General features: G+C 59.6%; 48 protein-coding genes and 2 tRNA genes (1 of these 50 running past the window's edge). 31 read left to right on the plus strand and 19 right to left on the minus strand.

Annotated elements, in window-relative coordinates; all coding sequences use genetic code 11:
* Window positions 1-188: 188 nt before the first annotated feature.
* Together ACVWYU_RS19700 and ACVWYU_RS19705 are read right to left on the minus strand one after the other, a co-directional pair.
* A tRNA-Leu gene (locus ACVWYU_RS19700) sits at window positions 189-275 on the minus strand.
* Window positions 276-441: 166 nt separating this feature from the next.
* Window positions 442-528: transfer RNA gene (locus ACVWYU_RS19705), tRNA-Leu, on the minus strand.
* 225 nt (window positions 529-753) lie between these two features.
* Here ACVWYU_RS19705 and rnr point away from each other — a divergent pair.
* From rnr to ACVWYU_RS19760, 11 genes are all read left to right on the plus strand, one after another.
* Window positions 754-3,390 (plus strand): ribonuclease R, encoded by a 2,637-nt coding sequence (gene rnr, locus ACVWYU_RS19710; protein WP_457373467.1) that lies wholly within the window; start codon window positions 754-756, stop codon window positions 3,388-3,390.
* Complete coding sequence (rlmB, locus tag ACVWYU_RS19715) at window positions 3,387-4,154, plus strand: 23S rRNA (guanosine(2251)-2'-O)-methyltransferase RlmB (protein WP_090328534.1); 768 nt, start codon at window positions 3,387-3,389, stop codon at window positions 4,152-4,154. Before rnr ends, rlmB begins: the two co-directional genes overlap by 4 nt.
* 314 nt (window positions 4,155-4,468) lie before the next feature.
* Complete coding sequence (rpsF, locus tag ACVWYU_RS19720) at window positions 4,469-4,891, plus strand: 30S ribosomal protein S6 (RefSeq protein ID WP_007939579.1); 423 nt, start codon at window positions 4,469-4,471, stop codon at window positions 4,889-4,891.
* A 28-nt stretch (window positions 4,892-4,919) separates the two neighbouring features.
* Window positions 4,920-5,150, plus strand: a complete 231-nt coding sequence (rpsR, locus tag ACVWYU_RS19725; protein ID WP_002551829.1) for a 30S ribosomal protein S18 — start codon at window positions 4,920-4,922, stop codon at window positions 5,148-5,150.
* A 36-nt stretch (window positions 5,151-5,186) separates the two neighbouring features.
* Window positions 5,187-6,080, plus strand: a complete 894-nt coding sequence (locus tag ACVWYU_RS19730) for a hypothetical protein (protein ID WP_457373468.1) — start codon at window positions 5,187-5,189, stop codon at window positions 6,078-6,080.
* 19 nt (window positions 6,081-6,099) lie between these two features.
* The gene (gene rplI / locus ACVWYU_RS19735; protein ID WP_007939577.1) at window positions 6,100-6,546 is read left to right on the plus strand and encodes a 50S ribosomal protein L9; all 447 of its coding nucleotides are present in this window, start codon (window positions 6,100-6,102) and stop codon (window positions 6,544-6,546) included.
* Window positions 6,547-6,680: 134 nt separating this feature from the next.
* On the plus strand, window positions 6,681-8,078 hold the full coding sequence (dnaB, locus tag ACVWYU_RS19740) for a replicative DNA helicase (RefSeq protein ID WP_090328831.1): 1,398 nt from the start codon (window positions 6,681-6,683) through the stop codon (window positions 8,076-8,078).
* A 182-nt stretch (window positions 8,079-8,260) separates the two neighbouring features.
* Window positions 8,261-10,561 carry a YgiQ family radical SAM protein gene (locus tag ACVWYU_RS19745; RefSeq protein WP_090328538.1) on the plus strand — a complete coding sequence of 767 codons (2,301 nt, stop codon included), beginning with the start codon at window positions 8,261-8,263 and terminating at the stop codon, window positions 10,559-10,561.
* 274 nt (window positions 10,562-10,835) lie between these two features.
* Window positions 10,836-14,111: a transglutaminase family protein gene (locus ACVWYU_RS19750; protein ID WP_457373469.1), complete on the plus strand. Its 3,276-nt coding sequence runs from the start codon at window positions 10,836-10,838 to the stop codon at window positions 14,109-14,111.
* Between the two features lie 88 nt (window positions 14,112-14,199).
* Window positions 14,200-16,686, plus strand: a complete 2,487-nt coding sequence (locus ACVWYU_RS19755) for a circularly permuted type 2 ATP-grasp protein (RefSeq protein ID WP_248915322.1) — start codon at window positions 14,200-14,202, stop codon at window positions 16,684-16,686.
* Window positions 16,686-17,576, plus strand: a complete 891-nt coding sequence (locus tag ACVWYU_RS19760; RefSeq protein ID WP_457373470.1) for a transglutaminase family protein — start codon at window positions 16,686-16,688, stop codon at window positions 17,574-17,576. Before ACVWYU_RS19755 ends, ACVWYU_RS19760 begins: the two co-directional genes overlap by 1 nt.
* Window positions 17,577-17,805: 229 nt before the next feature.
* Here ACVWYU_RS19760 and ACVWYU_RS19765 read toward each other — a convergent pair whose 3' ends face one another.
* Window positions 17,806-17,985, minus strand: coding sequence for a hypothetical protein (locus ACVWYU_RS19765; protein ID WP_090328546.1), 180 nt, complete (start codon window positions 17,983-17,985; stop codon window positions 17,806-17,808).
* Window positions 17,986-18,053: 68 nt separating this feature from the next.
* The gene (locus ACVWYU_RS19770; RefSeq protein ID WP_247257200.1) at window positions 18,054-18,641 is read right to left on the minus strand and encodes an LOG family protein; all 588 of its coding nucleotides are present in this window, start codon (window positions 18,639-18,641) and stop codon (window positions 18,054-18,056) included.
* Window positions 18,642-18,983: 342 nt separating this feature from the next.
* Here ACVWYU_RS19770 and azu point away from each other — a divergent pair, with 342 nt between their 5' ends.
* Window positions 18,984-19,430, plus strand: a complete 447-nt coding sequence (gene azu / locus ACVWYU_RS19775; protein ID WP_090328550.1) for an azurin — start codon at window positions 18,984-18,986, stop codon at window positions 19,428-19,430.
* A 174-nt stretch (window positions 19,431-19,604) separates the two neighbouring features.
* On the opposite strand, the gene nadE is transcribed toward azu, so the two are convergent.
* From nadE to ACVWYU_RS19790, 3 genes are all read right to left on the minus strand, one after another.
* A complete protein-coding gene (gene nadE, locus ACVWYU_RS19780; protein ID WP_090328552.1) occupies window positions 19,605-20,432 on the minus strand; it encodes an ammonia-dependent NAD(+) synthetase in 828 nt (275 codons plus the stop codon).
* Between the two features lie 4 nt (window positions 20,433-20,436).
* Window positions 20,437-21,660, minus strand: a complete 1,224-nt coding sequence (gene pncB, locus ACVWYU_RS19785; RefSeq protein WP_090328554.1) for a nicotinate phosphoribosyltransferase — start codon at window positions 21,658-21,660, stop codon at window positions 20,437-20,439.
* A gap of 141 nt (window positions 21,661-21,801) precedes the next feature.
* Window positions 21,802-22,707 carry a LysR family transcriptional regulator gene (locus ACVWYU_RS19790; RefSeq protein WP_390958409.1) on the minus strand — a complete coding sequence of 302 codons (906 nt, stop codon included), beginning with the start codon at window positions 22,705-22,707 and terminating at the stop codon, window positions 21,802-21,804.
* Window positions 22,708-22,882: 175 nt separating this feature from the next.
* On the opposite strand from ACVWYU_RS19790, the gene amaB reads away from it, so the two are divergent.
* The 11 genes from amaB (at window position 22,883) to ACVWYU_RS19845 (ending at window position 36,148) form a co-directional block, all read left to right on the plus strand.
* Window positions 22,883-24,373, plus strand: a complete 1,491-nt coding sequence (gene amaB / locus ACVWYU_RS19795; RefSeq protein ID WP_457373471.1) for an L-piperidine-6-carboxylate dehydrogenase — start codon at window positions 22,883-22,885, stop codon at window positions 24,371-24,373.
* A 151-nt stretch (window positions 24,374-24,524) separates the two neighbouring features.
* Window positions 24,525-25,808, plus strand: a complete 1,284-nt coding sequence (amaA, locus tag ACVWYU_RS19800; protein ID WP_457373472.1) for an L-pipecolate oxidase — start codon at window positions 24,525-24,527, stop codon at window positions 25,806-25,808.
* 363 nt (window positions 25,809-26,171) lie between these two features.
* On the plus strand, window positions 26,172-27,305 hold the full coding sequence (locus ACVWYU_RS19805) for an ABC transporter substrate-binding protein (protein ID WP_090328563.1): 1,134 nt from the start codon (window positions 26,172-26,174) through the stop codon (window positions 27,303-27,305).
* Window positions 27,306-27,476: 171 nt separating this feature from the next.
* Window positions 27,477-28,391, plus strand: a complete 915-nt coding sequence (locus ACVWYU_RS19810; protein WP_090328564.1) for an ABC transporter permease subunit — start codon at window positions 27,477-27,479, stop codon at window positions 28,389-28,391.
* A 3-nt stretch (window positions 28,392-28,394) separates the two neighbouring features.
* Window positions 28,395-29,678, plus strand: coding sequence for a high-affinity branched-chain amino acid ABC transporter permease LivM (gene livM / locus ACVWYU_RS19815; RefSeq protein WP_247257195.1), 1,284 nt, complete (start codon window positions 28,395-28,397; stop codon window positions 29,676-29,678).
* Entirely contained in the window at window positions 29,675-30,547 is an 873-nt protein-coding gene (locus tag ACVWYU_RS19820) for an ABC transporter ATP-binding protein (protein WP_090328568.1), read from the plus strand. The genes livM and ACVWYU_RS19820 overlap by 4 nt, the downstream gene beginning before the upstream one ends.
* On the plus strand, window positions 30,544-31,263 hold the full coding sequence (locus ACVWYU_RS19825; RefSeq protein ID WP_090328570.1) for an ABC transporter ATP-binding protein: 720 nt from the start codon (window positions 30,544-30,546) through the stop codon (window positions 31,261-31,263). The genes ACVWYU_RS19820 and ACVWYU_RS19825 overlap by 4 nt, the downstream gene beginning before the upstream one ends.
* Window positions 31,264-32,107: 844 nt before the next feature.
* Window positions 32,108-33,139, plus strand: coding sequence for an FtsH protease activity modulator HflK (hflK, locus tag ACVWYU_RS19830; RefSeq protein WP_457373473.1), 1,032 nt, complete (start codon window positions 32,108-32,110; stop codon window positions 33,137-33,139).
* A complete protein-coding gene (gene hflC / locus ACVWYU_RS19835; protein ID WP_247257192.1) occupies window positions 33,136-34,017 on the plus strand; it encodes a protease modulator HflC in 882 nt (293 codons plus the stop codon). Before hflK ends, hflC begins: the two co-directional genes overlap by 4 nt.
* A gap of 8 nt (window positions 34,018-34,025) precedes the next feature.
* Window positions 34,026-35,270 (plus strand): TerC family protein, encoded by a 1,245-nt coding sequence (locus ACVWYU_RS19840; RefSeq protein WP_457373474.1) that lies wholly within the window; start codon window positions 34,026-34,028, stop codon window positions 35,268-35,270.
* Window positions 35,271-35,377: 107 nt separating this feature from the next.
* Entirely contained in the window at window positions 35,378-36,148 is a 771-nt protein-coding gene (locus ACVWYU_RS19845) for an SDR family oxidoreductase (protein WP_247257190.1), read from the plus strand.
* 102 nt (window positions 36,149-36,250) lie between these two features.
* Here the strand turns inward: ACVWYU_RS19845 and ACVWYU_RS19850 are convergent, their stop codons facing one another.
* The 7 genes from ACVWYU_RS19850 to ACVWYU_RS19880 form a co-directional block, all read right to left on the minus strand.
* Complete coding sequence (locus ACVWYU_RS19850) at window positions 36,251-37,384, minus strand: AGE family epimerase/isomerase (protein ID WP_457373475.1); 1,134 nt, start codon at window positions 37,382-37,384, stop codon at window positions 36,251-36,253.
* Window positions 37,385-37,575: 191 nt separating this feature from the next.
* Window positions 37,576-38,148 carry a HupE/UreJ family protein gene (locus ACVWYU_RS19855; protein WP_247257188.1) on the minus strand — a complete coding sequence of 191 codons (573 nt, stop codon included), beginning with the start codon at window positions 38,146-38,148 and terminating at the stop codon, window positions 37,576-37,578.
* A 29-nt stretch (window positions 38,149-38,177) separates the two neighbouring features.
* Window positions 38,178-38,792: an urease accessory protein UreG gene (ureG, locus tag ACVWYU_RS19860; protein WP_390958419.1), complete on the minus strand. Its 615-nt coding sequence runs from the start codon at window positions 38,790-38,792 to the stop codon at window positions 38,178-38,180.
* A 23-nt stretch (window positions 38,793-38,815) separates the two neighbouring features.
* Window positions 38,816-39,490 carry an urease accessory protein UreF gene (locus ACVWYU_RS19865; protein ID WP_457373476.1) on the minus strand — a complete coding sequence of 225 codons (675 nt, stop codon included), beginning with the start codon at window positions 39,488-39,490 and terminating at the stop codon, window positions 38,816-38,818.
* Window positions 39,487-39,987, minus strand: coding sequence for an urease accessory protein UreE (gene ureE / locus ACVWYU_RS19870; protein ID WP_247257186.1), 501 nt, complete (start codon window positions 39,985-39,987; stop codon window positions 39,487-39,489). Before ureE ends, ACVWYU_RS19865 begins: the two co-directional genes overlap by 4 nt.
* Before the next feature lie 250 nt (window positions 39,988-40,237).
* Window positions 40,238-40,870, minus strand: coding sequence for a TetR family transcriptional regulator (locus ACVWYU_RS19875; RefSeq protein WP_457373477.1), 633 nt, complete (start codon window positions 40,868-40,870; stop codon window positions 40,238-40,240).
* 172 nt (window positions 40,871-41,042) lie between these two features.
* The gene (locus ACVWYU_RS19880) at window positions 41,043-41,597 is read right to left on the minus strand and encodes a hypothetical protein (protein ID WP_457373478.1); all 555 of its coding nucleotides are present in this window, start codon (window positions 41,595-41,597) and stop codon (window positions 41,043-41,045) included.
* Window positions 41,598-41,983: 386 nt separating this feature from the next.
* Here ACVWYU_RS19880 and ACVWYU_RS19885 point away from each other — a divergent pair, with 386 nt between their 5' ends.
* Window positions 41,984-44,053 (plus strand): AsmA family protein, encoded by a 2,070-nt coding sequence (locus tag ACVWYU_RS19885; RefSeq protein WP_457373479.1) that lies wholly within the window; start codon window positions 41,984-41,986, stop codon window positions 44,051-44,053.
* A gap of 73 nt (window positions 44,054-44,126) precedes the next feature.
* Here ACVWYU_RS19885 and ACVWYU_RS19890 read toward each other — a convergent pair whose 3' ends face one another.
* The 3 genes from ACVWYU_RS19890 to ACVWYU_RS19900 all read right to left on the minus strand — a co-directional run bounded on the left by ACVWYU_RS19890 (window position 44,127) and on the right by ACVWYU_RS19900 (window position 46,783).
* Window positions 44,127-44,810: a hypothetical protein gene (locus tag ACVWYU_RS19890; RefSeq protein WP_457373480.1), complete on the minus strand. Its 684-nt coding sequence runs from the start codon at window positions 44,808-44,810 to the stop codon at window positions 44,127-44,129.
* Between the two features lie 62 nt (window positions 44,811-44,872).
* Window positions 44,873-45,643 carry a hypothetical protein gene (locus ACVWYU_RS19895; RefSeq protein WP_457373481.1) on the minus strand — a complete coding sequence of 257 codons (771 nt, stop codon included), beginning with the start codon at window positions 45,641-45,643 and terminating at the stop codon, window positions 44,873-44,875.
* 201 nt (window positions 45,644-45,844) lie between these two features.
* On the minus strand, window positions 45,845-46,783 hold the full coding sequence (locus ACVWYU_RS19900) for a LysR substrate-binding domain-containing protein (RefSeq protein ID WP_248915336.1): 939 nt from the start codon (window positions 46,781-46,783) through the stop codon (window positions 45,845-45,847).
* A gap of 110 nt (window positions 46,784-46,893) precedes the next feature.
* On the opposite strand from ACVWYU_RS19900, the gene ACVWYU_RS19905 reads away from it, so the two are divergent.
* The 3 genes from ACVWYU_RS19905 to ACVWYU_RS19915 all read left to right on the plus strand — a co-directional run bounded on the left by ACVWYU_RS19905 (window position 46,894) and on the right by ACVWYU_RS19915 (window position 48,837).
* On the plus strand, window positions 46,894-47,532 hold the full coding sequence (locus tag ACVWYU_RS19905; RefSeq protein ID WP_457373482.1) for an FMN-dependent NADH-azoreductase: 639 nt from the start codon (window positions 46,894-46,896) through the stop codon (window positions 47,530-47,532).
* Window positions 47,533-47,838: a DMT family transporter gene (locus ACVWYU_RS19910; protein WP_090328598.1), complete on the plus strand. Its 306-nt coding sequence runs from the start codon at window positions 47,533-47,535 to the stop codon at window positions 47,836-47,838.
* A gap of 108 nt (window positions 47,839-47,946) precedes the next feature.
* On the plus strand, window positions 47,947-48,837 hold the full coding sequence (locus ACVWYU_RS19915) for an alpha/beta fold hydrolase (protein ID WP_457373483.1): 891 nt from the start codon (window positions 47,947-47,949) through the stop codon (window positions 48,835-48,837).
* A 74-nt stretch (window positions 48,838-48,911) separates the two neighbouring features.
* Here ACVWYU_RS19915 and ACVWYU_RS19920 read toward each other — a convergent pair whose 3' ends face one another.
* Window positions 48,912-49,799 carry a DMT family transporter gene (locus ACVWYU_RS19920; protein ID WP_457373545.1) on the minus strand — a complete coding sequence of 296 codons (888 nt, stop codon included), beginning with the start codon at window positions 49,797-49,799 and terminating at the stop codon, window positions 48,912-48,914.
* Window positions 49,800-49,894: 95 nt separating this feature from the next.
* On the opposite strand from ACVWYU_RS19920, the gene ACVWYU_RS19925 reads away from it, so the two are divergent.
* The 4 genes from ACVWYU_RS19925 to ACVWYU_RS19940 all read left to right on the plus strand — a co-directional run bounded on the left by ACVWYU_RS19925 (window position 49,895) and on the right by ACVWYU_RS19940 (window position 56,854).
* Window positions 49,895-50,677: an AraC family transcriptional regulator gene (locus tag ACVWYU_RS19925; RefSeq protein ID WP_457373484.1), complete on the plus strand. Its 783-nt coding sequence runs from the start codon at window positions 49,895-49,897 to the stop codon at window positions 50,675-50,677.
* 248 nt (window positions 50,678-50,925) lie between these two features.
* Entirely contained in the window at window positions 50,926-55,209 is a 4,284-nt protein-coding gene (locus ACVWYU_RS19930) for a dermonecrotic toxin domain-containing protein (RefSeq protein WP_457373485.1), read from the plus strand.
* 90 nt (window positions 55,210-55,299) lie between these two features.
* Entirely contained in the window at window positions 55,300-55,608 is a 309-nt protein-coding gene (locus ACVWYU_RS19935) for a PsiF family protein (RefSeq protein WP_090328606.1), read from the plus strand.
* A 232-nt stretch (window positions 55,609-55,840) separates the two neighbouring features.
* A complete protein-coding gene (locus tag ACVWYU_RS19940; protein ID WP_457373486.1) occupies window positions 55,841-56,854 on the plus strand; it encodes an AI-2E family transporter in 1,014 nt (337 codons plus the stop codon).
* A gap of 130 nt (window positions 56,855-56,984) precedes the next feature.
* Here the strand turns inward: ACVWYU_RS19940 and ACVWYU_RS19945 are convergent, their stop codons facing one another.
* On the minus strand, window positions 56,985-57,671 hold the 3' portion of the coding sequence (locus ACVWYU_RS19945) for an Hsp70 family protein (RefSeq protein ID WP_390958433.1). 588 nt of this gene lie beyond the right edge of the window; the window shows 687 of its 1,275 coding nt (coding positions 589-1,275); its start codon lies beyond the right edge, outside the window; the stop codon is at window positions 56,985-56,987.

Consider the following 57,671-nt stretch of genomic DNA (forward strand, 5'->3'; position numbering starts at 1 on the left):
GGGCGTGCATGCGCTCGGGAGAGGATTTCGACACGGCCAAGCTTTTCAGCGATAAGCACCTGCTGAAAGCTTGACCGGGAACAGAGTATCTACAGGGGGAGGGCGTGTTGATTTTCGAAAGCCGAAAACGCAAAAACCCGCTTTCGCGGGTTTCTGTGAAATCCAAGGTCGTAACCTTGAATTTGAATTGGTGCCCAGAAGAAGACTCGAACTTCCACGGCCGTAAGGCCACCAGCACCTGAAGCTGGCGTGTCTACCAATTTCACCATCTGGGCATTCATCTTCAGCGTTGCCGCTGTTGATGTGGCGCACTATACGGAGAGCAATTTGATCTGTAAACCCCTGATTTAAAATTAATAAATCAACAGCCAGAAATGCAAAAACCCGCTTTCGCGGGTTTTTGTGTGAGCCTTGAAATTGATCTAATCTCAAGCTCGAAATTGGTGCCCAGAAGAAGACTCGAACTTCCACGGCCGTAAGGCCACCAGCACCTGAAGCTGGCGTGTCTACCAATTTCACCATCTGGGCAGTATCGGCAACGTTGTCCGTCGTCGATGGCGCGCACTATACGGAGCGTCTTTTTAACTGTAAACCCCTGGAATCAAAAAAACCTGAAAAAATTCACCGGCGGTCTTCAAACCAGCTTTGTGACGTCGATAAAGGGCTTTAGAAGGGCCGTCATAGCTTGAAATTTCCCGTTTCATTACGCCTATGCCAAACTAACCCGTATATAGACAAGGTGAAAACTCTCTAATGGCCGATTGGCAGTCCCTCGATCCCGAGGCCGCTCGTGAAGCGGAAAAATATGAAAACCCTATTCCTAGCCGCGAACTGATCCTTCAGCATCTTGCTGATCGAGGTTCGCCTGCTAACCGCGAGCAATTGGTCGAAGAGTTTGGTCTGACCACAGAAGACCAGATCGAAGCCCTGCGCCGCCGCCTGCGCGCCATGGAGCGCGATGCTCAACTCATCTATACCCGTCGCGGCACTTATGCGCCGGTAGACAAGCTCGACCTGATCCTGGGTCGCATCAGCGGTCACCGTGACGGTTTTGGCTTCCTGGTTCCGGACGATGGCAGTGACGACCTGTTCATGAGTCCGGCGCAAATGCGCCTGGTGTTCGATGGTGACCGTGCCCTGGCCCGCGTTTCCGGCCTCGACCGTCGCGGTCGTCGCGAAGGCATGATCGTCGAAGTGGTGTCCCGTGCTCACGAGAGCATTGTCGGTCGCTATTTCGAAGAGGGCGGTATCGGTTTCGTGGTTGCCGACAATCCGAAGATCCAGCAAGAGGTGCTGGTGACGCCGGGTCGCAACGCCAACGCCCAGATCGGTCAGTTTGTTGAAGTGAAGATCACTCACTGGCCGACGCCACGATTCCAGCCCCAGGGCGATGTGGTTGAGGTCGTGGGTAACTACATGGCGCCGGGCATGGAGATCGATGTCGCGCTGCGTACTTACGACATCCCTCACGTCTGGCCTGAGGCGGTGCTCAAGGAAGCGGCCAAGCTCAAGCCTGAAGTCGAAGAAAAGGACAAAGAGAAACGCATCGACCTGCGCCATCTGCCCTTCGTCACTATCGACGGCGAAGATGCCCGTGACTTCGATGACGCGGTCTATTGCGAAGCCCGTAAGGGCAAGTTGCGGCTGTTCTCGGGTGGCTGGAAGTTGTACGTGGCGATTGCCGACGTATCCAGCTACGTGAAGCTCGGTTCGGCGCTGGATGCCGAGGCCCAGGTACGCGGCAACTCGGTGTACTTCCCCGAGCGCGTGATCCCGATGCTGCCTGAGCAGCTGTCCAACGGTCTGTGCTCGCTGAATCCGCAGGTCGATCGCCTGGCCATGGTTTGCGAGATGACCATCTCCAAAACCGGTGAAATGACCGACTACTGCTTCTACGAAGCGGTGATCCACTCTCATGCGCGCCTGACTTACAACAAAGTCAGCGCCATGCTCGAAACGCCGAAAGCCACCGAAGCGCGCAAGCTGCGTGGCGAGTACACCGACGTCGTGCCGCACCTCAAGCAGCTGTACTCGCTGTACAAGGTGCTGCTGGCGGCTCGTCATGTGCGCGGCGCGATCGATTTTGAAACCCAGGAAACCCGGATCATCTTCGGCTCCGAGCGCAAGATTGCGGAAATTCGCCCGACCGTGCGCAACGATGCCCACAAGCTGATCGAGGAATGCATGCTGGCAGCCAACGTGGCTACCGCCGAATTCCTGAAAAAGCATGAAATCCCTGCGCTGTACCGCGTCCACGACGGCCCGCCACCGGAGCGCCTGGAAAAACTGCGCGCCTTCCTCGGTGAGCTTGGCCTGTCCCTGCACAAAGGCAAGGACGGCCCGTCGCCGAAGGATTATCAGGCATTGCTGGCCGGTATCAAGGATCGTCCGGATTTCCACCTGATCCAGACCGTCATGCTGCGCTCGCTGAGTCAGGCGGTGTATAGCGCTGATAACCAGGGCCACTTCGGTCTGAATTACGAGGCTTACACCCACTTCACCTCGCCGATCCGCCGCTATCCGGACTTGCTGACTCACCGTGCAATCCGCAGCGTCATTCATTCGAAACAGGACACTCCGCACGTTCGTCGTGCTGGCGCGATGACCATTCCGAAAGCGCGTATCTATCCATACGATGAAGCGGCCCTGGAGCAACTCGGCGAGCAGTGCTCGATGAGCGAGCGCCGCGCCGACGAGGCGACCCGCGATGTCGTGAACTGGCTCAAGTGCGAGTTCATGAAAGACCGCGTGGGCGAATCGTTCCCGGGTGTAATCACCGCCGTAACCGGTTTTGGTCTGTTCGTCGAACTGACCGACATCTACGTCGAAGGCCTGGTGCACGTCACCGCGCTGCCGGGCGATTACTACCACTTCGATCCTGTGCATCACCGCCTGGCCGGTGAGCGTACCGGTCGCAGCTTCCGTCTGGGTGACACTGTTGAAGTGCGGGTCATGCGCGTCGATCTCGACGAACGCAAGATCGATTTCGAGATGGCCGAAAAAACCATCAGCGCGCCGATCGGTCGTAAAAAACGCGGTACGGAAACCGCTGCGCCCGCAGCGTCTTCTGCAAAAACAGCCGCAGAGCCGGCACCGGCGAAAACCGGTCGTCGTCCTGCCAAGGAAAAGGTTGTAGAGGCCTATCGCCCAAGCGATGCCGCGGCGAAAAACGCCGAAGTGCGCAAGAGCCGTGAACTGAAGAAGGCCTTGCTGGCCGACGCGAAAAGCGGCGGTAAAGCGGCGTCTGCGGGAAAGACCGGACGGTCGGCGCCTGACAAGGCTCCCGGCGGAAAACCAGCCAAGCCGAGTAAACATCGTAAAGGTCCGCCAAAAGCGGGCTCGGCCCCAGCCAAAAGTGGCGGGGCGCGTAAACCTAAGGCCAAGTCATGAGTCAGTTGGAAAAAATCTACGGCGTGCATGCTGTAGAAGCGTTGCTGCGTCACCATCCGAAACGCGTCAAGCAGATCTGGCTGGCCGAAGGCCGCAATGATCCTCGGGTGCAGACGCTGATCGAACTGGCCAACGAGAATCGTGTCCAGGTCGGGCAGGCTGAGCGTCGTGAAATGGACGCCTGGGTCGAAGGCGTACACCAGGGCGTGGTCGCGGACGTGAGTCCGAGCCAGGTCTGGGGTGAGGCGATGCTCGACGAACTGCTTGATCGCACCGAAGGCGCACCGCTGTTGCTGGTGCTCGACGGCGTGACCGATCCGCATAACCTTGGTGCCTGCCTGCGTTCTGCCGATGCGGCCGGTGCGCTGGCGGTGATCGTTCCGAAGGACAAGTCGGCGACCCTGACGCCGGTTGTACGAAAAATCGCCTGCGGCGCTGCGGAAGTGATTCCTCTGGTCGCCGTGACCAACCTGGCTCGCACCCTGGAGAAACTCCAGCAGCGTGGCTTGTGGGTCGTCGGCACGGCAGGGGAGGCTGAAGTCAGTCTGTATGACCAGGACCTGACCGGCCCCACCATCCTGATCATGGGTGCCGAAGGCAAGGGCATGCGCCGCCTGACTCGCGAGCATTGCGACTACCTGGTGAATTTGCCGATGGCGGGTAGCGTCAGCAGTCTCAACGTTTCCGTGGCGACCGGCGTATGTCTGTTCGAAGCCCAGCGTCAGCGTAGGGTCAAGGCTGCGGCTACCGCCAAGAAGTCCTGATCTGGTTGCAATTGCTGTGGGAGCGAGCTTGCTCGCGATAGCGATGTAACATTCGGCATCAATGTTGAATGTTGCGTCCTCATCGCGAGCAGGCTCGCTCCCACAATGGCTTGTGGCCAGCCAAAGAATGGCGGGCGAACGAACTGTTCAAATAATCACCAATTACCTTGCGCCTCCTTCGCCCCTTCTCTACAATTGCGCCCCTTGCTGCGATGGCAGGCACGCATGTGTCTAGCGTCCACAAGTCCATAAGTGTCATTCACTCCTTGTCTGACCGCTTTTGAGCGGCAGGCTACAACCCGTAAGGAGCATTCATGCGTCATTACGAAATCATCTTTTTGGTCCACCCGGATCAAAGCGAGCAAGTCGGCGGCATGGTTGAGCGTTACACCAAGCTGATCGAAGAAGACGGCGGCAAAATCCACCGTCTGGAAGATTGGGGCCGTCGTCAACTGGCCTACGCAATCAACAATGTTCACAAGGCTCACTACGTGATGCTGAACGTTGAGTGCACTGGCAAGGCCCTGGCCGAGCTGGAAGACAACTTCCGCTACAACGATGCAGTGATCCGTAACCTGGTCATCCGTCGCGAAGAAGCCGTTACCGGCCAATCCGAGATGCTCAAGGCTGAAGAAAACCGCAGTGAGCGCCGTGAGCGTCGCGACCGTCCTGAGCACTCCGACGCTGAAGGCGTTGACAGTGATGACAGCGACAACAGCGATAACGCTGACGAGTAATCCACGGACCTTTTAAGGAGCCTATCAAATGGCACGTTTCTTCCGTCGTCGTAAATTCTGCCGCTTCACCGCTGAAGACGTGAAAGAGATCGATTACAAAGATCTCAACACTCTGAAAGCCTACGTATCCGAGACCGGCAAAATCGTTCCAAGCCGTATCACCGGTACCAAAGCTCGTTATCAGCGTCAGCTGGCCACCGCTATCAAGCGCGCCCGCTTCCTGGCCCTGCTGGCCTACACCGACAGCCACGGCCGCTGAGACCGGGCAGTCGACACGTAGCAAAGGATTGAATGTATGCGTGCCTTAGCTGAGTTCATCATGCGGGGTCGTATGCAGGCCACTCTGGTAGTGGCCGGATGTGCGGCATTGCCGTTGTTGTATTGGTTGAGTGCTGCCGCCGGATGCCTTGTGCTCCTGCGGCGCGGAATGAGGGACGCCCTGGGCGTTCTTGCTCTGGGATTGCTGCCGGCGTTGATCTGGTGGCTTAAATTCGATGATCCAAGGGCACTTCTGGTGCTGCTGGGGTCTTCGGGCCTTGCGTTGGTTTTGCGCGCAAGCGAGTCCTGGAACCGCGTGCTGCTGGTCAGCATAGCGATGGGGTTGGTGTTTTCAGTGGTGCTGGGGACGGTGTTCAGTTCCCAAATCGAAATGCTGGCGCAGGATCTGATAAAAATCCTGCCGCTGGCACTCGGTGACCTCTACCAGAAGATGTCGGTAGAAGAGCAAGCGCGATTCGCGTCCCTGATTGCACCGATCCTGACCGGCCTGATTGCGGCCTTGTTGCAAATCGTCAGTGTGCTGAGCCTGATTATCGGGCGCTACTGGCAGGCGTTGTTGTACAACCCGGGTGGTTTTGGTCGCGAGTTTCGCGTCATCCGAATCCCGCTTGGACCAGCGATGTTGTTGCTGGCGTTAATGCTTCTGGGACCGAACTTCGGTCCGCAGATGGCCATGTTGACGCCGTTGTGCAGCGTACCGCTGGTTTTCGCCGGGCTGGCCCTGATTCACGGGCTGGTGGCGCAAAAGCGACTGGCCAGGTTCTGGCTGGTGGGGTTGTACGTCACGCTGTTGCTGTTCATGCAGCTGATCTATCCGTTGCTGGTGGTCCTGGCCATCGTCGACAGCCTGATTGATTTTCGCGGTCGTCTGGCGCCGAAAGACGCCGATAACGCGAACGGTGAAGGTTAAAAGTTAAGAGGATTTTCACATGCAACTGATCCTTCTGGAAAAAGTCACCAACCTGGGCAACCTGGGTGACAAAGTGAACGTTAAGGCTGGTTACGGTCGTAACTACCTGCTGCCTTACGGCAAAGCTACCGCTGCGACCCCAGCCAACCTGGCTGCGTTCGAAGAGCGTCGCGCTGAGCTGGAAAAAGCTGCAGCAGACCGTAAAGCATCGGCTGAAAGCCGCGCTGCCCAACTGGCTGAGCTGGAAGTGACTATCACTGCCACCGCTGGTGACGAAGGCAAGCTGTTCGGTTCGATCGGTACTCACGACATCGCTGATGCACTGACCGCCTCTGGCGTTGAAGTTGCAAAAAGCGAAGTTCGTCTGCCGAACGGCACCATCCGCAACGTAGGTGAATTCGACGTAGCCGTGCACCTGCACGCCGAAGTTGAAGCCACCGTACGCGTTGTCGTGGTAGCAGCTTAAGCAGTACTTGTCGGCTGGCACCCTCGGGTGCTTGCCGGTAACATCGGGCACGATCCTGTTTACAGGTCGTGCCCTTTGTCTTTCTGGCAGTTCCGTTTTTTAATCCCAGCTTCTCCAAAAAATACCAAGTGGCCATGAACGAAATCTCCGCTCCTGAGCAATACGATCTGCAAACCGCCGCGCTGAAGGTGCCGCCGCATTCCATCGAAGCCGAACAGGCTGTACTCGGTGGTCTGATGCTGGACAACAACGCCTGGGAGCGCGTGCTTGATCAAGTCTCCGACGGTGATTTCTATCGACATGACCACCGCTTGATCTTCCGTGCGATCGCCAAACTGGCCGATCAGAACTCGCCGATCGACGTCGTGACCCTGGCCGAGCAATTGGACAAGGAAGGTCAGACTTCGCAAGTCGGCGGCCTTGGGTACCTCGGCGAACTGGCGAAAAACACGCCGTCCGTCGCCAACATCAAGGCCTATGCGCAAATCGTTCGCCAGCGCGCGACGCTGCGCCAACTGATCGGCATCAGCACCGAAATCGCCGACAGCGCCTTCAACCCGGAAGGGCGTACGGCTGAAGAAATCCTTGATGAAGCTGAACGGCAGATTTTCCAGATCGCCGAGGCCCGGCCTAAAACCGGCGGCCCGGTGGGGGTGAATGAACTGCTGACCAAGGCCATCGACCGCATCGATACCCTGTTCAACACCGACAACGCCATCACCGGCCTGTCCACCGGCTACACCGACCTCGACGAGAAAACCAGCGGCCTGCAACCGGCTGACCTGATCATCGTTGCCGGCCGTCCATCCATGGGTAAAACCACCTTTGCGATGAACCTGGTGGAAAACGCCGTGCTGCGCAGCGAGAAAGCGGTTCTGGTTTACTCGCTGGAGATGCCAGGCGAATCGCTGATCATGCGTATGTTGTCGTCCCTGGGACGCATCGACCAGACCAAGGTCCGTTCGGGCCAGTTGGAAGACGACGATTGGCCGCGCCTGACCTCGGCGGTCAACCTGCTCAACGACCGCAAGTTGTTCATCGACGATACCGCCGGTATCAGCCCGTCGGAAATGCGCGCCCGGACCCGGCGTCTGGTGCGTGAGCACGGTGAAATCGGCCTGATCATGATCGACTACCTGCAATTGATGCAGATCCCTGGTTCGAGTGGCGACAACCGGACCAACGAGATTTCCGAGATCTCCCGGTCCCTGAAAGCCCTGGCCAAGGAATTCAACTGCCCGGTGGTGGCATTGTCCCAGCTCAACCGTTCCCTGGAACAGCGGCCGAACAAACGCCCGGTGAACTCCGACTTGCGGGAATCCGGAGCGATCGAGCAGGACGCCGACGTCATCATGTTCGTGTATCGCGACGAGGTGTACCACCCGGAAACTGAGCACAAAGGCATCGCCGAAATCATCATCGGCAAGCAGCGGAACGGGCCGATCGGCTTTATCCGCCTGGCGTTCATCGGCAAGTACACCCGTTTCGAGAACCTGGCGCCGGGTAGCTATAACTTCGATGACGACGAGTAATTCAGCGTCTTGAAGGGCCCCATCGCTGGCAAGCCCACACAGGGCTGATGCGATCCCTGTGGGAGCTGGCTTGCCAGCGATAGACGCGCCGCAATTTCCGACCATAGCCGTCGGAATTGGTCAAAATTTGTGCTATATTCCGCGCCCGCGAAATTCAATGAAAGCCAACACCGGTTATCGACATGCAAGCAGCCAAGCCGTTATTTGACTATCCCAAGTACTGGGCCGAATGTTTCGGGCCAGCGCCATTCCTGCCGATGAGCAGGGAGGAGATGGATCAGCTTGGCTGGGATTCCTGCGACATCATCATCGTCACCGGTGATGCCTACGTCGATCACCCGTCGTTCGGCATGGCGATCATTGGCCGGCTGCTGGAGTCCCAGGGCTTCCGCGTCGGGATCATTGCCCAGCCAAACTGGCAGTCCAAAGACGACTTCATGAAGCTTGGCGAGCCGAACCTGTTCTTCGGTGTCGCGGCCGGCAACATGGACTCGATGATCAACCGCTACACCGCCGACAAGAAAATCCGTTCCGATGACGCGTACACGCCGGGTGGCCTGGCGGGCAAGCGGCCGGACCGCGCGAGCCTGGTTTACAGCCAGCGCTGCAAGGAAGCCTATAAGCATGTGCCCATCGTGCTCGGCGGCATCGAAGCGTCCCTGCGCCGCATCGCGCATTACGATTACTGGCAGGACCGCGTTCGCAACTCGATCCTGATTGACGCCAGCGCCGACATCTTGCTCTACGGCAACGCCGAGCGTGCCATTGTCGAAGTCGCCCAGCGCCTGTCCTACGGTCACAAGATCGAAGACATCACCGATGTGCGCGGCACCGCGTTTATCCGTCGCGATACGCCGAAAGACTGGTACGAAGTCGACTCCACGCGCATCGACCGTCCGGGCAAGATCGACAAGATCATCAACCCGTACGTGAACACCCAGGACACCCAGGCCTGCGCCATCGAGCAGGAAAAAGGTCCGGTTGAGGATCCGCAGGAAGCCAAGGTCGTGCAGATCCTGGCAAGTCCCAAGATGACCCGCGACAAGACCGTGATTCGTCTGCCGTCGGTGGAAAAGGTCCGCAACGACGCGGTGCTCTACGCCCACGCCAACCGCGTGCTGCACCTGGAAACCAACCCGGGCAACGCCCGTGCCCTGGTCCAGAAGCACGGCGAGGTCGACGTCTGGTTCAATCCGCCACCGATTCCGATGACCACCGAAGAAATGGACTACGTGTTCGGCATGCCTTATCAGCGCATTCCGCACCCGGCGTATGGCAAGGAGAAAATCCCGGCCTACGAGATGATCCGCTTCTCGGTGAACATCATGCGTGGCTGCTTCGGTGGCTGCACGTTCTGCTCGATCACCGAGCATGAAGGCCGGATCATCCAGAACCGTTCCGAAGAGTCGATCATTCGCGAAATCGAAGAAATTCGCGACAAGGTTCCCGGTTTTACCGGCGTCATCTCCGACCTTGGCGGCCCGACCGCGAACATGTACCGCATCGCCTGCAAAACGCCGGAAATCGAATCCGCGTGCCGCAAACCGTCGTGCGTGTTCCCTGGTATCTGCCCGAACCTGAACACCGACCACTCGTCGCTGATTCAGCTGTATCGCAGTGCCCGCGCCTTGCCGGGTGTGAAGAAGATCCTGATCGCTTCCGGCCTGCGTTACGACCTCGCGGTCGAGTCGCCGGAATACGTCAAAGAGCTGGTGACCCACCACGTCGGCGGTTACCTGAAGATCGCCCCGGAACACACCGAGGAAGGTCCGCTCAACCAGATGATGAAACCGGGCATCGGCAGCTATGACAAATTCAAGCGCATGTTCGAGAAATACTCCAAGGAAGCCGGAAAAGAGCAGTACCTGATTCCGTACTTCATCGCTGCCCACCCGGGCACCACCGACGAAGACATGATGAACCTGGCCCTGTGGCTCAAGGGCAACGGTTTCCGTGCCGACCAGGTGCAGGCGTTCTACCCGTCGCCGATGGCCACCGCCACCGCGATGTACCACTCGGGCAAGAACCCGCTGCGCAAGGTCACTTACAAGTCTGATGCAGTGACCATCGTCAAGAGCGAAGAGCAGCGCCGCCTGCACAAGGCCTTCCTGCGCTACCACGACCCGAAAGGCTGGCCGATGTTGCGTGAAGCGTTGATCCGCATGGGCCGCAGTGACCTGATCGGGCCGGGCAAGAACCAGTTGATCCCGTTGCACCAGCCGTCCACCGACAGCTACCAGAGTGCCCGTCGCAAGAACTCGACGCCGGCCGGCAGCCATAAAGTGGGCAAGGAAACGACCAAAATCCTGACCCAGCACACCGGTCTGCCACCCCGCGCCAGCGACGGTGGCAACCCGTGGGACAAGCGTGAACAGGCCAAGGCTGCGGCATTCGCACGCAACCAGCAGGCGGCCAAGGAGCGCAAGGATGCGGCCAAAGGCAAAGGGCCGAAACCGGCTCGCAAGCCGGTCGTACCGCGCTGAATCGCACTTGGGCTCAACAAAACGCCAACCTTCGGGTTGGCGTTTTGCATTTCTGAGCCGCGCAACATCAGCACATTGGGCCTAAAGAGGCCGCTGCTGGTGGTGAACCTGCCGCGCCACGCCACATTTACGTGCAACGGCCCCAAACCAATTTCCCGCCTCGCCCGATTTTGGTGCTGTACTGCCTCCAGTAACCGGAGAAAGCGCCAGCACTGCTGGGTGGCATAAGTCTTGCGCGCTTTCACATACGCTTAGGGCTCGCAGGAGGCACGCCGTGTCGATTCATGTCGCATTGCATCACGTTACGCATTACCGCTACGACCGTGCCGTTGAACTCGGTCCGCAGATCGTTCGCCTGCGCCCGGCCGCCCACAGTCGCACGCGGATTCTGTCCTATGCGCTGAAGGTTTCGCCCGAGCAACACTTCATCAACTGGCAGCAGGACCCGCAGGGCAATTACCTGGCGCGGTTGGTGTTCCCGGAAAAAACCGAAGAGCTGCGGATCGAAGTCGACCTGGTGGCGGAAATGGCGGTGTTCAATCCGTTCGATTTCTTCCTTGAGCCCTACGCGGAAAAAATTCCGTTCGCCTATGCCGCCGATGAGCGCAAGGAACTGGCGCCTTACCTGGAAACCCTGCCGCTGACGCCTAAGTTCAAGGCGTATCTGGATGGCATCGACCGCACACCATTACCGGCTGTGGATTTCCTTGTCGCGCTCAATCAGCGCCTGAGCGAAGACATCGGCTACCTGATCCGCATGGAGCCGGGCGTGCAAACGCCCGAGCACACCCTAGAGCACGCCTCCGGATCCTGTCGCGATTCCGCGTGGTTGCTGGTGCAACTGCTGCGAAATCTCGGACTGGCCGCGCGTTTTGTCTCCGGCTATCTGATCCAACTGACGGCCGACGTCAAAAGCCTCGACGGTCCCTCGGGCACGGATGTGGACTTCACAGACCTGCACGCCTGGTGCGAGGTGTATTTGCCCGGTGCCGGCTGGATCGGTCTGGATGCGACCTCCGGGCTGTTTGCCGGTGAAGGACATATTCCCTTGGCTTGTAGTCCCGATCCGTCCTCTGCGGCACCGATCAGTGGCCTGGTGGAGCCTTGCGAGTGCCAGTTCAGCCACGAGATGTCCGTGGAGCGGATTTGGGAGGCGCCCCGGGTCACAAAGCCCTACACCGAAGAGCAGTGGCTGGCGATTCAGAGCCTGGGGCGGCAGATCGATGCTGACCTGCTGGAAGGCGATGTACGCCTGACCATGGGCGGTGAGCCGACATTCGTGTCCATCGATGACCCGGACGGTGCCGAGTGGAACACCGCGGCGCTGGGGCCGGACAAGCGTCGCCTGTCTGCCGAACTGTTCCAGCGCATGCGTCAGCACTACGCGCCCAAAGGTCTGGTGCACTTTGGCCAGGGCAAGTGGTACCCCGGTGAGCAACTGCCGCGCTGGTCGCTCAACTGCTACTGGCGCCGCGACGGGGTGCCGATCTGGCACAACGCGGCGCTGATCGCCGACGAGCAGCAAGACTATGGCGCCGATGGCGAGCTGGCCGGACGATTTCTGGCGAGTGTCGCCGAGCGCCTGAAAATTCCGACACGTTTTGTGTTCCCTGCTTACGAAGACAATTTCTATTACCTCTGGCGCGAAGGCACCTTGCCGCAGAACGTCAGCGCCGAAGATTCACGTCTTGAGGAACCGCTGGAACGTGCGCGACTGCGTAAAGTCTTCAGTCAGGGTCTGGATAAGGTGATTGGTCAGGTCCTGCCGCTGGCACGGACCGCCAAGGGGGATCAGTGGCAGAGCGGGCGCTGGTACTTGCGCGATGAGCACTGTCGTCTTGTGCCGGGGGATTCGCCGCTGGGCTATCGTCTGCCCCTCGGCTCACAGCCCTGGGTGAAAGCTGCGGAGTACCCGTACATTCATCCGCAGGACCCGAACCAGGATTTCCCGGCATTGCCCGACACCGCACAGCTTCAGAGCAAAGACTCCGCTGCCATTGCTGAAGATCGCGCACCGAAAATCGATGAATCCGCCGACTGGCTGACCCGCACCGCATTCTGCGCCGAGGCGCGGGAAGGTCGGTTGTACCTGTTCATGCCGCCGCTGGAACGGGTTGAGGACTACCTCGAACTGGTCGCCGCGATTGAAGCCACCGCGCAAGAGCTGCGTTGCCCGGTATTGCTGGAAGGCTATGAACCACCGAGCGATCCGCGTTTGAGCAACTTCCGCATCACGCCGGACCCGGGGGTCATCGAGGTCAACGTGCAGCCGTCCGCCACTTGGGATGAATTGGTTGAACGCACCGAATTCCTTTACGAAGAGGCGCGACAAACCCGACTCACCACCGAGAAATTTCTGATCGATGGCCGGCACACGGGTACCGGTGGCGGTAACCATTTCGTACTGGGTGGCGCGACACCGGCCGACTCACCGTTCCTGCGGCGTCCGGATCTGCTGCGCAGCCTGATCAGCTACTGGCATAACCACCCGTCCTTGTCGTACCTGTTTTCCGGGCTGTTCATCGGCCCGACTTCGCAGGCGCCACGGGTCGATGAAGCGCGCAACGATGCCCTGTATGAGCTGGAAATCGCCTTCGCCCAAATGCCGCAACCCGGCGAGGAATGCGCGCCGTGGCTGGTCGACCGGTTGCTGCGCAATCTGTTGATCGACGTGACGGGCAACACTCACCGCGCCGAGTTCTGCATCGACAAGCTTTACTCGCCGGACGGCGCCACGGGGCGCTTGGGCTTGCTCGAGTTGCGGGCCTTTGAAATGCCGCCCCACGCGCGCATGAGCCTGGCTCAACAGCTGTTGCTGCGGGCGTTGGTCGCACGTTTCTGGCGTGAACCCTATGCGCCGCCGAAACTGGCGCGCTGGGGCACTGAGCTGCACGACCGGTTCCTGTTGCCGCACTTTATCGAGCAGGATTTCGCCGACGTCATCGTCGACCTCAACGCCGCCGGTTATCCGGTGCGGGCCGAGTGGTTTGCCGCGCATCTGGAGTTCCGCTTTCCCAAGGTCGGCGATTACGCCGTCAGTGGCATTGCGCTGGAACTGCGCCAGGCGCTTGAGCCGTGGCATGTATTGGGCGAGGAGGGCGCGGTCGGTGGCACGGTGCGCTACGTGGATTCTTCCCTGGAACGTCTGCAAGTCAAACTCAACGGCTTGCCGCCACAGCGTTATTTACTGACCTGCAACGGCATTCCGGTGCCGCTGCAGCCCACCGGGCGCGTCGGTGAGTTTGTCGCCGGTGTGCGTTTTCGCGCATGGCAACCGGCCAACTGTCTGCAACCGACCATTCCCGTGCATGCGCCGCTGGTGTTCGACCTGCTCGACACCTGGATGGGGCGTTCGCTGGGCGGCTGCCAATATCACGTGGCCCATCCGGGAGGGCGTAACTACGACAGCTTGCCGGTCAATGCCAACGAGGCCGAGAGCCGGCGGATGGCGCGTTTCTTCCGGATCGGACACACGCCAGGGAAGATTCCTGTACCGATTGCGCAAATCAACGACGAGCTGCCACTGACGCTTGATTTACGACGTTTCTAAGCCGTATGCGACGCCCGGATCTTTCGTCTATCCGGGCGTCATGAGCCTACGTTAGTCTGACTGTTCACTGCTGTCTGCCGAGCTTTCCATGCCTGACCTGCTAGACCGCTACCCGCTGACAGCGGGTACTTATCACGAACTGCTCGACGACAGCGGCGCCGTACGTGCGCACTGGCGCCGGCTGTTCGACCAATTGCAGCGCAGCACGCCAGCGCAGCTGATGCAGCGCCAGGCACTGCTGACCCGGCAGATTCAGGAAAACGGCGTCACCTATAACGTTTACGCCGACCCCAAGGGCGCCGATCGTCCCTGGGAGCTGGACCTGCTGCCCCATGTGATTGCTGCCGATGAGTGGGAGCAGCTGTCAGCCGGCATCGCCCAACGGGCCCGATTGCTCAATGCCGTGCTGGCCGACCTGTACGGCCCGCAACGCCTGATCGCCGAAGGCTTGCTGCCAGCCGAGCTGGTGTTCGGTCACAACAACTTCCTGTGGCCCTGTCAGGGTATCAATCCGCCTGAAGGGGCCTTTCTGCATCTGTATGCGGTGGACCTGGCACGCACTCCCGATGGTCGCTGGTGGGTGACGGCGGACCGTACGCAAGCACCGTCCGGAGCCGGTTACGCGCTGGAGAACCGCACCATCGTGTCCCGCGCCTTTCCCGAGTTGTACCGCGATTTGAAGGTGCAGCATCTGGCCGGATTCTTCCGCACGCTTCAGGAAACCCTGGCGCGCCAGGCGCCGAGCGATGAAGAGGTGCCGCTGGTGGTGTTGCTGACGCCGGGGCGATTCAACGAAAGCTATTTCGAACATCTGTACCTGGCGCGTCAGCTCGGTTACCCGCTGGTGGAGGGCGGCGACCTGACGGTGCGCGACGCGACGGTCTATCTGAAAACCCTCAGTGGCCTGCGCCGGGTCCACGCGATCATGCGCCGGCTCGATGACGACTTCTGCGATCCGTTGGAGCTGCGCACCGATTCGGCTCTGGGAGTGCCGGGCCTGCTCGAAGCCGTGCGCCAGGGGCGGGTGTTGGTGGCCAATGCCCTCGGCAGCGGCGTACTTGAATCGCCGGGACTGTTGGGCTTCCTGCCGAAGATCAACCAGTTTCTGTTTGGTGAAGAGCTGATTTTGCCGTCCATCGCCACCTGGTGGTGCGGCGAAGCGCCCGTGCTGGCTCAGGCCCTGGAAAAATTGCCGGAATTGCTGATCAAGCCGGCATTCCCGTCCCAGAGCTTTGCACCGGTATTTGGCCGTGATCTGAGCGAAAAACAGCGGCAATCGCTCGCTGAGCGCATGCAAGCGCGTCCTTACGCCTATGTTGCGCAAGAACTTGCTCAGCTCTCCCAGGCGCCGATCTGGCAGGCCGAAGACGGTCAGCTGCAACCCCGGGCCATCGGCATGCGTGTGTACGCCGTGGCCAGTCGCGACGGTTACCGGGTCCTGCCCGGTGGTTTGACCCGTGTCGCCGCTGAAGCAGACGCTGAAGTGGTGTCGATGCAGCGCGGTGGGGCGAGCAAGGACACTTGGGTGCTGGGCGACCGCCCGCCGAGCGGCGAGCAATGGAAAGCCCGGCGCAGCATCGGCGTGCATGATCTGGTGCGACGCGACCCGTATCTGCCGTCGCGGGTGGTGGAAAACCTGTTCTGGTTCGGCCGCTACTGCGAGCGTTGCGACGACAGTGCGCGGTTGCTGCGGATCATGCTGGCGCGTTATGTCGATGGCGATGACCCGCAGGCGCTGGACGCGGCGGTCGATCTCGGTGAGCGGCTGATGCTGCTGCCCGAGGAAGGCGAACTGCCGGAGCGCTTGCTGGCCGCGATACTGGGCGATGACTGGCCTTTCAGCCTGCGTTCCAACCTGCAGCGTTTGCAATGGGCGGCCTCACAGGTGCGTGGCAAGCTCTCGCGGGAAAACTGGCAGGCGCTGGTGGAATTGCAGCGCGAAGCCATGGAGCTGGAAACCGAAGAGCCGGACTTTGGCGAGTTGCTGGATTTCCTCAACCGACTGGTGATGTCCCTGGCGGCACTGTCGGGATTTGCCCTGGATGACATGACCCGGGACGAAGGCTGGCGATTCCTGATGATCGGCCGGCGGATCGAGCGCCTGCAATTTCTCAGCGGCAGCCTGGCAGCGTTCCTGCGGGGCGCCGGGGCTTTCGATCAGGCCGGGCTGGAATGGCTGCTGGAACTGGGCAACAGCAGCATCACCTACCGTTCGCGTTACCTGGCGGTGGCGCAATTGATCCCGGTGCTCGACCTGTTGCTGCTTGATGAGCAGAACCCGCATGCCGTGCTGTTCCAGCTGAAACTGGTGACCCGCACGCTCAAACGCCTGAACGACGACTTTGGCGTGCCTCGTGAAGCGGGTCTGGCGCCGTTGGTGGAGCGCCTGGCGCGCTTCGATCTGGGTTGTCTGGAAAACCCGTTGTTTGGTGCCGCCAGCGTGCGCGCCGCCGTCGAGGGGCTGGCCGATCTGCTGCAAGAAATCGCCGATGCCAGCGGGCAAGTCTCGGATCGCCTGGCCTTGCGCCATTTCGCCCATGTCGATGATGTCAGCCAACGCACGGTGTCCGTCTGATGAGTGCCCACTACCAGATCTTCCACGACACCCATTATCACTACGACAGCCCGGTATCCCTGGCCCAGCAACTGACGCACCTGTGGCCGCGCGCCTGTGCCTGGCAACGCTGCACCGCACAGCAATTGCAGATCAGTCCGCAACCGTCCTCGCGCCGTGATGAGCTGGATGTATTCGGTAATCCGTTGACCCGGCTGGCGTTCGAACGTCCCCATGATGAATTGTTGGTCAATGCGAGCCTCACGATCGAAGTGTTGCCCCGACCGTTGCTGGACTTCAATCAGTCTCCGCCCTGGGAAGACACCCGAAGTGCGCTGACCTACAGCAGCCAGCCGCTGCCCCCACAAATCCTGGACGCCTGCCGCTACCGGTTCGAATCACCCTATGTGCATCTCAAGCGCAACTTCGTCGAGTTCTCGGAAAGTTGTTTTCCAGCGGGGCGGCCATTGCTGCTGGGGGTCCAGGCCCTGATGGAGAAAATCTTCAGCGAATTCACCTTCGATGCCGAAGCGACGCAGGTGGCGACGCCTCTGGTAGAAGTGCTGGAGCGTCGGCGTGGCGTCTGTCAGGACTTCGCGCACCTGATGCTCGCTTGCGTGCGTTCCCGTGGATTGGCTGCGCGGTACATCAGCGGTTACCTGCTGACCCAGCCGCCACCGGGCCAGCCACGACTGATCGGGGCCGATGCGTCCCATGCCTGGGTGTCAGTGTTTTGCCCGGTGCTGGGGTGGGTGGATTTCGACCCGACCAACAATGTGCAACCGGCGCTGGAGCACATCACGCTGGCCTGGGGGCGGGACTTTTCCGATGTTTCGCCGTTGCGGGGGGTGATTCTGGGCGGCGGTAACCACGACCCGGAAGTCCGCGTCACCGTAATGCCATTGGAATAATGAAGATTAACTGTAGGAGCGAGCCTGCTCGCGATTGACCAACGGGCGCCGCGTTAATCCGGACAGTACGCGTCATCGTTGACGACCATCGCGAGCAAGCTCGCTCACAGGGCGTGCGGGTCTGTTCTGGATAGGGTGTTTCAGATCGTTCTGTGAGGGCCGGCAGCAACGCTGCCAGCCCTGGACACAGATCCGGTGGGCCTGATCGGATCATCCGGCCCGGAGGGACTCAGGCGTCCGGCGCCTGATCTTTCGGTGCATCAACATCATCTTCTGCCGCGACTTCACCGTCGGGGTTCAGTGCTGCGTCTTCAGCCATTGCTTTCTTGCGCTGAAGCTTTTCCTCTTTCTTCTGTTCCTTGGCCAGGTCACGCTGACGTTTGGCGAAGGAGTAGTTGGGTTTAGCCATGGGCGATCCTCTGGGGTCGAAGGTGAGGTTGAGCGGCGCGTATTCTGCCCTGTATCGGTGCCAAGTCGTTAGTCGGGTTTTTGCTCGACCCACTTGGGCAGTACGGTGGGTTGCCATTGATCGAGGGCGTCGAGCAGAGATGTTGGCGATTCGCTCACCTGCAGCATGTCACGGTGCGCTGCGCGAACGAAGCCTTCGCCGACGATATGATCGAGAAAACCGGTGAGTTTGCTGTAGAAACCGTTCACTTCGAGCAAGCCCAGTGGTTTGCCGTGGTAGCCAAGCTGGCCCCAGGTCCAGACCTCGAACAGCTCTTCCAGCGTGCCCAGGCCGCCCGGCAGGGCGATGAACGCATCGCTGAGTTCAGCCATCCGCGCCTTGCGCGCATGCATGCCGTCCACCACTTCCAGGCGAGTCAGCCCTTTGTGGCCAATTTCCTTGTCCATGAGGCTCTGCGGGATGATGCCCACGACTTCGCCTCCGGCCGCCAGTGCGGCATCGGCCACGATCCCCATCAGTCCGACGGCGCCACCGCCATAAACCAGCGTCAGCTTACGCTCGGCCAGCGCCCGGCCGAGGGCTTCGGCCGCTTCCCGATAAGCCGGATGGGTGCCGGTGCTGGCACCACAAAATACACAAACGGATGTTAAAGACATGCCTTACTCCATGGTCGATCAGGGCCACAGAGTAAAGGCAGGCGCGCGACGTACCAAGGGCTAGACTTTGCGATTGGGTGTTTCGTAGGTGCCGCTGGCGCCACAGGCGTAGGCGGCAAGCAAGCTGCACAACAGGCTGTTGAGGGACATGACAGACGCTCCAGTTTGGGTGATGGCCCGATCATAGGCCTGTCCCAGACGTCTGGCTGGTAGATTGTTTCGATGGGGGCCATAGCCCGAAAGTTGTATACAATTTTTGATTCAGGTCATAGGAACTTGCGAAGTTTTCAGGCAGTCTTCTGTCCACTCGCATTTCTGTTAACCCTGCCTTGGAGATTCACCATGTTTGCCAAACTCGTTGCGGTATCCCTGTTGACACTGGCCAGCAGCCAACTGATGGCTGCAGAGTGCAAAACCACTATCGACTCCACTGATCAGATGTCCTTCAACACCAAGGCCATTGAAATCGACAAGAGCTGCAAGACCTTCACCGTGGAACTGACCCACTCCGGCAGCCTGCCGAAAACCGTCATGGGCCATAACTGGGTGCTGAGTAAAGAAGCCGACATGCAGCCGATCGCCACCGACGGCCTGAGTGCCGGTATCGAGAAGAACTACCTGAAAGAAGGTGATGCCCGCATCATCGCGCACACCAAGGTGATCGGCGCTGGTGAGAAAGATTCGGTGACCTTCGACGTGTCTAAACTTGACGCCGCTGAAAAATATGGCTTCTTCTGCTCGTTCCCGGGCCACATCTCGATGATGAAAGGCACTGTGACGCTGAAGTAATCCGAAGTACCGCGTTAACGTTCATCGCGGGCAAGCCCGCTCCCACAGGTACGGTGGTGTTCCATGTGGGAGTGGGCTGCCCGCGAAGAGGCTGGTTGCATCGCCACATCCTGCGGCCAAAGAAAAGCCCGCTGAAGATCAACACTTCAGCGGGCTTTTTCATTCATTCACGATTCAAGGCGCAAACGGCATCACCCGCTTGTGGTGCGTCTTGTTGTAAGTACCAACGATGATCTTGAACGCTTCCTCGCGTACCGGCTCGCCATGCAGAAAGGCGTCGATCTCGGCGTAGGTCACGCCGTGGGACGCTTCGTCAGGTTTGCCTGGGGACAGGTCCTCAAGGTCGGCGGTCGGTACCTTCTCCACCAGTGATTCCGGCGCACCGAAGCTGCGTGCGATGGCCCGGACCTGGTTTTTCACCAGGCCGCTAAGGGGCGCCAGATCGCAGGCGCCATCGCCGAACTTGGTGAAGAAGCCCATCACTGCTTCTGCCGCGTGGTCGGTACCGATCACCAGGCCGTGGGCGGCACCGGCGATGGTGTACTGGGCGACCATGCGCATCCGCGCCTTGGTGTTGCCGAGTACGAAATCCACCGAGACCGCGTGCTTGCCTTCAAAGGCCGCGACTTCGTTGGCCAGGGACTTGACCGCCGGACCGATGTTCACGGTGTGGCGCTCGTCCGGATTGATGAAGTCCACGGAGGCCTGGGCATCGTGTTCATCGAACTGGATATCGTACGGCAGGCGCACGGCGATGAACTTGTATTGGTCGTCTCCGGTGCGCTGGCGCAGTTCACGCATGGCACGCTGGGCCAGCAGCCCCGCGGTCAGGGAGTCGACGCCGCCACTGATGCCCAGTACCAGGGTCTTGAGCCCGGAATTGACCAGGCAGTCTTGGATAAAGGTAATCCGCCGGGCGACTTCAGCCTTGAGGGCGGCCTCGTCGGCAAACGGCGGTTGGACCTTGAGCTGTTCAGCAATCTCACGCTGTACGGCTTGCATGAATTCACTCCTTGCTAGATAGGCTGGGAAGGGCAGGAACTTGGAAAACGTGTCGCAAATAGGCGACGAAATTCGGGTCTTTGCAGTGAGTCTTGCCGGGCTCGTCGGAGATCTTTGCCACCGGCTGGCCGTTGCAGGCGGTCATTTTAAGCACGATGCTCATCGGTTCGACACCCGGAATATCGCACGTCAGGTTGGTGCCTATGCCGAAGCTGACGTTGATCCGCCCGCGCAGCGCGCGGAATATTTCCAGGGCCTTGGGCAGTGTCAGGCTGTCGGAGAACGTCAACGTCTTGCTCATCGGGTCAATGCCCAGCTTGTGATAGTGGGCGATGGCTTTTTCCGCCCAAACCACCGGATCGCCCGAGTCATGGCGCAAACCGTCGAATAGCTTGGCGAAAAACAGGTCGAAATCACCGAGGAAGGCATCCATGGTGATGCAGTCGGTGAGGGCGATGCCCAGCAGGCCACGGTATTCACGGACCCAGCAATCGAGGGCGGCAATCTGGCTGTCGACCAGTCGCGGTCCGAGCTGCTGGTGGGCCATGATCCACTCGTGGGCCATGGTGCCCAGCGGCTTCATGTCCAGTTCCCGGGACAGATGGACGTTGCTGGTGCCGACAAAACGTCCCGGGAAATCATGCTTGAGCACGTTCACCACTTCTTCCTGCACGCGGTACGAGAAGCGACGGCGGGTGCCGAAGTCGGCGACCTGCAATTCGGACAATTCGTCGCTGCTGGCGTTGGCGGTCAGCCAGTCGAATTTGCGATAGAGCTGCTCGCGCGCCTGTTCCAGAACAATTTCGCGATAGCGGTAGCGGTTGCGCACTTCGCTGACGATCGCCAGCATCGGCACTTCGAACAGAATCACGTGCAGCCAGGGGCCGCGCAGGCGGATGAACAGTTCGCCGTTTTCGATGCCGGTGTGGATGTAGCGCAGGTTGAAGCGAAACAGCCCGAGAAAGCGCAAGAAGTCCGGTTTCATGAAGCTGATGCGCTCCAGGAAACTCAACTGGTCGGCGCTCAGGCTCAACTCGGCCAGGCGCTCGAACTGGTAACGGATTTCCGCCAGATAAGGGCGCAGATCTTCACTGTTACGGCAACGAAACTCCCATTCGACTTCCACGTTCGGGTAGTTGTGCAGCACCGCCTGCATCATCGTCAGTTTGTAGAAGTCGGTGTCGAGCAGGTTCTGCACGATGCGATCGGCAAACACACTCTCGCTCATAACGGGAATCTCCAGCGTTGCAGCGGCATTGATCAATGGCGCTAGTGGCGCATATCAAGGGCGAGGATTACCAGCATTTTTTAGACTGACCGAGTCCTTGCAGGAGCTGGCTTGCCAGCTCCTGCAAGGCGACGGTATCCGTCAGGTCGCTTCCGGGCAATCAACCTGCTCCAGCATCCACTTCACAAAATCCCGCACCTTGGGCACTTCCGCCGAATGCTCCGGGTATGCCAGGTAATACGCATCCGTGCTGGGCATTGCATGCTTCCAGGGAATGACCAGTTTGCCGTCCGCCAACTCTTCTTCCACCAGAAACCGCGGCAACAGCGCCACGCCGCAGCCGACCTGCGCCGCGCGAATGCACATGTAGAAGGTTTCGAACCGCGGGCCGTGGTAGCTGTGTTCGGTGTGGTAGCCCTGACTGTCGAACCAGTCATGCCAGGCCTGGGGGCGCGAGGCGTTTTGCAGCAGCACCAGATCGGTGAGTTGCGTCGGATCGGTGAACGGCTCGGCCGGCAGGCTGCCGGGGGCACAGACGGGCACCAGCTCCTCGCCGAACAGCTTCAGGCATTCGGTGCCCGGCCGTGAGCCCTGGCCAAAGTAGAACGCCAGGTCGCTGCGCCCTTGCAGCAGATCGTCGGCTTCCTGTTCGCTGCACAGGTCCAGGTGAATCGATGGATGACGCAGGCGCCAGCCTTTGAGGCGCGGTACCAGCCAGCGCGCACCGAAAGTCGGTGGCGTCGAGACGCGCAGGACTTCGGTTTCACCGCCGTAGGAGCGCAGGTAATGGGTCGACATCTCGACTTGCGTGAGGATTTTTCTGACCTCGACCAGGTACAAATCGCCTGCTGGTGTCATTTGCAGGCGTCGACGTACCCGGCGAAACAGCAAGTGCTGCAACAGCTCTTCGAGTTGCGCGACCTGTTTACTGACGGCGCTCTGGGTCAGATTCAACTCTTCGGCGGCCCGGGTGAAGCTCAGATGCCGGGTCACGGCTTCGAAACACTGCAGTGCAGCGATCGATGGCAAATAGCGTTTGTTCAGCATGGGCGGTCCTTTGTGCTTGTCTCTTTATTGCCAGCAATGCACAGCATGAATAAACGGAATGATATCTCTCTTAAAGGTCGTTTGTTGAGTAACCTCCGGGGCGCTAAAACTACAGGCCTGATCAGCCGTGATTTTCCGGCTGCGCCCGTTCCGTTTTTTGCTTGAGGAGTCACCCATGGTTGCCGCATTGCTTGATCGTCTTGGTGTAAACCCGGCCCTGTACCAGAACGGCAAAGTGCCGGTGCATTCGCCTATCGATGGCAGCCGCATCGCCGCCGTGAACTGGGAAGGTGCCGCCGAAGTTGAGCAGCACATCAGTCGCGCAGATCATGCGTTCGAGCTGTGGCGCAAGGTTCCGGCGCCACGCCGTGGCGAACTGGTGCGTCAACTGGGCGACATCCTGCGTGAATACAAGGCCGATCTCGGTGAACTGGTGTCCTGGGAAGCCGGCAAGATCACTCAGGAAGGCCTGGGTGAAGTTCAGGAAATGATCGACATCTGCGACTTCGCCGTCGGCCTGTCCCGTCAGTTGTACGGTCTGACCATCGCTTCCGAGCGTCCTGGCCACCACATGCGCGAAACCTGGCACCCGCTGGGCGTCGTCGGGGTGATCAGTGCATTTAACTTCCCGGTGGCGGTCTGGGCCTGGAACGCCACGCTGGCACTGGTCTGTGGCAACCCGGTGATCTGGAAACCGTCGGAAAAGACGCCCCTGACCGCACTGGCCTGTCAGGCACTGTTCGACCTCGTGCTGAAGAACTTCAGCGATGCTCCACCGCACTTGAGCCAAGTCATCATCGGTGGCCGCGATGCCGGCGAAGCCCTGGTCGACGACCCGCGTGTCGCGCTGGTCAGCGCCACCGGCAGTACCCGCATGGGCCGTGAAGTGGCGCCGAAAATCGCCGCACGCTTTGCCCGCAGCATTCTGGAACTGGGCGGCAACAACGCCATGATCCTCGGCCCAAGCGCTGATCTGGACATGGCCGTTCGCGCCATTCTGTTCAGCGCCGTCGGCACCGCCGGTCAGCGTTGCACCACGTTGCGTCGTTTGATCGCCCACGAATCGGTCAAGGAAGAAATCGTCACCCGCCTCAAAGCCGCTTACTCCAAAGTGCGTATCGGCCATCCACTGGAAGGCAACCTGGTCGGCCCGCTGATCGACAAGCAAAGCTTCGAGAACATGCAGGATGCGCTGGAGCAGGCCCTGAGCGAAGGCGGCAAGGTATTCGGCGGCCAGCGTCAGCTCGAAGACAAATTCCCGAACGCTTACTACGTTTCGCCAGCCATCGTCGAAATGCCGGAGCAGAGCGACGTGGTTTGCCACGAAACCTTCGCGCCGATCCTGTACGTGGTCGGTTACAGCGATTTCAATGAAGCCCTGCGTTTGAACAATGCTGTACCGCAAGGCCTGTCTTCGTGCATCTTCACCACCGACGTGCGTGAAGCCGAACAGTTCATGTCGGCGGTGGGCAGCGATTGCGGTATCGCCAACGTCAACATCGGCCCAAGCGGCGCGGAAATCGGCGGCGCGTTTGGTGGTGAGAAAGAAACCGGCGGTGGTCGTGAGTCCGGTTCCGATGCATGGCGCGGCTACATGCGTCGTCAGACCAACACCGTGAACTACTCGCTGGAGTTGCCATTGGCCCAAGGCATCACGTTCGACTGAAACGTGGGTCAACCGTAATCCCCTGTGGGAGCGAGCTTGCTCGCGATAGCGGTACGTCAGTCAAGTAGTGGTCGACTGGCAGATAGCAATCGCGAGCAAGCTCGCTCCCACATTGAAATTGTGTTGGTTAGGTTTCTGTTGGAGTCTGGCAATGCCGTTACGCGAAGAGTGTCTTTGGGAAAAACTGACGCCGCAAAGGCCTGACAACGCGGCGCTCAAGGGAGAGGTCAAGGTCGATGTCTGTGTCATCGGCGCCGGTTTTACCGGTCTGTCGGCGGCCGTGCATTTGCTGGAGCAGGGTAAAACGGTCTGCGTGCTGGAAGCCCATCGCGCCGGGCATGGCGGTTCCGGGCGCAACGTCGGGCTGGTCAATGCCGGCATGTGGATTCCACCGGACGAAATTGAAGCCGGGTTTGGCGAGGCGGTCGGCAGTCAGCTCAACCGCATGCTCGGTGCGGCACCGGCCCTGGTGTTCAGCCTGGTCGACAAATACAACATCGATTGCCAATTGCGCCGCGAAGGCACACTGCACATGGCGCACAACGCCCGCGGTGAAGCGGATCTGCGCAGTCGTGAACAACAGTGGAAACGCCGTGGCGCGCCGGTCGAACTGCTGACCGGCCAGGCTTGCGAACAAGCCACCGGTACCAAAAAAATCGCCGCCGCCTTGCTCGATCGGCGTGCCGGCACGATCAACCCCATGGCTTACACCACAGGCCTGGCCAAAGCGGCCGTGGGTCTCGGTGGTCAATTGTTCGATCATTCGCCTGTGACCCGACTCGAACGTCAGGGCCAACGCTGGTCGGTTCAGACCGCCCAGGGTTCGGTGCTGGCCGAGCAAGTGGTGATTGCCTCCAACGCCTACACCGAGGGCGACTGGACGGAATTACGGCGCAATTTCTTCCCCGGCTATTACTACCAGGTGGCGTCGGTGCCGCTGACGGAAGAGGCTGCGCAGCAAATTCTTCCGGGTGGCCAGGGTTCCTGGGATACCCGGCAGGTGCTCAGCAGCATTCGTCGCGATAAAGACGGACGTCTATTGCTCGGCAGTCTGGGCAATGGCAATCAGAAACCGACCTGGTTCCTCAAGGCGTGGGCCGATCGCGTCCAGCAGCATTACTTCCCTTACCTCAAACCGGTGGAGTGGGAGTGCACCTGGACCGGTTGCATCGCGTTCACCCCCGATCACTTGATGCGTCTGTTCGAACCGGCGCCCGGTTTAGTGGCAGTCACCGGTTACAACGGCCGGGGCGTGACCACAGGAACAGTGGTCGGAAAAGCCTTTGCCGATTATTTGTGTAACGGAAATCCTCAAGCGCTACCGATTCCTTTTGCACCCATGCAGCCATTGACCGGGGTCGGGTTGCGCAGCTGTCTTTATGAGGCGGGCTTTTCGCTGTATCACGCGGGCCAGTGCCTGCGGATCGTCATTTGATGATTGAAAAACGTGCAGAAACGCGGCGCTTTTTCGCGCAGCGACTAGCCTGTAATGGTGCGGGTTGTAGCAGTACCGCACCAGCAGTGTGCAGTTCGGTGACGTACGTTGTTACAGGCTGGTTGCACACCGTTTGGCGGCTTGGTTGCAATGATGGCACGGGAGGGTTGCGCCTCAAAAAATAAAAGGTTTCACCTTCCCCGGTTTAGACGGTTGCACGCCCAATGAAAATGGGATCGAAACGGTCAAAATAATAATAAAGCAGCGACTTTTTTCAGAATAAAAAACCGATGGCACGGCACTTGCTCTGAGCATTCAGTGAAGTCGCAGTGCCAATTAAAAAAAACCTTGGAGCACCACCTCATGTCCCAGACGTTTTACAAGAAAGGCTTTCTTGCCCTCGCAGTGGCAACTGCGTTGGGTGTTTCTGCGTTTGCTCAGGCCGACATCAAGATCGGCGTAGCGGGTCCAATGACGGGCGCCAACGCGGCATTTGGCGAGCAGTACATGAAGGGTGCACAGGCAGCAGCCGATGCGGTCAACGCAGCGGGCGGCGTAAACGGGGAAAAAATCGTACTGGTCAAGGGCGATGACGCCTGCGAACCGAAACAGGCTGTGACGGTCGCCAAGGACCTGACCAACCAGAAAGTCGCCGGCGTCGTCGGTCACTTCTGCTCCTCGTCGACCATCCCGGCCTCCGAGATCTATGACGAAGCGGGCATCATCGCCATCACGCCAGGCTCCACCAACCCACAGGTTACCGAACGCGGCCTGAGCGCCATGTTCCGTATGTGCGGTCGTGACGACCAGCAGGGCATCGTGGCCGGCGACTACATCGTCGACGTGCTCAAGGGCAAGAAAGTTGCCGTGCTGCACGACAAGGACACCTACGGTCAGGGCCTGGCAGACGCCACCAAGGCACAGCTGATCAAGCGCGGCGTAACGCCCGTGCTGTACGAAGGCCTGACCCGTGGCGAGAAAGACTTCAGCGCCGTGGTCACCAAGATCCGCGCGGCGGGTGCCGACGTGGTCTACTTCGGTGGCCTGCACCCGGAAGCCGGTCCACTGGTTAAACAACTGCGCACTGAAGGCCTCAAAGACGTGAAGTTCATGTCCGACGACGGCATCGTGACCGACGAACTGGTGACCACCGCCGGCGGCCCGCAATACGTCGACGGCGTGCTGATGACCTTCGGCGCCGACCCACGCCTGCTGCCAGACAGCAAGACTGTGGTAGACGAGTTCCGCAAACATGGCACCGAGCCAGAGGGCTACACCCTGTATGCCTACGCTTCGGTCCAGACCCTGGCGGCAGCCTTCAACGGCGCCAAGTCCAACAAGGGTGAAGACGCTGCCAAATGGCTCAAGGCACACCCGGTCAAGACCGTCATGGGCGAGAAGTCCTGGGACAGCAAGGGCGACCTGAAAGTGTCCGACTACGTGGTTTACCAGTGGGACAAGGACGGCAAATACCACCAGCTGGAAAAACAGAAGTGATATGAGCGGCTGATTTGCCCGGTGCCTTGTGCGCCGGGCAATCCTGAAACATGTCCGTGCAGTACCTGTCTTTTCTCGTAGAGCTGCACACAACCGTGTTGCGCCGGCGGCTGAACCCCGGTCCGTCGCAACCGGCTTCTGTGCAGTCTCTCAAATGCGTGAGATTGCGTTATGGATGGTATTTTCCTGCAGCAACTGGTCAACGGCCTGACCCTCGGGTCGGTCTATGGCCTGATCGCCATCGGCTACACAATGGTCTATGGCATCATCGGCATGATCAACTTCGCCCATGGCGAGGTTTACATGATTTCCGCTTACCTCGCGGCAATCAGTCTGGCTCTGCTGGCTTACTTCGGTATTGAATCCTTCCCTCTGCTGATGCTCGGCACACTGGTCTTTACCATCGTCGTGACGGCGGTGTATGGCTGGGTCATCGAGCGCGTCGCCTACAAACCGCTGCGCAACTCCACACGACTGGCACCGCTGATCAGTGCCATCGGTATCTCGCTGATCCTGCAAAACTATGCACAGATCGCCCAGGGCGCTCGCCAGCAGGGTGTTCCGACACTGCTGACCGGTGCATGGCGCATCGACGTAGGCACTGGCTTCGTCCAGCTCACCTACACCAAGATCTTCATTCTGGTCGCCGCGTTTGCCGGGATGGCCGTGCTGACCTACGTCATCAAGTACACCAAGCTCGGCCGTATGTGCCGCGCTACCCAGCAAGACCGCAAGATGGCCTCGATCCTCGGTATCAACACCGACCGTGTGATCTCCTACGTCTTCATCATCGGTGCAGCGATGGCGGCCCTGGCCGGCGTACTGATCACCATGAACTACGGCACGTTCGACTTCTACGCAGGCTTCGTCATCGGCATCAAGGCGTTCACCGCTGCGGTACTCGGCGGGATCGGCTCGCTGCCTGGCGCCATGCTCGGCGGGATCATTCTCGGGATTTCCGAGTCGCTGTTCTCTGGTCTGGTCAACTCGGACTACAAAGACGTTTTCAGCTTCTCGCTGCTGGTTCTCGTTCTGGTCTTTCGGCCTCAAGGCCTGCTCGGCCGTCCTCTTGTGTCGAAGGTGTAAGCGATGTCTTCAACCACTAAAAAATCCATTGATATCAAAAAAAGTCTGGTTGACGCGATTCTTGCCGGCCTGATTGCCCTGATCGTGTTCGGGCCGATTGTCGGCGTCGTTCTCGATGGCTACGGCTTCAACCTGGAAACGACCCGGGTGGCCTGGATTGTCGCCATCGTCATGGCCGGTCGCTTTGCCCTGAGCCTGTTCCTGCAAACCCCGAAGGGCCTGAAAATCCTCGAGGGTTTTGAAACCACCGGCTCCGGCGTGCATGTTCTGCCACCGGATTACAAATCCCGCTTGCGCTGGATTGTCCCGCTGGTGATCGCCATCGCCGTGGTGTTCCCGTTTTTCTCCAACTCCTACTTGCTCGGCGTGGTCATCCTCGGCCTGATCTATGTACTGCTGGGGCTGGGGCTGAACATCGTGGTCGGCCTGGCCGGCCTGCTCGACCTGGGTTATGTGGCGTTCTACGCCATCGGCGCCTACGGCCTGGCGCTCGGTTATCAGTACCTGGGCCTGGGTTTCTGGACGGTATTGCCCCTGGCGGCGATCACGGCCGGTCTGGCCGGCTGCATCCTCGGGTTCCCGGTGTTGCGCCTGCACGGTGACTACCTGGCGATCGTGACCCTGGGTTTCGGTGAAATCATCCGCTTGATCCTCAACAACTGGCTGTCCCTGACCGGCGGCCCGAACGGCATGCCGGCACCGTTGCCGACGTTCTTCGGCCTCGAATTCGGCAAGCGGGCGAAGGACGGCGGCGTGCCGTTCCACGAGTTCTTCGGTATCGCCTATAACCCGGACGTGAAGTACTACTTCATCTACACGGTGTTGTTCCTGGTCGTACTGGCTGTGCTCTACATCAAGCATCGTCTGGTGAAGATGCCGGTGGGTCGTGCCTGGGAAGCCCTGCGTGAAGATGAGATCGCCTGCCGCTCCATGGGCCTGAACCACGTACTGGTCAAGCTCTCGGCGTTTACCATTGGCGCTTCGACGGCCGGTCTGGCCGGCGTGTTCTTTGCCACCTACCAGGGCTTTGTGAACCCGACCTCGTTCACCTTCTTCGAATCGGCGCTGATCCTCGCCATTGTGGTGCTCGGCGGCATGGGTTCGACCATCGGTGTGGTGATGGCGGCCTTCGTGCTGACCGTCGCTCCGGAACTGCTGCGTGGCTTCGCGGAATACCGTGTGCTGCTGTTCGGCATCCTGATGGTGTTGATGATGATCTGGCGACCGCGCGGACTGATTCGAATCAGCCGTACCGGTGTGGCCCCGCGTAAAGGAGTAGCGCCATGAGCGAAGTCGTACTCTCCGTAGAGAAGCTGATGATGCACTTCGGCGGCATCAAGGCGTTGAATGATGTCAGCCTGCAGGTCAAGCGCAACTCGATTTTCGCCCTGATCGGCCCCAACGGTGCCGGCAAGACCACTGTGTTCAACTGCCTGACCGGGTTCTACAAGGCCTCGGGCGGCAAGATCGAACTGAATGTGCGCGGCGAGAAAACCAACGTCATCAAGTTGCTCGGTGAATCGTTCAAAGCGACCGATTTCGTCTCGCCCAAATCTTTCGCCAGTCGCCTGTTCTACAAGGCGTTCGGCGGCACCCACCTGGTGAACCGTGCCGGGCTGGCGCGGACCTTCCAGAACATTCGCCTGTTCAAGGAAATGTCGGTGCTGGAAAACCTGCTGGTGGCCCAGCACATGTGGGTCAACCGCAACATGCTGGCGGGCATCCTCAACACCAAGGGCTATCGCAAGGCCGAAAGCGATGCGCTGGACCATGCGTTCTACTGGCTGGAAGTGGTGGACCTGGTGGACTGCGCCAACCGTCTGGCCGGTGAACTGTCCTACGGCCAGCAACGTCGCCTGGAAATCGCCCGGGCCATGTGCACCCGTCCGCAGATCATCTGCCTCGACGAACCGGCCGCCGGCCTCAACCCTCAGGAAACCGAAGCGCTGAGCGCGATGATCCGGCTGCTGCGCGACGAGCACGATCTGACCGTGGTGCTGATCGAACACGACATGGGCATGGTAATGAGTATTTCCGATCACATCGTGGTGCTGGACCACGGCATCGTTATCGCCGAGGGCGGCCCTGACGATATCCGTAACGACCCGAAAGTGATTGCCGCTTACCTGGGCGCCGACGAAGAGGAGCTCGTATGACTAACGGTGCCATCCTCGAACTCAAGGAGCTGGACGTGTTTTACGGGCCGATCCAGGCCCTGAAGAAAGTCTCGCTGCACATCAATGAAGGTGAAACCGTCAGCCTCATCGGCTCCAACGGCGCCGGCAAATCGACCCTGCTGATGTCGATCTTCGGCCAGCCTCGGGCGGCGGGCGGGCAGATCGTTTATCAGGGCGTGGACATCACCCACAAGTCGTCCCACTACATCGCGTCCAACGGCATCGCGCAATCGCCGGAAGGGCGGCGGGTCTTCCCCGACATGACCGTCGAAGAAAACCTGCTGATGGGCACCATTCCGATCGGTGACAAGTACGCAAAGGAAGACATGCAACGCATGTTCGAGCTGTTCCCACGGCTCGAAGAGCGGCGCAACCAGCGTGCCATGACCATGTCCGGGGGTGAGCAGCAAATGCTCGCCATCGCCCGTGCGCTGATGAGCCGGCCGAAACTGCTGTTGCTGGACGAGCCGAGCCTCGGGTTGGCGCCGATCGTGGTGAAACAGATCTTCGCCACACTGCGGGAACTGGCCAAGACCGGCATGACTATCTTCCTTGTCGAGCAGAACGCCAACCACGCCCTCAAGCTGTCTGACCGCGCCTATGTCATGGTCAACGGCGAGATTCGCATGACCGGCACCGGCAAGGAGCTGTTGGTCAACGAAGATGTGCGTAACGCCTACCTCGGCGGGCACTGATGCCAGCCTGATGCAACCAAAGCCCCGGCGCGCAATCGCCGGGGTTTTTTTTACATCTCCAATTCACCCCAATCCCTTGTAGGAGCGAGCTTGCTCGCGAAGGTCTTCAGGACGACGCGTTTATTCAGAGTTTTCGCGTTTTCGTTGACGTCCATCGCGAGCAAGCTCGCTCCTGCAGTGAATTGTGGAAAACAAAATTCCCAAGCTCTGAAAGCGCGACATAAAGCCGCTGCAAATAGTTGTTTTGCCACGGTTTTGACTTGTCCCCGTTTGCTGTGGAGCTGGCTGTGAATAACGTGGGAGTAGCTGGCTGAAGGCCTTGGAATACAAGGCCTGCAGGCGTGTGGTTGTTTTTTGATCAGGCGTTTTTGAGTTGCTGCCAGGCCACTTTGTCAACCCTTTTGTTAGAGCCAAAAGTGAGCGTTGGCAGGGTGGATAAGCCTGTGGATAAGTCTGTGGTTAAACTCTGGAAAGACTCCGTTGAGCGCCGTAATTACTGGCTTGGCGCCATCGTCGGATTGGCCGCACGGTGATGAATTTTGCCTTTTGCTACACAGCAGGCCATCGAGGGTCAAGCAAAAAAGTTTCCGGTCTGCTCGCAAAGCCTTGTGGACAGCGGTTCCTGGAGTTTTGAACTTGCCCCCAAAGACTGTGGACCGGCCTGTGGATAACGTGCGGGTACATGGCAGTAAGCCAGGCCCGGCAAGGGCTGGCGAAAGATGAGTGTTTTTTGTACAGCGCAGATGAATAAACCTTCATTTTGCCGATTTTGCGTTCGGATACTCTGCGCGCATCGCCCCACTACTGGTGGGGGCTTTGTCAGTGGAAGACCTGGAGCAACTGCATGACCGATAGCCCCGCTTTTGCTCCGGCAGAGCCCGTAAGCCCGATGCGCAGATTGCGTCAACGAATCGGCTATGACATGGCCGTGATGGACCTGGGCGGACGAGGCCTGGCCTTGATCGGCGGGCTTATATTCCTGGCCTGGATCAGTTCGGGCATCTATAAAGTCCAGCCTGACGAGCAAGGTATTGTCCTGCGTTTTGGTCGCTGGCAGCAGACCGCCGAATCCGGTTTGCACTATCACCTGCCGTTTCCCATCGAAACCGTATTGCTGCCAAAGATTACCCAGGTCAATCAATTGCAACTGGGCAGCGGCAGCAGCCAAAGCCAGGTCAGCACCGGCGCTCGGGATAAACAGATGCTGACGGGCGACGAGAACATCGTCGAGGCCGATTGCACTGTGTTCTGGCGGATCAAGGACGCGCGTTTGTATCTGTTCAAGATCAGTGATCCTGAACGCTCGGTAAAGCTCGCGGCAGAAAGCGCCTTGCGCGAAGTGATCGGACGCACACCGATTCAGGCGGTGATGTCGGACAAACGCGCACAAATTGCTGATGAAACCCGGGATCTGTTGCAGCAACTGCTGGACCGCGAGCAGGCCGGGATTCTCATCACACAGGTACAGCTGCAACGGGTCGATCCGCCGCCGCAGGTGATTGACGCATTCAACGACGTACAACGGGCTCGCGCTGACCAGGAGCGCTCGCGCAACGAAGCCGAAGCCTACGCCAATGATGTGATCCCCCGCGCTCGGGGTGAGGCTTCGCGCATCACTCAGGAGGCCGAGGCTTACCAGGCTCAGGTCGGGAATCTGGCCGAGGGTGAGGCCAAGCGGTTTCTTTCCGTCTACAACAGTTACGTGCAATCCAGGGACGTCACCGCCTGGCGCCTGTACATGGAGAGCATGGATGAAGTGCTGAAGAAATCCTCCCGGGTCATTATTGATTCTTCGGGCAAAGGCATGTCCGGAGTGGTGCCGTACATGCCGTTGAGTGAGCCGGGCAAGTCAGTGGCCAAGGAGGCTCACCCATGAAGCGCCTGATCATTCGAATCGCCATTGTCAGCGCGGTACTCGGGCTCTGGGCGTTGGGCGCTTCGGCGTATGTGGTCGATGAATCCCAGCAGGCGTTGATCATCCGTTTTGGCGCACCGATGGGGGTGGCCGGTGAGCCGGGCCTCAAGTTCAAGGTGCCGTTCAGCGATTCCATTGTGTTCTACGATCGCCGCTTGCAGACCCTGGCATCCCCGGCGGAGCAAGTGATTTTGGGCGATCAGAAGCGGATCGAGGTCGAGACCTACAGCCGTTTTCGAATCAGCGATCCGTTGCGGTTCTATCAGGCCGTGGGAACGCTGGAACAAGCCAACGCGCAGTTGACCCAAATGGTCAGTTCCTCGCTGCGCCGTGAGTTGGGCGAGATTCCGTTGCGCTCGTTGTTGTCGCCTGCTCGTCAGCAAGAAGTCGCGATCATCGAAAAGGACGTTGCCGACAAGGCGCTGGCGTTGGGTATCGAAGTGACGGAGGTGCGTTTGCACCGCGCCGACTTGCCTCTGGAGGCCAGTCAGGCCATTTACGACCGGATGAAGTCCGAACGTCAGCGTGAAGCCAAGGAGTTGCGTGCCCAAGGGGTCGAATGGGCCCAGCAGATCCAGTCCAAGGCGGACCGTGATCGCACGGTGCTGCTCTCCGAGGTCCAGCGTCAATCGGCAATCACCCACGGTGAAGCGGATGCGGCGGCCAACCAGATCCTTTCGTCAGCCTTCAGCAAAGACCCCGAGTTCTACAAGCTGTATCGCTCGTTGCAGACCTATCGCCAGGCATTGTCCGACAGTCAACCAATGCTGGTGTTGACCCCTGACGCACAGTTTCTCAAGCAATTTCAGAGCGGGCCGGTCACCACCGGCGGGCGGTAGTCCGGGCCATGCTATTTGACGGTGCGCTGCATGCGCTGAGTATGATTTTTGAGGTCTGTCTGCTGGACTTGATTCTGTCCGCAGACAACGCGCTGGTGATAGCCATGGCCTGTCGCGGCTTGCCGGCGGATCAACTCAAGCGTGCCGTGATGATCGGCACCAGCGGCGCCATTGTCCTTCGTGTGCTGCTCACAACCCTGGCCGGGTGGTTGCTGCTGGTGCCGGGGCTTAAGTTGATTGGCGCCATCTTGCTGCTGGTGATCGCCATTCGGCTGCTCATTGAGGAGGAGCCGGATGCAGAGGGTGACGTGCCTGCCGGAGCGCTGCCGACCTTGGGCGGTGCGGTGCTGACCGTGCTCACCGCGGACCTGATCATGAGCATGGACAATGTGATCGGCCTGGCGGCGGTGGCTCAGGGCAGTGTCTTTTATCTGCTGCTGGGGCTGCTGTTGAGTGTGCCGTTGTTGATGTTCGGCAGTGTGCAGGTCACCCGTATATTGCAGCGTCAGCCAATGCTGGTCGTGATCGGTGCGGCGTTGCTGGGGTATGTGGCGGGCGATATTGCCGTCGGCGATCCGATTATCGTCGGCTGGATCAACACTCAATCGCCAGCGCTTAATCAGGTGGTGCCACTGCTGTGTGCCGTGTTTGTGGTGCTTCAGGCGCGGATAATCCAGCGCCAGAGGGCCCGCTTGCAGAGGCCGCAGGTCGGTCGGCGGAGGGTGACGGATACCGGGACGCGCGCTGTCTCGATTCCATCGTTGAAGAGCGCCGCTGATATAACGCCTCCGATCGCGGTCATCACGCCACCGGAGCCGGCGATCAAGGCAATTGCCGACGAGTCGAGTGCCCCGTCGCCTGCTGTCGTATCGCGCTTTGAGGCATACCCCGGGTGGGTGACGGTGGTGGCAGGGCTGACGGCTATTTTTCTCCTCGGCGGTGCGTTGTATGCCGGGGTTGGCGCCTTGGCGGGGACTTTGCTGCCGAGCGCGCAACGGGATTTTGCCTACGTCTGCACCGGCGGCGGTACGACCGTTTACTACCGGCCTGGCGGCAGCACGATTCGTATCGTGACGGGCGGCGGCGAGGCTTCGGGGTACATCAGGTACAAGACCATCCTTTGGCAGGACACTGCCGCAGCCGTAAAGCAATTGCACCTGACGCCTCCCAGTGAAATCGAAAAGACCAGCGCCACGGTGGTGACCCTCAATGGTGGCAGCTTCGCGCAGATCGCCTGCGCTCGCGGTTCGTAGCAGGAGAGGCCGACACGACCGGGTTGCCGCTGCGCCTCAGGGCGGGCATGCTGGTTGCTGATTTTATATTCCAATGGCTGGCGATCAGCCACAGCTAGGAGAACACGATGTCCAACACCCTGTTTATTACCGGCGCGACCTCCGGTTTTGGTGAAGCCTGTGCCCGTCGTTTTGCCGAGGCCGGCTGGAAACTGGTGCTGACCGGTCGTCGTGAAGAACGCCTCAACGCGCTGTGCGCCGAACTTTCGAAGCAAACTGAAGTTCATGGCCTGGTACTCGATGTGCGTGACCGCAAGGCCATGGAAGAGGCCATTGCCAACCTGCCGCCATCCTTCGCCAAGCTGCGCGGGCTGATCAACAACGCCGGCCTGGCCTTGGGCGTTGACCCGGCACCCAAGTGCGACCTGGATGATTGGGACACCATGGTCGACACCAATATCAAAGGCCTGATGTACAGCACCCGTTTGCTGCTGCCGCGCCTGATCGCCCACGGTCGTGGTGCCGGCATCGTCAACCTGGGTTCCATCGCCGGCAACTACCCGTACCCGGGCAGCCACGTGTATGGCGCGAGCAAGGCGTTCGTCAGACAGTTCTCCCTGAACCTGCGCTGCGATTTGCAAGGCACAGGCGTGCGGGTCAGCAACATCGAACCTGGCCTGTGCGAGAGCGAGTTCTCGCTGGTGCGTTTTGCCGGTGATCAGGAGCGTTACAACGCCACTTACGCCGGTGCCGATCCGATCCAGCCACAAGACATCGCCGACACCATTTTCTGGGTCCTCAATGCGCCGGCCCACATCAACATCAACAGCCTGGAGCTGATGCCGGTGAGCCAGACCTGGGCCGGGTTTGCCATTGATCGCAGTGGTGGCAAGGCTTAAGACCGCATCGCGGCCAATCGCGAGCAGGCTCGCTCCCGCAATGGAACTGCATGCACAGGACCCGGTGTGGGGGCGAACCTGCTCGCGAAAGCGCTCGAACCGTCAGCGCAGATATTCAGCCAGCCCGCGATAACAGGTCGCCAAGTGATAAGGCGTGGTCGACGGCATGTCCCGGCGGCTCACGTGCCCCTGTTCGTCGCGGCATTCATACCAGCCACGCGAGTGCAGTGAATGTTGTTGCAGCGCCTGCAATTGGCGCAACACCGCAGGCTCGCTGTCTGGACGCAGGGTCAGCGCGCGCAGGTACTCGGCCTGGGCCCAGATGCGCTGGGTGGCGTCCCGGGAGCCGCCGTCCGGCCCGAGGTCGAGCATGGCCCGCACCGCACCGGTCTGTTGATCGACACCCAGTTGCTCGGTGAAGGCGAAGGCGCGTTCCAGGGAAGCATGCAGCTTCGAGCCGCGCAGCAGCTCCGATGATTCCAGCAGGAAATACCATTCGAACTGGTGCCCCGGTTCAAACCAGTTATCCACAGCCCCCAGCGGTTTTTCCATCAACACCCCATGTTGCGCGTCGATAAAGTGCTTCTGCATGGCTGTGCATAACTCGACGAGTGCACGTTGCACGGCGTGGTCTTCGCGTACTGACAGGGTGGCGAGAAAGGCTTCCGCCAGGTGCATCAACGGGTTCTGCAGGGGCCCGCTGCCCAGGGCTGACCAGTCGTGGTCGAGGCTGGCTTCGTAGAGGCCATCACCCGTGGCGAATCGCCGGGCGATCACTTCCAGCGCGGCGTTGAGCACCGACTCCACCAGCGGCTCGCGGACTTTGTCCCAGTAATGGGCGCAGGCGAACAGGATGAAGGCGTGGGTGTAGAGGTCTTTGCGCTGATCCAGCGGCGCGCCGTGCGGGTCGATGCTGTAGAACCAGCCGCCATGCTCGGCGTCGTGAAAATGCCGCTGCAAGGAGCGGAACAGCGCTGCCGCGCGTTCTTCGGCAGCCGGCACCTGGCCGATCAAGCTGGCAAACAGGTAAAGCTGTCTCGCGCAGGCCATGGCCCGGTAGCGCTGAGGGGGCAGTGGCTGGTGCTCGGCGTCCAGCGCCTCGTAGGGCAGCGCCATGTCGGCGTTCCAGCCGGGGCCTTGCCAGAGGGGCACAATCACGTCCTGGAAGTGCTGTTGCACCGAGGAGAACAGGGCGGTCAGTTCAGGCTGGGAGGCGGAGCGGGAAACATGCGGCATTGGCTGGCGTCGTCACGGCAGGGGCGATTGCGCGACATGTTAGCAGGCCTGAGAGCTGTGTTGTCTGTCAGGCCGCTTTCGCGAGCGGGCTCGCTCCCACAAGATTTGTGCCGACCCCCAAAGGATGCGACAACACAAAACCTGTGGGAGTGTGGCTTGCCCGCGAAGAGGCCATTACAGGCTACAGAGAATCAGCCCGCCAACAGCCACACGCCCGTCGCCGCCGAAGCCGCGCCCGCCAGTCGAATCAACGGCGCCGCCGCCCGGGGCAGCACGCGCACCACGGCATAACCGGCCGCATGCAACGCAGCTGTCGCCACCACAAAACCGGCGGCATAGGTCCATGGGCTCGACATCTCCGGCAGTTCCAGGCCATGGGCCACGCCATGGAACAGCGCGAACAAGGCTGTTGCCGCCACCGCCATGCTCAACGGCGGACGCACCGCCAGCGCCACGGCCAGGCCCAGCGCCAGCACGGACGCGGCAATCCCGCTTTCCAGCGCCGGCAGGTTCAGGCCTTCAAAACCCAGCAGCCCGCCTATCAACAAGGTGCTGACGAAAGTGCACGGCAGCGCCCAGCGCGCGGCGCCTTGTTGTTGCGCCGCCCAGAGGCCGACAGCCAGCATCGCCAGCAAGTGATCGAGGCCGCCGAGTGGGTGGCTGATGCCGGCGATCAAGCCGTTGTCGCCGTGCCCGGGGTGGGCGAAGGCGATGGCCGGGGTCAGCAGCAGTGCCAGGGTGCCGAGGATGCGGTTGAGTGTCATGGGTAAGCTTCCTTGTTGATAAGTCGTGATCAGGCTGCCGTCAGCAGTCCCTGACGCTCGATGAAGGTGATGATCTCTTCCAGGCCCTGGCCGGTTTTCTGATTGCTGAACACGAACGGCTTGCCGTTGCGCATGCGTGTGGTATCGCTGTCCATCAGGGTCAGTGAGGCTCCCACCAGCGGTGCGAGGTCGATTTTGTTGATCACCAACAGGTCGGATTTGCAGATCCCCGGCCCACCCTTGCGCGGAAGTTTGTCGCCGGCCGACACGTCGATCACATAGATGGTCAGGTCCGACAGTTCCGGGCTGAAGGTGGCCGACAGGTTGTCGCCGCCGGACTCCACCAGAATCAGGTCCAGGCCCGGAAAGCGCCGGTTCAGTTGATCCACGGCTTCGAGGTTGATCGAGGCGTCTTCGCGAATGGCGGTGTGCGGGCAGCCGCCGGTTTCCACGCCAATGATGCGTTCCGGCGCGAGCGCTTGATTGCGCACCAGAAAGTCGGCGTCTTCGCGGGTGTAGATGTCGTTGGTGACCACCGCCAGGTTATAGCGGTCACGCAAGGCCAGGCACAGGGCCAGCGTCAGGGCGGTTTTGCCGGAGCCGACCGGACCGCCGATGCCGACGCGCAGAGGTTGTGTATTCATGTGGTTCTCCAAAATAAAGGGCCCTAGGAGCGGAACAGACGGCTGTACTGGCGCTCATGGGCCATGCACGCCAGGGACAGGCCGAAAGCGGTGCTGCCATAGTGTTCGGGGTTGATTCGGGTGGCGTTCTGCTGGGCTTGCTGCAACAGCGGCAGCAATTCGCTGGTCAGGCGTTGTGCGGCTTGCTGGCCCAGCGGCAGGGTTTTCATCAGCACCGCCAATTGGTTTTCCAGCCAGCTCCAAAGCCAGGCGGCCAGCGCGTCCTGTGGGCTGATCTGCCACGCCCGAGCGGCCAGCGCCCAACCCAGGGCCAGATGCGGTTCGGCACGCTGTTCGAGGAAGCTGCGGGCCGGTGCATCGAGTTCGGGCAAGCCATTGAGCAGTTGTTGCAGGGAGTAACCCATCTGCCGGCTCTCCTGATGCAGCTCGCGGGTTTCCCGGCTGGCGCGGTGTTCTTCGCAGCGTTGCAGCAGTTCGCTCCAGTTGTCCTCGGCCGCTGCTATGCAGTGGGCAAGCAGCAGCGGGGCCTCGAAGCGGGCCAGGTTCAGCAGCAATTGGTCGCTGATCCAGCGCCGAGCGCTGTCCGGATCGTGGACGCGGCCGCTCTCCACGGCCATTTCCAGGCCTTGGGAATAGCTGTAGCCGCCAATCGGCAATTGCGGACTGGCCAGACGCAGCAGCGCCCAGGCCGGGTTCATGGGCGCACGCCGAACTGGTGCAGTTTGGGCGGGTAGTTGAAGTCTTCATCGCCATGACGCGAATGGTGATGGCCTCCGCCGTAAGCCCCGTGTTCCGGCTGGAACGGTGCTTCGATGGGCTCGGTGGTGGCGCCGAGTTGTTCGAGCATGGCCTTGAGCACGTAATCATCGAGCAGGCGTAACCAGCCGTCGCCGACCTGCAAGGCGACGTGACGGTTGCCCAGGTGATAGGCGGCGCGAGTCAGTTCGAAGGCATTGGCGCAGGTGACGTGCAGCAGTTGTTCGGGGCGGGCGCAAACACGGACGATGCGCCCGTCTTCGGCCTGCAGGCATTCGCCGTCATGCAGAGGTGACTGGCCGCGCTCCAAAAACAATCCGACGTCTTCGCCCTCGGCACTGAAACAGCGCAAACGGCTCTTGCTCCGGGCCTCGAAGGTCAGGTGCAACTCGGCGGCCCAGACGGGTTGAGGGTCGATTCTGCGATGAATCACCAGCATCGGAAAGCTTCCAGCAATGGACAATGTTCAGGCTAGAGCAAGGGGCTTGCCAATCGACACAAGTGTAGGAAATGCCCGTCGGAAGCGTAGGACAGGGTCCGTTTCAGTGCGGGTTTTGAATGATGTTGGTGCGTGGTTTTTTATCGCGCACCAAATTGATGCGTAGTGACTAGCGGTGGGGGCGAGCCTGCTCGCGATAGTGGCAGGACAGTCCGTATAAATGCTGGATACGCAGAAGCCATCGCGAACATTACTCGGTGCTGCCGAGACCTTGCCAATGTTTCAAGCCGATAAAGATAAAGCGCAGTTGCTGGGTAATTTTTGCCTGAGGCGTCAGGTGTTCGGGCAATGCCTCGGCCGGCGGGTCGATGATGTCGGGCAGGGTCGCGAATACGCTTTTGACGATCAGATCCGCCATGACACTCAGGCCGGCGATGTCCAGGTGTTGCAGCTTGGGCATCAGGGCCAGGTCGGCCGCCAGGTCCGAGCTGATATTTTCGCGCAGGCGGCCGATGGCCAGGCGCACCGGTAGCGAACCGCCATACTGCTCCCGGGCGAGAAACAGGAATTGCGAGCGATTGGCCGACACCACATCGAGAAAAATTCGCACCGAGGCATCAATGATGCCGCCCATCACGAACTCGTTATGCCGCACCAGGCGGATGGTTTCACGGAAGGTCTGACCGACTTCGCTGACCAGCACCAGACCCAGTTCGTCCATGTCGGCGAAGTGCCGGTAAAAACCCGTGGGGACGATCCCGGCGGTTTTCGCGACTTCGCGCAGGCTCAAGCTGCCGAATCCTCGGCCGCCTTCCATCAAATGGCGAGCAGCGTCCATCAGGGCGGTACGGGTTTGTTGTTTCTGTTCGGCGCGGGGCAGCATCGCAGGGGTGTTTTCTGGAGAAGGAGAGCGCCGCACTCTAGCAAATAGACTTTGCCGGCGTCGAACGACGAGAGGAGATCAAGTGCACAGATGAGACTTCTATCAAATCAATGGCCAGAAAAATCAAAAGCCCAATCCGGTGATTGGGCTTTTTTTCAAGGCCGCCATGGGCTTAGCTCATGGCGCTGTTGCGTTCGATCACACGATCACCACCACCTTCGGCCAGAGTCTGGCCACCAGGGGTACGATCCGAACCGTCAGCAGCGAGGGTCTGACCACCAGGGGTACGATCCGAACCGTCAGCGGCGAGGGTCTGACCACCAGGGGTCCGATCCGAACCGTCAGCAGCGAGGGTCTGGCCACCAGGGGTGCGATCCGAACCGTCAGCAGCGAGGGTCTGGCCACCAGGGGTGCGATCCGAACCGTCAGCGGCGAGGGTCTGACCACCAGGGGTGCGATCCGAACCGTCAGCAGCGAGGGTCTGGCCACCAGGGGTGCGATCCGAACCGTCGGCAGCGAGAGTCTGGCCACCAGGGGTGCGATCCGAACCGTCAGCGGCGAGGGTCTGGCCACCAGGGGTACGGTCCGAACCGTCAGCGGCGAGGGTTTGGCTGAACACCGAGTGGCTGGCTTTCGCTTGTGGAGTGGCTTGGTCAGCGGCCGGCAGTGCAAATGCAGTGCTGGCCAACATAGAGAGTGTCAGGCTAAGCAGAAGTTGGCGTTTCATGATCGGGTGCTCCGCAAGTGGGCAATAAAATGGGTACGAGAGCAATGCTACTCTCGATAAGTCGATATAAAAGTTCATAAACGCAATGGTAATAATCAACGAAATTGATTGTTCCCTGCAGCCCTTGTAAACCGGGCCTTTGCGGCAAGTGTTTTTGCACTGCGGTGGGTATTTTCGACTCACTTGCGCCACGGGAAAGGGCGGAGCCGGTAACGCGTATTGTCAGGAGAAAGAGCCGTCGACCCGCGCAAATGCGGCAAAATGGGTTTTTCGATTAAACCTGCGGACGGTTTTTCAGTCGTAGATTCCATAGCGGGTCGGTTCTGGCCCTGCGTTTTCATGTGCGCCGCCGTCGAGGCGCTCAGCCGTATCAGGAGCCCTGTGCAATGACGCGCACTCGTAAAATTCTCGCCTGGACCGTGACCAGCCTTGTCGTACTGCTGGCCATACTGGTTCTGATCATCGTGTTCTTCGATTGGAACCGGATCAAACCGCCCCTCAATGCCAAAGTGTCTGAAGAGCTGCACCGTCCGTTCGCCATCAACGGCAACCTGGCGGTGGTCTGGCGGCGTGAACTCGACGAGGGCGGCTGGCGGGCGTGGGTGCCGTGGCCGCATGTGGTGGCCGAGGACCTGAGCCTGGGCAACCCGGACTGGTCGAAGGCGCCGCAGATGGCCAGCCTAAAGCGCGTCGAACTGCGCATCTCGCCCCTGGCCTTGCTGGCGCAGCGCGTGGTGATCCCGCGCATCGACCTCACCGAACCCAATGCCGATTTACAGCGACTGGCCGACGGTCGCGCCAATTGGACCTTCAAGTTCGACCCGAAAGACCCGAAGGCTCCACCTTCCCCGTGGGGGGTGGATATCGGCGCAATCGGCTTCGACAAGGGGCACGTCACCCTCGACGATCAAAGCCTGAAAACACAGCTCGACCTGCTGATCGACCCGCTGGGCAAACCGATTCCGTTCAGCGAGATTGTGGGCGAAAAGGCGGCGAAAACCGCGCTGGAAAAAGGTAGCTCGCCCCAGGACTACGCGTTCGCCTTGAAGGTCAAAGGCCAGTACCACGGCCAGAAACTCGCGGGTCAGGGCAAAATCGGCGGTTTGTTGGCCTTGCAGGATGCGAGCCGACCCTTTCCTTTGCACGCTCAGGTGTCGATCGCCGACACCAGCGTTGAACTCGCCGGCACCCTGACCGACCCGCTGAATCTCGGAGCCCTCGATTTGCGTCTGAAACTGGCCGGCACCAGCCTGGGCAATCTCTACCCTCTGACCGGCGTGACCCTGCCGGATACCCCGCCTTACGCCACCGATGGCCATTTGATCGCCAAACTGCATGAACCGGGCGGCGCGGAGTTCCGCTATGAGGACTTCAACGGCAAGATCGGCGCCAGTGACATTCATGGCAACCTGGCCTACGTCGCCAGCCAGCCCCGGCCGAAGCTCAGTGGCTCACTGCTTTCCAATCAACTGCTGTTTGCCGACCTCGCCCCACTGATCGGTGCCGACTCCAACGCCAAGCAAAAAGCCCGGGGCGGTGAGAGCAAGCAGCCGGCGGACAAAGTCCTGCCGGTTGAAGAGTTCAAGACTGAACGCTGGCGCGATATGGATGCGGACGTCGAGTTCACCGGCAAGCGCATCGTCCACAGTGAAAAACTGCCGTTCAACGATCTCTACACACACCTGGTGCTCACCGATGGCGTTCTCAGCCTCGAGCCGCTGCGATTCGGTGTGGCGGGGGGCAAACTGGATGCGCAGATTCGCCTGAACGGTCAGACCGAACCAATGGAAGGCAAGGCCAAACTCACGGCCCGGGGGTTCAAGCTCAAGCAGTTGTTCCCGACCTTCGAACCGATGAAAACCAGTTTCGGCGAACTCAATGGTGATGCCGACATCACCGGTCGTGGCAACTCGGTGGCCAGGTTGCTGGGCAGCGCCAACGGCAATCTGAAAATGCTGATCAACGATGGCGCCATCAGTCGCGAATTGATGGAGCTGGCCGGGTTGAACGTCGGCAACTACGTGGTCGGGCGGATCTTTGGCGACAAGGAAGTGAAGATCAATTGCGCCGCCGCCGACTTCGACATCAAGACTGGTCTGGCCACCACGCGACTGTTCGTCTTCGATACCGAGAACGCGATCGTCTACATCGACGGCACCGCGAACATGGCCACCGAGCAACTGGACCTGACCATCACCCCGGAATCCAAGGGCTGGCGTTTGATCTCATTGCGTTCGCCACTGTACGTGCGTGGCAAGTTCATCAAGCCTGATGCGGGGGTCAAAGCCGTGCCGCTGATGTTGCGCGGCGCCGGGATGGTCGCATTGGGAGTGATCGCCGCGCCGGCCGCAGGCTTGCTGGCACTGGTGGCGCCGAGTGGGGGAGAACCGAATCAATGTGCGCCGCTGCTGGAGCAAATGAAGGCGGGCAAGGCGCCCAAGACCGTTAAAAACTGAGGTGTGCCTCCAGGCAGTTTGACCGCTCTCGATTAGAAACTCGAGAGCGGTCAGATTTGCAGCTTGTTTGAAATTACTCGTCGGTTGGCAGGGGTATGTGAAGCAGTTCGGTTTCAATTTTCTGGCCGAGCTTTTTCCGGATTATCGCTCTGAATTCGGTGTACTGGCGTTCATTCAGTGAACTGCGCATTAATCTGAAGTTGTTCTCTCCGTTATCAATGCTGATTAACCGAGGTTTATCCAGTATGTCCATTTCGAGTGGGGGACTGGTCTCGAATGCAATCTGCAGGCTCATCAGGGTTTTGTCGCTGTAAACAATCGTCAGCAGAGTCGCCGTTGAAATCGATGCGCTCGAGTCCGTGGAGGCCGTAGCATTTTGCTGAAGCTTCTTGATGAATGCTTTAACGGCGCATGACTCATTCTCAAGCCTGGTCAGCGCCGAAAAGGCATCGGCGATTGCTTGCTGTTCAGCTTTTGGCAAGGTGCTGCCCATGCCTTGCTCCAGGACCTCCAATAGATTGTTGTTGCTGAATCCAAGCATTTGGGTACTTCGGCTGTTAAGTACCCAGCCGAACTTTCCCAGGTAATCGGTGTAGGTCGACCATGACAGATCTTGAGCTTTACTTTGCTTCGCAGTTTCGAGTATAGCGAGTAGGCTGGAATCAAGAATGTCATTCTTGAAGCTCTCGCTATGCGCGCCGCAGAAAATTGTAATGTTACCGTTAACCAGATAGACATCAAATATAGGGTTGCTCATCATTGAGCCTGCGCTGAGTCATTATGAAAATTGGATTTTAATTTTTTGGTTGGTCTAAGTGATTAAAAATTACCCAGGCTTGCGATAAATTCTTCGGCCTGTGCGTTAAATTTGGCGCGAAGTGCGCCGCGGATTGCCGAAAAGGTTGTATTGTCCAGGGAAGTGCGTACAGCGCCAGTTTTAACGGTGGTGGACTTTTTAGTAGATTTCCAGAAAAGGATGCCAGTTTCGGATTCACGTGCGTCCAGGGAAATACAATTCAGAAGCATGTTGGCTTTGCCGCTTCCGTCAACCCAGACAGGCGCGATATCGAACTTTGCCTGTGCACCGAGTTTTTTTTCTTTTTCAAAAATTTTGATCGCGTCGGGACTTTCTTTCACCTTTTCTACAGCCAGCTTCCCGACTTTTGCGAGCATTTGAGCGGCATCAGCGCCGATTAACCCCTGTGCAATATTCAGGGCTACCTGATCCATTGTCAGGCCAGTTTGCCGGATGGTGACGTCTTGAAAGCTTCTGCTCGAAATAGTCCAGCCAAGTATGCTAAGGCCCTTAACGTAAAAATTGAACCATTCAAATAGCTGCGAATCGTCAGGGTACTTATTTGTGGCCTCGAGCTGCATGGCCAACTTGCAAAGATCGACATCATCTATGATCTGTTGAGGTGTTTTGGGCATGTACACGTCGATGGTGTTTGGCAAAACAGTAGCGGCCGCTTTGGCGGGGTCGTGAGGTGGTGTTTCAATAGCAGTTGAAAATACGCCGATTCTTGGTGTGGGTTTAATCGGCAGAGGTGCCAGGGAATCAATGAATTCAAGCCGTTCTTCAATATGCATGTAAGTAGTCCTTTACTTGTTTATTAAAACAGCCAAGTGGCTGTTGGTGTTAGAATAAGACCATGCTGTAAAATGTCTATGTGCGGTTTGTAACTTTAAATTAGATTGTCGGTAGTTGGTAGGTTGGAGCTTTAAAGTTTGCTGCGTGTTAAAGCTTTCGTTGTCAGTTATAAAGTTTTTAGCATGTCCGAATCACGTCATTCAAACAGACGCTGGGGAGGCCGGTGATCTTGGCAATAGTCCCGACAATGATGCCTCTTCCTCCAACCACGCAAAAAATGCCCGCACCGGTGGATGCCGCTCGCGTCCCGGCACGCACAAGGCGCTGTAACCAGCGCCATCCACTTGAACCTCCCCCCGATAAGCCACCAGCAACCCGCTGGCCACGCTCTCGGACACCAGGATATTGCTCGCCAGTACCAGGCCTTGCCCGGCAATTGCCGCTTGCAGGGCGTAATGCTCTTCGTCGTATTCGCGCATGGTCGGCTGGCCGGCCAGCCAGGTTTCGCCAGACTGCGCACACCAGGCTTCCCAGCCATGGGCATAGAGTCGGGAGTTGTGCCAGCGCACGCTGATCAGCGTCGGCGTGCGGTGGGCGGCCAGTGCCACTTGTTCGGGAGAGCCATAGACGCCGAAGGACTCGTCGAACAGGCACAGCCCATACAGGTTCGGATAATCAGCCAGGCTGTAACGCAGCACCAGATCGACGCTGGCGTCCTGATGCAAGTCGATGACTTCGCAATGGGTGTCCAGGCGCAGGCTGATGTTCGGGTGTCGCGCATAAAAGCGTCCCAGGCGCGGCACCAGCCACAGGGCGGCAAAGGCGGCGGTGGTGGAAATCGTCAGGCTGCTGCCGCTGCGTTGCGGGCGTAGCGTATCGATGCTTTGCGCCACGTCCAGCAGTGCGCCGTGCAAGCTGCGGAACAGCCGTTCGCCGCATTCGGTCAGGCGCACCTGCCGCGGCAGGCGTTCGAACAACGGCACGCCGAGCCAGGTTTCCAGCGAGCGGATTTGATGCGATACCGCGGTTGGCGTCACCGAGAGTTCTTCAGCGGCGGCCTTGAAGCTAAGCAGGCGTGAGGCGGACTCAAAGGCCCGCAGGGCGGTCAGCGGTAACGTAGCGAACATTGTGTACTCCATGGATGAAATGGATTCAACCAAACTGATTTTTGCTCATTTGAAGAGGGACAGCTGCAAGCTTCAAGCTCAGAGCTGTAAGCAGTTTGAGTTTAGTCCTGGAGGATATTCAGATGAGTAAAATTCTTGCGGTTCATGCCAGTCCCCGTGGCGAGCGTTCTCACTCCCGGCGCCTGGCCGAGGTATTTCTATCGGCCTTGCAGGCGCGAAATCCACAGTGGCACCTGACTCGCCGCGAAGTCGGGCGGGCGTTTATTCCTCCCGTCAGTGAAGCCTTCGTGGCCGCCGCGTTTTACCCCGAGCCTGAAGCGCGCCCCTTGTCGATGCAGGCGGACCTGGCACTCAGCGATGAACTGGTCGGCGAATTGCTGGGCCACGATGTGCTGGTGATCTCCACGCCGATGCACAACTTCAGCGTGCCCAGCGGCTTGAAAGCCTGGATCGACCAGATCGTGCGCCTTGGCCTGACGTTCAATCACTCGCTGGATAACGGCGTAGCCCAATACGAACCCCTGGTGCAGGGCAAAAAGGCGCTGATCATCACCAGTCGCGGCGAGTTCGGTTTTGGCCCGGACGGCGAGCTGGCCTCCATGAACCATGCCGATACCTTGCTGCGCACGGTGCTGGGATTTATCGGTATTACCGACGTCACGGTGGTCGCCGCCGAAGGGGAAGAGTCTGAAGCACGCTCTTTCGCAGTGTCCGCCGCCGAGGCTGAACAGCGCCTACTGGCGCTGGTCAGGTCGTTCTAGATGGCCTGGCTGTGGTTGCTGATCGCGGCCGGGTTTGAAGTGACCTTTGCCATGGGCATGAAGTACGCCGAGGGCTTCACCCGGCCTTGGCCGTCGCTGGTGACCGTCGTGGCGGCGGTGGGCGGGATCTATTTCCTGACCCTGGCCATGCGCGAGTTGCCGGTGAGCATCGCTTACCCGATCTGGACCGCCATCGGGTCATTGGGCACGGTGTTTCTCGGCTTTGCGCTGTTGGGCGAAAGCCTGACTCTGCTCAAAGTGCTGTCGGTCGGGCTGATCGTCGCCGGGGTGGTGGGGCTGAAGTAGGCTGGATGGCATAAACTGGTGCATGAGTTGTCATCTTTGCTGGCGATGCTAGGCGAGTTTTTTGCTTTGCGCCTTGCATCAGCTCACTGATCATCAGGATGTCCGCCCATGTCGCACGATTCTGCCCCGCGCTACCCGCTGGTGCTGGTACCGGGAATGCTCGGGTTTGTCCGGTTGCTGCTCTACCCCTATTGGCACGGGATCATTTCCGCGCTGCGTCAGGGTGGGGCGGTGGTGATTGCGGTGCAGGTCTCGCCGCTGCACTCCAGCGAAGTGCGTGGTGAGCAACTCCTGGCGCGGATCGAAGAGATCCTGCGCGAGACAGGGGCCGAGAAGGTCAACCTGATCGGTCATAGTCAGGGCTCGCTGACCGCCCGGTACGCCGCCGCCAAGCGCCCTGATCGGGTGGCGTCGGTGACGTCGGTGGCGGGGCCGAATCATGGCTCGGAGCTGGCGGACTATCTGCACGAACACTATCCCCATGACAGCGTCAGAGGACGCATGCTCAGCGGCCTGCTCCGTTGGATCGCGGCGCTGATGAGCCTGCTCGAAACCGGCTATCGCGGGCCGAAGCTGCCGGTGGATATTCATGCGTCCCATCAGTCACTCACCAGTGCAGGCGTGGCGTTGTTCAATCAACGTTATCCACAAGGCCTGCCCGAATTCTGGGGCGGGCACGGACCGGAAGAGGTCAACGGCGTGCGTTATTACTCCTGGTCCGGGACGTTGCAACCGGGCAAGACCGACCGGGGACGCAATCCGCTTGATGGCACCCATCGCAGTTGCCGGTTGTTCGCCAAAACCTTCGTTCGCGAATCCGGGTATTGCGACGGGATGGTCGGGCGTTACAGCTCGCACCTAGGAATGGTGATTGGCGACGAGTTTCCGCTGAATCATTTCGACATCGTCAATCAGCCATGGGGATGGGTGGGCAAGGAGGCCGAACCGATCCGGTTGTTTGTCGAACATGCGGCACGGTTGAACGCGGCAGGGCTTTAGACCGCGTTCTTGTTTATCTCGGACCACATGGCACGATCCCTGTGGGAGCGTGGCTTGCCCGCGATGAGGCCAGATCAGGCAACGCTTGTCTTGCGCCCCAGCACCGTGGTCCACCGCTCGGACAGAATCACCCCACCCAAGGTCAACAGGCCGCCCATCAGGTGATACAGCGCCAACTGCTCATGCAGCACCACCGCCGCAATGAGCGCGGTGATCAGCGGCAGTAAATTGAAAAACAACGTGGTCCGGCTCGGTCCCAGGCGCACCACGGCCTGCATCCACGCCAGAGGTGCAACCATCGAAGCCAGCAGGCAGGCGTACAGCACCAATGGAATGTTCTGCAGAGTCAGGCCGACTTTCGGGGAGGCGAGAAACAGCGGAAACAGCACCACCACCGCGACCAGCACCTGCAAGTACAGCAACACCAAGGGCGGCAAACGCAGCTGCCATTTTTTCAGCAGCGTGCTGTAAATCGCGTAGGCCAGGGTGGCGATCAGCATCATGGCGTCACCCAGGTTCACGCCATGTTCGAGCAGTACCTCCAGGCTGCCGGACGAGACGACCACCAACACCCCGGCAAACGACAGCACCGCACCGGCCAGTGCGCCGATGGTCAGGCGCTGGCCCAGACTGATGATTGCCATGGCCAGTGACATCAAGGGCATCAACGACAGGATGATGCCCATATTGGTGGCCGAGGTCAGGCTCGCGGCGAAATACGCCAGGCTTTGGTAAACCGCCATGCCGAGCACGCCGAGGACAAAGATCTTGCCCAGGTTCGGGCGAATCGCCGGCCAATGGGCGATCACCGGTTTGAGCATGAAGGGCGTGAACAGCAAGCCGGCCAGCAGCCAGCGGTAAAAGCCGATCTCGGCGGGGAAGATCGCCCCGGCTGACATTTTGGTGATCACGGTATTGCCGGCCCAGATAAAGATGGCCAGCAGGGGATAAGCGTATTGCATCGGGTAAACCAGAACGTTAATGGAGGGCAATTATCCTCTGTCTGGAAACAAGCCTATACTTCGATCCAGACAACCTGCCCCTGAATCCGGACAGCATGACCCGTAAACACATCGACCTGCTGGATTTCAGCGAACTGCCTTCGGCGGTCTACTTCCGTTACGCCGACTTCGATACCCATGAATTCGCCGCGCCGCACCGTCACCCTTGGGGCACATTGGAGTATGCGGCCCACGGGGTGTTGCACATGGACGTCGACGGCAGCCGTTTCATGTCGCCGCCGCAATACGCGGTGTGGGTGCCGCCGCAAATCGAGCACAGTTTCTACAGCCATCAGCCGATCAATTACCGCGCCGTTTGCCTGGCGCCGACGGTCTGTGCCGATCTGCCCCGGCAGGCTTGCACGCTGGCCATCAGCGACATCCTCAAGGCGATCCTCAAGGACTTCGCGGCCCGGGATGTGAAGATCCCCGAGCGGGAAGCGGACAAACGCCTGGCCCAGGTCCTGGTGGACCAGTTGCAACAGGCACCGGTGCAGGAGTGTTACTTGCCCTATGCCAGCACGCCCGGGCTGCTGGGCATACTCGAGGCGCTGCAAGCCGACCCCGGGGATAACCGGCCACTGGCGGACTGGGCCGGGCAAATACATGTCAGCGAACGCACCCTGGCGCGGCAGTTTGTCCGCGAGCTGGGCATGAGTTTCGGTGAGTGGCGCCAGCGCTTGCGCTTTCTGACGGCGATTGAGGCGCTGGACAGCCACCGCAGCATTCAGGAGATCGCCTTCGATCTGGGATACAGCACAGGCTCGGCGTTTATCGCGATGTTTCAGCGCCAGGCGGGATGTACACCCGATTACTATCGGCGGAACAAGATGTTCTAACCAACTTATTGGGATGTTTCATACAGCATTATCCGAATCAAGCTGCACAGGAGCAGGTTTGAGGCGCTGTAGGCTTCGGCGCTCTTTATATAAGTTTGCGGGTAATGATGGTGAAAAAATTATTATTGAATTCCGAGCGTGTTCCGGAAACTCCCGATATTGAACGCCGGGAAAGTATTCATTCCACTTTTATCAAAGGCGCTATTCCCGACTGGGTGACCAGTGCCTCTCTCCAGCGAATAGGCGATTTGCGCACAGCCCCTAAAGTGCTTCCCGAATGGAGCAAGACGGCATCCTGCCTGGAGCATTTGGCCGCGAAAGACGCCATGCAGGCCAGTTGGCAGGCACAGAGCCGGGTCGATCAAATGCTTGGGAAACTGCAAGATGTGGTGTCCTTCGCCCAGCCATTGCTGACCCGTGCCCTCAATGAGCAGTACGGTCTGAAGCTGGATGTTCGTGAAACTTTTTTGCGCTTGTATTACCCGGCTAAAACATCGCCATGGACGATTAACGTCACAGGGGGAGTCAGTAGTCGAACCGTCTCTTTACTTGATGCATCACTGCAAAACTTTGCCGAAAGTGAAGTGTTTACCGGCGACTCTGCCTTTATCACCAGGCCTGACGAAGTCGGCCGCTTTGAAATTAAAAAGTTGGGTATAACGGTCGAGCAGTTCAAGGCGTTGTGCCGAACGCTGGATATAGGCGCCCGGTACCAAACCTATCTGCAAAGTTATCTGATGCCCGAAGAAGCCACTGCCCGGACGTTACTGCGCAAGCACATTATCGCCAGCCAGCAGAGCGCCATGAAAGCCGCAGCACATCTGGCGTTGATGAAAAAAGACATCGGGGCCGAGGCGTACCTGACGGTATTGAACATGGTCCTGGGCAAGCAGGGCCTGATATTCGATGGCGCCCCTGCACGTTTCTATTGTTTGAACATGCTCGACACCCGCCTGACCGGGATTGTGCTGATCGCCGCCGATATCGACACGCCCGGTGCCAATGTCCGACGCGTCATTGCCTATGTACCGCACGATCCGGAGCATCCGCTGAAGGAGTATGCCTCGTCGGTCGACTTCGTGCGGGAGCTGACTCGCCAGTTGCAGGGCAATGATCAGGCGTCTCCTGCATCCCGTCGAAACTATCAGGCGTTTTTCAGTCGATTTGTGGACCACGGGCAGCGTGGTCATTTTTTCGCCGCACTCAACGCGAAATTGTGGCAAGTCGCCTATCACGGTGCGCAGCCTGGCTCCAGTTTGCCTGCCTGGCGCGAAACCCGGGTGGAACGCCCGGACCTGCGATTCACCACCCTGTCGTTCGAAAGCGATACAGCCAACCGCTTTGACGGCGACCTTTGGTCTTATCTGTATCAGCGGCAGGTGGACAAGATCCTTTCCGACGGGCGTGCGCTGGCCGTGTCCAGCGCCGATGCGGACAGTGCCGCACGATGGGCCTGGATAGAAAACCTGGAAAAAATGCTCACCGACATCATGGAAGTGGCCCTGTTCGTCGCCACGCCATTTGTGCCGGTGCTGGGCGAGCTGATGCTGGGGTACGTCGTCTATCAACTGGTTGACGGGGTCGTGGAGGGTGTCGTCGAGCTCGCCGAGGGCGAGTACGTGGAAGCCGCAGAACATCTGCTGGGCGTCGCTGAAAACCTCATTCAGTTGGGCACCCTTGCCGTTGGAGGGGGTCTTGCCACCCAAGTAGTGAAACCCCGGTTGTCGTCCTTTCTTGAAGGGACCCGTCCCGTGACGCTGAGAAATGGTGAGCAGCGGCTATGGGGGCAAAATCTGCGGCCCTACCAGCAACAGAACCTGCGTCTGGCGGCGGACTCCAAACCTGACCTCTACGGCCTGCATCAACACCAGGGCAGGCAGATTCTGCCTCTGGATGACGGCCATTTCGAACTCAAGGTTGATTCGCGGACCGGCAAGCACCGCGTTCAGCATCCGACCCGCCCCGAGGCCTATCAGCCGGTGGCGGAGAGTAACGGCACGGGCGCATTTGTGATCGAGGGTGAGAAACCCCATACCTGGGATGCCGATACGCTGATCAAGCGACTCGGCCCGTCGGTAGAAGGTTTGACGGACAGGCTCGGTGAGATCCGCACGGTCAGCCGAGCGGATATCGGTGCGCTTGTACGCATGTACGCCGATAACGAACGGGCAATCCCTTTGCTGAGCGATACGGTGACCCGGTTCAGCATCGACCGGGATATCCACACCTTCATCCGAAACATCGGCAGCGCTCGCGCACAGGATTATCTGCAGGCCGATCCACTCTGGCAGTTTCAACTGCTGGACGGTTTGTGGCCCGGCAGAGCCATTGAGCTCAAGGGGGCCGATGGCCGTGTGTTGTACGCCATCGGGGCCGGTGAAGAGCCGGTGTCTTTCCCGGCGGATCAAGCGGCGGATACCGACCTGATCGACACCTTGCTGTTGCTTCTCGATGATGCCCAGACCCGGCAACTGCTGGGTGATGAACCCGATGCAGCGGTCGGCAGCCGTATGCAGAATGCCGAGCGTTTGAGGGGGCAGCTCGCGAAACGGGCCGAACAGCGCAAGGCGTCTTTGTTCGACAGGCGTTACCGAAGCGTCGAGCGCGCCGTCAGTGCCGAGGCGAGGTTCATCCAGGACCAGGTCGCTGGATTGCCTGGTGTCGTTGCACAAGAGCTGGTGGCGCTGGCGCGTCCGGAGGAATTGCAGGCGCTCAAGTTGCGCAGGCTTCCCGAACGACTTGAGGGTTTCGCCCATTGGGCGCTCAGGGATGTGCGAATCAGTCGTGCGTACGAGGGCTTTTATCTGGAGTCGGTCGACAACCCGGACTTCGACGCCCTGGCGCTGCACTCGCTGGAAAACCTGCCTGGCTGGAATGCCGATGTCAGGATTGAGCTGCGTCACTACCGCTTCGACGGGAAAAAACTGGACAGCATCGGTCGTGATGACGCTGCGATTCGACGAACGCTTGTGGTGAGCGACAGCGGGGTTTTCCAGGCGTGTGACGAGCGAGGCAATGTCCTGCATTCAGGCGGTGATTTGTTTACCTCGATCTTGCAGGCGTTACCCGATGCCGAGCGAAATGCGTTGCAGATTCAAATCGGCCAGGGCCCGGCCCTGAAAGCGGCATTGCGTCAGCACGCCCTGAAACCCTACAGGCTGTTAAGTGTTCTTGGCGATTTGCCGGAGTTGAAAGCGCCGACTTTCGACCCGGCGATCATGCGCCTGCGTGGGGGAGCCCCCGCGCAGGCGAGCGAACTCGCGCGATTGCAAAAGGTCGAGCAAGACTGCCTGGAATTCGTCAACGGCGCATTCCATCCAAGTGTTCCTCCGATTGCACGATACGACTACCTGCGCGGCTTGAAGCTGATGTACGACAGCTTGTCCCTCGATTGCTGGGACTCACTCTGGCATGGCCTTTCCAAGGCGAACGGGGAGGGCCCCGAGGCCAATCTGCGAACAGTACAAAGCATCGAAGTGTTGCCTGACCTTAAAAAGCTGATGTCGCCCGAACAGTACGACGCATTGATCGGGCGACTGTTCACCGAGGACGGTTTGGTGGCGCTCACGGAATCCGAGCGCAATCTGGGTGCCCACGCCCGCAATCTCGAGCAAACCGGACGCCTGGAGGCGTATCAGACGCTGCAACGCGCTGTGAGGGACAACACTCCGACGTCCAGCGAGCGGCTGGTCGAGTTGGAAAAATATGCAGACAAGGTGCGATCAGTCGTCACGACGGCAGCTCAGCCAACGGAAGTGACGCCCCAGGTCATGGCCAATTTGCGCCAGGCACAGCGTGCCATCTATCGAGCCAGGGAACTGTTGCCTCTCTCGGGCAACCAATTGCCGGGCATCTGGGAAAACGGCGGCTCGGCGATCGCGAAAATCAAGGGGCTGCGAGGGCTGGACCTGCAAGAAGGGGAATTCACCGCACGCTTGACCATTGCCGAACATGCGCGCAAAGCCATTGAAATCAAGGGGGGTAACTGTTCGGAAAACTCCAAGGTGACCTTTGCGCTGTTGGCCAGCCAGCCGAGAGTCTCCCGGGTCCACCTCGTCAAAGCCACTGCCTTCGATCATCAGTACGTGGTGATCGGCGATGACTTGACCAATCTCAAGCAGCTGGTCGTTGCTGATTCCTGGCCGGAGTTCCCTGTCGCCCATACGGCGGACAACGGCAATTTCCAGTTCGAACTGCCGCCCATTGAAACCCTCGAGCCAGGTCCGGCAAGCGCGGAATTCGCCTTTATCAACGATGTCCCGGCGGGTCGGGCTGCGCTGCCGGAGGTTTCGCAGAGCAACACCTTCCGGCAGATAAAAATCAACAAATTGTACAAGTCGGGGGCTTACGCCCAGTTCACGTCTTTGAAGGCGTTGGGCACGCAATACAGTCTGCCAGGGGAGGTTGGGGTGTCGTTCGAGCGATTGCCCGTTTCCGTGATCGAAAAACGCATTTCGTCCTGGGAAGGCTATAACCAGGCATTCAGGGACTTGTTGGCCGAAGAGCCCGCAATCGAACCCCCGACGCAATGATCCTTTATGACTGGAGGAAGGTGTAACCAGGCTTGACTACACTCCTCGGGGAGGCCGCATCGTTCGATGCGGCGACAAGGAGATAACTCCATGAAGATATTGCGTGTCCCTTTGTTGATGATCGGTTTGCTGCTCTGTTCCCAAGGGTTTGCCACCACTGACCAACAGAACAAGATGACCACTTGCAATGCCGACGCTACCGCTAAAAACCTCAAGGGCGATGAGCGCAAAGCCTTCATGAGTAATTGCCTCAAGGCTGCGCCGGCGGCCAACGATGCCGGCAAAGCCTTGACCCCTCAGCAAGAGAAAATGAAAACCTGCAACGCCGACGCTACCGCCAAAGCCCTCAAGGGTGACGCGCGCAAGGCGTTCATGAGTGATTGCCTGAAGAAAAAATAAACACTCAGCTGAAATTGCGGGGAGCTGTGAGGGCCTCTTCGCGAGCAGGCTCGCTCCCACAATGGAACTGAGCACACAGGACTCAATGTGGGAGCCAGCTCGCGAAGAGGACGGGCAAGGTACTGCAAAAAAACCTGAACCTGAGACCAAGGTCGCCCCACACAATCCCTAGTGCTGCCACCGGATCGCTGGCAGACTGCCCATCCTTTTACGCCGTTCGTTTTGAGGCTGTATGCCAACGTTTTCTCAGCGTCATGTTTTGCTGGTCATCAGCTGGGTCATTATTTTTGGCGGACTGCTGCTGGTGCTCCCGCTGCGGTTGCTGCCCAGCCTGATGGCCGGGTTGCTGGTGTTCGAACTGGTCAACATGCTCACCCCGCAGTTGCAGCGATTGATCGAAGGTCGACGCGCACGCTGGCTGGCCGTGGCCTTGCTGGGGACATTGGTGGTCAGTGTGCTGAGCCTGATTTTCGCCGGCGCCATCAGTTTTCTGCTGCACGAGGCGGAAAATCCGGGTGCTTCGCTCGACAAATTCATGCTTGTGGTCGACCGCGCTCGCGGACAGCTGCCGCCGTTCATCGATGCTTACCTGCCGGCCAGCGCCGCCGAGTTTCGAGTGGCCATTGGCGAGTGGATGAGTAAACACCTCAGCGAGTTACAACTGGTGGGCAAAGACGCCGCGCACATGTTTGTGACACTGCTGATCGGAATGGTACTGGGCGCGATCATTGCCTTGCAGCGCGCTCCAGATCTGACCAAGCGCAAACCATTGGCCGCGGCGCTGTTCGATCGTCTGCATCTGCTGGTTCAGGCGTTCCGCAACATCGTGTTCGCGCAGATCAAGATTTCCCTGCTCAATACGTTCTTTACCGGGATTTTTCTGGCGGTGATTCTGCCGCTGTTCGGCATCAAGCTGCCGCTGACCAAAACCTTGATCGTGCTGACGTTCCTGCTGGGGCTGTTGCCGGTGATCGGCAACCTGATGTCGAACACGCTGATCACCATCGTCGGCTTGTCGCTGTCGATCTGGGTGGCCGTGGCGGCGCTGGGTTACCTGATTTTTATCCACAAGCTCGAATACTTTCTCAACGCCCGCATCGTCGGCGGGCAGATCAGTGCCAAGTCGTGGGAGTTGCTGCTGGCGATGCTGGTGTTCGAGGCCGCGTTCGGCCTGCCGGGGGTGGTGGCAGGGCCGATTTATTACGCGTATCTGAAGAGCGAGTTGAAGCAGGTGGGGATGGTTTGATCGGGAAATGTATTGCCTGATCTGACGTCATCGCTGGCAAGCCAGCTCCCACAGATATGGCGTAGCCGCGAGAACGGCGCTGTACCTGTGGGCGCTGGCTTGCCAGCGATGGAGGCGACTCGGTGTCGGATCAGCCCATCGAGCCGTAGCGTTTTGCAGCCTCGATCGCCAGACCACTGCCGATGCTGCCAAAGATGTTCCCTTCCACATGCCGCGCCTTCGGCAACATCGCCGAAACACTGTTGCGCAGAGCCGGAATCCCGCTCGAACCGCCGGTGAAGAACACGGTGTCCACCTGATCGACCCGCACATCGGCATCCGCCAGCAATCGGGTCACGCTGTCGCGCACCCGCTCCAGCAAGTTCTCGATGGCCGACTCGAACAGGGCACGGCTCAGCTCCACGCTCAGGCCGGCTTCGATGCGGTCCAGGGCTACGTGGCGGCTGTCGGCATGGGTCAGCTGGATCTTGGTTTCTTCCACTTCCATGGCCAGCCAGTGTCCGGCACGTTGTTCGATCAGTTTGAACAGGCGATCGATGCCGCCGGTGTCTTCGATGTCGTACCGCATGCTGCCCAGCGCCAGGGTCGACTTTTGCGAGTACACCGAGTTGATGGTGTGCCAGGTCGCCAGGTTCATGTGGTGGCTGGTGGGCATGTAGGCGCCGCTTTTCATGCGGCTGCCGTAGCCGAACAGTGGCATCAGGCCCTGCAGGCTCAGTTGCTTGTCGAAGTCGGTCCCGCCGATGTGCACGCCACCGGTGGCCAGGATGTCGTCGTGACGGTTGTCGTGGTTGCGACGTTCCGGGGACAGGCGCAC

It is taken from the genome of Pseudomonas sp. TE12234 (genome assembly GCF_054061835.1).

Excerpts from the sequence above, each read along its gene's own strand:
- rnr (WP_457373467.1), top strand. The coding sequence starts at position 754 with ATGGCCGATTGGCAGTCCCTCGATCCCGAGGCCGCTCGTGAAGCGGAA.
- rlmB (WP_090328534.1), top strand. The coding sequence starts at position 3,387 with ATGAGTCAGTTGGAAAAAATCTACGGCGTGCATGCTGTAGAAGCGTTG.
- rpsF (WP_007939579.1), top strand. The coding sequence starts at position 4,469 with ATGCGTCATTACGAAATCATCTTTTTGGTCCACCCGGATCAAAGCGAG.
- rpsR (WP_002551829.1), top strand. The coding sequence starts at position 4,920 with ATGGCACGTTTCTTCCGTCGTCGTAAATTCTGCCGCTTCACCGCTGAA.
- ACVWYU_RS19730 (WP_457373468.1), top strand. The coding sequence starts at position 5,187 with ATGCGTGCCTTAGCTGAGTTCATCATGCGGGGTCGTATGCAGGCCACT.
- rplI (WP_007939577.1), top strand. The coding sequence starts at position 6,100 with ATGCAACTGATCCTTCTGGAAAAAGTCACCAACCTGGGCAACCTGGGT.
- dnaB (WP_090328831.1), top strand. The coding sequence starts at position 6,681 with ATGAACGAAATCTCCGCTCCTGAGCAATACGATCTGCAAACCGCCGCG.
- ACVWYU_RS19745 (WP_090328538.1), top strand. The coding sequence starts at position 8,261 with ATGCAAGCAGCCAAGCCGTTATTTGACTATCCCAAGTACTGGGCCGAA.
- ACVWYU_RS19755 (WP_248915322.1), top strand. The coding sequence starts at position 14,200 with ATGCCTGACCTGCTAGACCGCTACCCGCTGACAGCGGGTACTTATCAC.
- ACVWYU_RS19760 (WP_457373470.1), top strand. The coding sequence starts at position 16,686 with ATGAGTGCCCACTACCAGATCTTCCACGACACCCATTATCACTACGAC.
- ACVWYU_RS19765 (WP_090328546.1), bottom strand. The coding sequence starts at position 17,985 with ATGGCTAAACCCAACTACTCCTTCGCCAAACGTCAGCGTGACCTGGCC.
- ACVWYU_RS19770 (WP_247257200.1), bottom strand. The coding sequence starts at position 18,641 with ATGTCTTTAACATCCGTTTGTGTATTTTGTGGTGCCAGCACCGGCACC.
- azu (WP_090328550.1), top strand. The coding sequence starts at position 18,984 with ATGTTTGCCAAACTCGTTGCGGTATCCCTGTTGACACTGGCCAGCAGC.
- nadE (WP_090328552.1), bottom strand. The coding sequence starts at position 20,432 with ATGCAAGCCGTACAGCGTGAGATTGCTGAACAGCTCAAGGTCCAACCG.
- pncB (WP_090328554.1), bottom strand. The coding sequence starts at position 21,660 with ATGAGCGAGAGTGTGTTTGCCGATCGCATCGTGCAGAACCTGCTCGAC.
- ACVWYU_RS19790 (WP_390958409.1), bottom strand. The coding sequence starts at position 22,707 with ATGCTGAACAAACGCTATTTGCCATCGATCGCTGCACTGCAGTGTTTC.
- amaB (WP_457373471.1), top strand. The coding sequence starts at position 22,883 with ATGGTTGCCGCATTGCTTGATCGTCTTGGTGTAAACCCGGCCCTGTAC.
- amaA (WP_457373472.1), top strand. The coding sequence starts at position 24,525 with ATGCCGTTACGCGAAGAGTGTCTTTGGGAAAAACTGACGCCGCAAAGG.
- ACVWYU_RS19805 (WP_090328563.1), top strand. The coding sequence starts at position 26,172 with ATGTCCCAGACGTTTTACAAGAAAGGCTTTCTTGCCCTCGCAGTGGCA.
- ACVWYU_RS19810 (WP_090328564.1), top strand. The coding sequence starts at position 27,477 with ATGGATGGTATTTTCCTGCAGCAACTGGTCAACGGCCTGACCCTCGGG.
- livM (WP_247257195.1), top strand. The coding sequence starts at position 28,395 with ATGTCTTCAACCACTAAAAAATCCATTGATATCAAAAAAAGTCTGGTT.
- ACVWYU_RS19820 (WP_090328568.1), top strand. The coding sequence starts at position 29,675 with ATGAGCGAAGTCGTACTCTCCGTAGAGAAGCTGATGATGCACTTCGGC.
- ACVWYU_RS19825 (WP_090328570.1), top strand. The coding sequence starts at position 30,544 with ATGACTAACGGTGCCATCCTCGAACTCAAGGAGCTGGACGTGTTTTAC.
- hflK (WP_457373473.1), top strand. The coding sequence starts at position 32,108 with ATGACCGATAGCCCCGCTTTTGCTCCGGCAGAGCCCGTAAGCCCGATG.
- hflC (WP_247257192.1), top strand. The coding sequence starts at position 33,136 with ATGAAGCGCCTGATCATTCGAATCGCCATTGTCAGCGCGGTACTCGGG.
- ACVWYU_RS19840 (WP_457373474.1), top strand. The coding sequence starts at position 34,026 with ATGCTATTTGACGGTGCGCTGCATGCGCTGAGTATGATTTTTGAGGTC.
- ACVWYU_RS19845 (WP_247257190.1), top strand. The coding sequence starts at position 35,378 with ATGTCCAACACCCTGTTTATTACCGGCGCGACCTCCGGTTTTGGTGAA.
- ACVWYU_RS19850 (WP_457373475.1), bottom strand. The coding sequence starts at position 37,384 with ATGCCGCATGTTTCCCGCTCCGCCTCCCAGCCTGAACTGACCGCCCTG.
- ACVWYU_RS19855 (WP_247257188.1), bottom strand. The coding sequence starts at position 38,148 with ATGACACTCAACCGCATCCTCGGCACCCTGGCACTGCTGCTGACCCCG.
- ureG (WP_390958419.1), bottom strand. The coding sequence starts at position 38,792 with ATGAATACACAACCTCTGCGCGTCGGCATCGGCGGTCCGGTCGGCTCC.
- ACVWYU_RS19865 (WP_457373476.1), bottom strand. The coding sequence starts at position 39,490 with ATGAACCCGGCCTGGGCGCTGCTGCGTCTGGCCAGTCCGCAATTGCCG.
- ureE (WP_247257186.1), bottom strand. The coding sequence starts at position 39,987 with ATGCTGGTGATTCATCGCAGAATCGACCCTCAACCCGTCTGGGCCGCC.
- ACVWYU_RS19875 (WP_457373477.1), bottom strand. The coding sequence starts at position 40,870 with ATGCTGCCCCGCGCCGAACAGAAACAACAAACCCGTACCGCCCTGATG.
- ACVWYU_RS19880 (WP_457373478.1), bottom strand. The coding sequence starts at position 41,597 with ATGAAACGCCAACTTCTGCTTAGCCTGACACTCTCTATGTTGGCCAGC.
- ACVWYU_RS19885 (WP_457373479.1), top strand. The coding sequence starts at position 41,984 with ATGACGCGCACTCGTAAAATTCTCGCCTGGACCGTGACCAGCCTTGTC.
- ACVWYU_RS19890 (WP_457373480.1), bottom strand. The coding sequence starts at position 44,810 with ATGAGCAACCCTATATTTGATGTCTATCTGGTTAACGGTAACATTACA.
- ACVWYU_RS19895 (WP_457373481.1), bottom strand. The coding sequence starts at position 45,643 with ATGCATATTGAAGAACGGCTTGAATTCATTGATTCCCTGGCACCTCTG.
- ACVWYU_RS19900 (WP_248915336.1), bottom strand. The coding sequence starts at position 46,783 with ATGGAGTACACAATGTTCGCTACGTTACCGCTGACCGCCCTGCGGGCC.
- ACVWYU_RS19905 (WP_457373482.1), top strand. The coding sequence starts at position 46,894 with ATGAGTAAAATTCTTGCGGTTCATGCCAGTCCCCGTGGCGAGCGTTCT.
- ACVWYU_RS19910 (WP_090328598.1), top strand. The coding sequence starts at position 47,533 with ATGGCCTGGCTGTGGTTGCTGATCGCGGCCGGGTTTGAAGTGACCTTT.
- ACVWYU_RS19915 (WP_457373483.1), top strand. The coding sequence starts at position 47,947 with ATGTCGCACGATTCTGCCCCGCGCTACCCGCTGGTGCTGGTACCGGGA.
- ACVWYU_RS19920 (WP_457373545.1), bottom strand. The coding sequence starts at position 49,799 with ATGCAATACGCTTATCCCCTGCTGGCCATCTTTATCTGGGCCGGCAAT.
- ACVWYU_RS19925 (WP_457373484.1), top strand. The coding sequence starts at position 49,895 with ATGACCCGTAAACACATCGACCTGCTGGATTTCAGCGAACTGCCTTCG.
- ACVWYU_RS19935 (WP_090328606.1), top strand. The coding sequence starts at position 55,300 with ATGAAGATATTGCGTGTCCCTTTGTTGATGATCGGTTTGCTGCTCTGT.
- ACVWYU_RS19940 (WP_457373486.1), top strand. The coding sequence starts at position 55,841 with ATGCCAACGTTTTCTCAGCGTCATGTTTTGCTGGTCATCAGCTGGGTC.